Below are 57671 nucleotides of genomic sequence, written 5' to 3' on the forward strand. Positions count from 1 at the left end.
ACGCCCGGCGGGTCCTGACCGCTCTGGAGGCGGCGGCCGGTGCCGCGATCTCCAAGGGCGAGAAGGAGATCAGCCTCGCCACGGTCGAGGAGACCGTCGACCGCGCCGCCGTGAAGTACGACCGCGACGGCGACCAGCACTACGACGTGGCGAGCGCCCTCATCAAATCGATCCGCGGCTCCGACGTGGACGCGGCGCTGCACTATCTGGCGCGCATGATCGAGGCGGGCGAGGACCCCCGGTTCATCGCCCGCCGGCTGATGATCTCGGCCAGCGAGGACATCGGCCTCGCCGACACGACCGCTCTGCCCACGGCCGTCGCCGCGGCGCAGGCCGTGGCGATGATCGGCTTCCCGGAGGCAGCGCTCACCCTCAGCCACGCCACCATCGCGCTGGCGCTGGCCCCGAAGTCGAACGCGGCGACGGTCGCGATCTCCGCCGCGCTTGAGGACGTGAAGAAAGGGCTGGCCGGTCCCGTACCGCCGCATCTGCGCGACGGTCACTACAAGGGGGCTGCCAAGCTCGGCCACGCGCAGGGGTACGTCTATCCGCACGATGTGCCCGGCGGTATCGCCGCGCAGCAGTACCTCCCGGACGAGGTGCGGGACCGGCGGTACTACGAACCGACGCGGTACGGCGCGGAGGCGCGCTACGCGGACGTGGTCGAGAAGGTCCGCGAACGCCTGCGCGGCGACGCCCCGTCGAACTGACACCCATCGACCGGAGGCCGGTACGGCTCAGCTGCTCGCGGCCTCGAAGAGCGCGTGCATGGCGCGGCGCAGCTCGGCAACGTCGCGTACCGGCTCGGGGAAGTCGAAGCGGGCGTCGAAGCAGTTGACGCCGGTGAAGCGGACCCGGAGCCCGAAGCGGTCCACGCCGACCGGTACGGCCGCCGTCCCGCCGCCGGTCCGCCCGCCGAGCAGCGAGCGCAGCGTCCGCACCTCGGCGCTGTGCGCGGCGTGCAGATGCTGGAGCAGTTCGGCCTCGTGCTCCGACAGCGGGTCCGCCACGGCGGCGGCGAACTCGTCCGCCTCCACCGGCTCGGCGCCCCACAGGTCGTCCACGTACGCCTCGCCGACCTCCAGCCGCAGTGTCGTCCGGCCGGGCCCGGCGGCGCCCGCTATACGCGTCAGCCAGCCGGAGACCCACGCGCGGCCCCGGATACGGTGGGGCACGGAGACCGGGGCGACATCGGTCATCTCCAGCACCGCGGCCAGCTCGTCGGCCTGCGCGTGCGTCGCCGCCCGGACGACGGGGGAGTCCGCCGCGAAGGCCAGCAGCAGGTCACCGTCGCTGTCCACGGCCCGCGCGTCGGGCATCAACTGGTCGGGCCGCAGGGCGTCCAGGCCCGGGATGAGCAGCACGCTTGAGCATGTACTCTGTACGAGAGTTCGTGTGCGCTCGGCTGCTGACGGCATCCGGGCGATTTCAAGCCCGCTGGGACGCGGCTGACCATGAGCTGATCGGACCTCCGTCGTATCGATGCCCTGCGCGTCGAGACTGTCTGTGATGCGCGTGGTGTTCCCAGGGCGACGAGACATGCGATCTCCTTTGAGTAAGGTGAGCCTAACCTAACCTACAACGGAGGTCTGGAGAACGTGCCTAACCAGTCGCGTCCCAAGGTCAAGAAGTCACGCGCGCTCGGTATCGCGCTGACGCCGAAGGCCGTGAAGTACTTCGAGGCCCGTCCCTACCCGCCGGGCGAGCACGGCCGCGGCCGCAAGCAGAACAGTGACTACAAGGTCCGTCTGCTGGAGAAGCAGCGTCTGCGTGCTCAGTACGACATCAGCGAGCGCCAGATGGCCCGCGCCTACGACCGCGCCCGCAAGGCCGGCGGCAAGACCGGCGAGGCCCTGGTCGTCGAGCTGGAGCGTCGTCTCGACGCCCTGGTCCTGCGTTCGGGCATCGCCCGCACCATCTACCAGGCCCGTCAGATGGTCGTCCACGGCCACATCGAGGTCAACGGCGGCAAGGTCGACAAGCCGTCGTTCCGCGTCCGTCCCGACGACGTCGTGATGGTCCGCGAGCGCAGCCGCGAGAAGGTTCCCTTCCAGGTCGCGCGCGAGGGTGGCTACGACACGGACGGCGAGACCCCGCGCTACATCCAGGTCAACCTGAAGGCGCTGGCGTTCCGTCTGGACCGCGATCCGCTGCGCAAGGAAATCCCGGTCATCTGCGACGAGCAGCTCGTCGTCGAGTACTACGCCCGCTGATCACCAGCTGATCCAGGTGTAGTACGCGCTTTCAGCCCGCCGCTTCCCCGCCGATCTGGCCGGGGGAGCCGGCGGGCTCTCGCGTTTCCCGGCCCGGATCGCCGCCCGCGTCGCGGCCTGCCTCCCGGCCCTCCTCGCGCCCGGTTTCCCGGTCGGCGTTCCGGTCCGGCACCGCCCTGTGCCCGCCGGAGAGCTGACGGGGCAGCAGCCCGGCCTCGCGCGGCCCGGCCAGCGCGCGTTCGACGGCCACCGCCGGAGGAAGGGCGTGCCCCTCCGCGACATGCGCGCCGTAGAGCTCGGGCCCCAGCAGGTCCCTCGCCCGGCGCTCGCACTGCTCGCGCGGCGCCCCGAAGGTGGGCGAGCCGAACAGGGGCGCCCCGACCGACCGCCAGAGCCGGGTCGCCGCGCCCTGGAGCACCGCGGCCTCGGCCGGATCCCCTTCGCCCGCGGTCACCAGCGCCATCAGCTCCATCGCGAGCACCAGCCCGACCAGGTCGTTGAAGGTGTGGTGGATGGTGACGGACTCGGCCAGCAGGGCGCGCGCCTCGCCGAGCCGGCCGCGCGTCCAGGCCGCGTACGCGTGGACGTACAGGGCGTAGGACCTCGTCCAGCGTTCGCCGCTGTCCTCGCAGATGTCCCGTACGTCGGCGCAGAGCGCCACGGCCCCGTCCAGGTCGCCCTGGAAGACCAGGGCGAGGGCCAGCTCCGCCTGGCCCATCAGCACATTGCTGTTGAGCTCGCCCAGCTCGTGGTAGGCGCCGAGCGCGGCGCGCAGCAGCCGTTCGGCGCGCGGCATGTCGCCGGAGAGGAGCGCGAGGCAGCCCAGCCGGTGTTCGGCGTACGTGTGCGCCAGTGCGTTCCCTGTACGCGCGGCTTCTCCCCGGCACTCGTACAGAGCCGCCACCGCGGCCGGGTTGTCGCCCTGGAGGACCGTGACATGGCCCAGCACCCAGAGGGCCTTGAGCCGTGACCCGCTGTGCCGCGTCCCGGGGTGCGGACCGTGGTGCGGGGCCTCCTCCCGCCGGGAGCCGTCCGGGCCGTCGGCCGGTGCGAGGACCCGCTCCAGCCAGTGCCGCCCTTCGGTGAGCCGGCCGCAGCCCGCCCAGTAGAACCAGAGCGTGCCCGCCAGATACTGCCCCAGATGGACCTCGCCCGACGTCTCCAGGCAGAGTTCGATGGCCGCCCGCAGATTGGGCAGCGCGCTGTCGGCGCAGGCGGCGATCTCCGCCTGCCGGGGGCCGAACCAGTCCAGTTCGCACCAGGTCGCCAGCCCCACGTACCAGTCCCGGTGTCTGCGGCGCATCCGGCCGGTGTCCCCCAGGGTGTCCAGCCACTGGGCGCCGTACGCGCGCACCGTGTCCAGCATCCGGTAGCGCGGCCCGGCCGGTGTCTGCTCGGGGGCGACCACGGACTGGGAGATCAGCGCGTCGAGGACGTCGAGGACACTCTCCGCCGGCAACTCGGGGCCCGCGCACACGTACTCGACCGCCTCCAGGTCGAAGGGCCCGGCGAAGACGGACAGCCGCGCCCACAGCAGTCGTTCGGCCGGAGTGCACAGTTCGTGGCTCCAGCCGATCGCGGTACGGAGCGTGCGGTGGCGCGGCAGTTCGCCGTGTGAACCCCCGGTGAGCAGCTGGAAGCGGTCGTCCACCCGCCGCAGGATCTGCTCGACGGACAGGGCGCGCAGCCGGGCGGCGGCCAGTTCGAGGGCGAGCGGGATGCCGTCGAGCCGGCGGCACAACTCCCGTACCGCGTGGTGGTGTTCACCGAGAAGGCGGCTGCCGGGCGCCATGTCGGCGGCCCGGTCGGTGAAGAGCAGCCGCGCGTCGGTGTCCGACATCGGGGCGAGGGGGACGGTCCGTTCACCGGCCAGCCGGAGCGGCCGGCGGCCGGCGGCGAGCACCTGGAGGCCGGGGCAGTGACGCAGCAGATCCCGTACGAGCTCCGCGCAGGGCTCGACCAGCTGCTCGAAGCCGTCGAGCACCAACAGCAGGCGGCGGTCGGCGAGATGGGTGCGCAGCACCTCCCGGGTCGGCCGGCCGCTGTGGTCGGTGATGCGCAGCGCGTCGAGGAGCGCGTGGTCGAGCAGGCCGGGGTCGCGGATCGCGGAGAGTTCGGCGAGCCAGACCCCGTCGCAGTAGCGTTTCTCCAGAGCCTCGGGCCGCAGGCTCCGGGCCGCGTGCAGGGCCAGCCGGGTCTTGCCGACACCGCCCACACCCACCAGGGTGACCAGCCGGATCCCGGCGAGCAGACGTGCCAGCTCGGCCAGTTCGTCGGCACGGCCCACGAACCGGTTCAGCTCCGCGGGGAGATTGCCGGGGACAGGTCGCATGAGACACGCACAGTACTCGCGCGACCGCACTGCGTACAATCCACTGCGGCAACTCCCCCTCCCCGCCCCGCCCGATGAGGTAGGGTCCGCGACCGCCGTAAAGCGGTACGGGGAGTCACTCCGGGCGCGATAGGGTCGAGGGAAGACCTTTCTCGGGTCGGCCGGGCCGTTCGGATCCGGTACGACGCGAGCGACCCCCAACGCAGAGAGCGGTGCAGCGTGACCGGTGGAGAGGTTGCCGGGATCCTGGTGGCCGTCTTCTGGGCGGTTCTGGTCACCCTCCTCGCCGTGGTGCTCGTGAGGCTGGCGCAGACGCTCAAGGCGACCACCAAACTCGTCGCGGACGTGACCGACCAGGCCGTACCGCTGCTCGCGGACGCGTCGGCGACCGTACGGGCGGCGCAGACCCAGCTCGACCGGGTCGACGCCATCGCCACGGACGTCCAGGAGGTCACCTCCAACGCCTCGGCGCTCTCCACCACCGTCGCGTCGACCTTCGGCGGCCCCCTGGTGAAGGTCGCGGCCTTCGGCTACGGAGTGCGGCGGGCGATGGGCCGCAGGACCCCGGCCGAGCCGGCGCCCGCCGAGCGCGAGGCACCGGTACCGGCCGCGCGCGGCCGACGCACGGTCATCGTGGGCAGGACCGTTCCGGCCGCCCGACGCAGCAGGAAGCAGAAGGGCTGAGGCAGCGATGTTCCGCCGTACGTTCTGGTTCACCGCGGGCGCGGCGGCCGGTGTGTGGGCCACCACCAAGGTCCACAGCAAGCTCCGCCGGCTGACGCCCGAGAGTCTCGCCGCACAGGCGGCCGACAAGGCCGTCGACGCCGGGCACCGGCTCAGGGAGTTCGCGCTCGACGTCCGGGCGGGCATGGCCCAGCGCGAGTCCGAACTGGGCGAGGTGCTGGGGCTGGACGCCCCCGCGGACCCCGAACTCCCCGCCCAGCGGCGCCTGGCAGTCGAGGGCCGCGTCGAACACCGGTCCGACGACCACGCGCACAACCGCCACGACCACAGCGACAGACTCAACTCGCGTACACCGCACAACCGGAATGAGGACCACTGATGGAGTCGGCCGAAATCCGCCGCCGCTGGCTGAGCTTCTTCGAGGGGCGCGGGCACACCGCCGTCCCTTCGGCGTCGCTCATCGCGGACGACCCGACTCTGCTCCTGGTCCCCGCGGGCATGGTCCCCTTCAAGCCGTACTTCCTGGGCGAGGTCAAGGCTCCCGCCCCGCGGCTGACCAGCGTCCAGAAGTGCGTCCGCACGCCGGACATCGAAGAGGTCGGCAAGACCACCCGGCACGGCACGTTCTTCCAGATGTGCGGCAACTTCTCCTTCGGCGACTACTTCAAAGAAGGCGCCATCCCGCTGGCCTGGGAGCTGCTGACCACCCCCGTGGCCGACGGCGGGTACGGGCTCGACCCCGAGAGACTGTGGGTCACGGTCTATCTGGACGACGACGAGGCCGCCGGCATCTGGACGGACAAGGTCGGCTTCCCCGCCGAGCGGATCCAGCGTCTGGGCAAGAAGGACAACTACTGGTCCATGGGCGTGCCCGGCCCCTGCGGTCCCTGCTCGGAGATCTTCTACGACCGCGGCCCGGAGTTCGGCGAGGAGGGCGGCCCCGCCGTCAACGACGAGCGCTACGTGGAGATCTGGAACCTGGTCTTCATGCAGTACGAGCGCGGCGCCGGCGAGGGCAAGGAGGACTTCGAGATCCTCGGCGAGCTGCCGTCCAAGAACATCGACACCGGTCTCGGCCTCGAACGCCTCGCCATGGTCCTCCAGGACGTCCCCAACATGTTCGAGATCGACACGTCGATGGCCGTCATCGACAAGGCGACCGAACTGACCGGCGTCCGTTACGGCGCCGACGCCGCCTCGGACGTCTCCCTGCGCGTCGTCACCGACCACATGCGCACCTCCGTGATGCTCATCGGCGACGGCGTCACCCCCGGCAACGAGGGCCGCGGCTACGTCCTGCGCCGCATCCTGCGCCGCGCCGTGCGCAACATGCGGCTCCTCGGCGCCACCGGACCGGTCGTCGCCGACCTGATCGACGTGGTCATCCGGTCGATGGGCCAGCAGTACCCCGAGCTGATCACCGACCGCAAGCGCATCGAGACCGTCGCCCTCGCCGAGGAAGCCGCCTTCCTGAAGGCCATCAAGGGCGGCACCAACATCCTCGACACCGCCGTCACCGACACCAAGGCGGCCGGCGGCTCGGTCCTGGCCGGCGACAAGGCGTTCCTGCTCCACGACACCTGGGGCTTCCCGATCGACCTCACCCTGGAGATGGCCGCCGAACAGGGCCTCTCCGTGGACGAGGACGGCTTCCGCCGGCTCATGAAGGAGCAGCGGGACCGGGCCAAGGCCGACGCCAGGTCGAAGAAGACCGGCCACGCCGACCTCTCGTCCTACCGCGAGGTCGCCGACACCTCCGGCACCACCGAGTTCACCGGATACGGCAGCACCGAGGGCGAGTCGCGGATCGTCGGCCTGCTGGTGGACGGTGTGCCGTCGCCCGCCGCCACCGAGGGCGACGAGGTCGAGGTCGTACTGGACCGCACCCCGTTCTACGCCGAGGGCGGCGGCCAGCTCGCCGACCAGGGGCGTATCCGCCTCGACACCGGCGCGGTCATCCAGGTCCGCGACGTCCAGCAGCCGGTCCCCGGCGTCTCCGTGCACAAGGGGTCCGTGCAGGTCGGTGAAGTCACCGTGGGCTCCGCCGCGTTCGCCGCCATCGACACCCGGCGCCGGCGTGCCATCGCCCGCGCCCACAGCGCCACCCATCTGACGCACCAGGCGCTGCGTGACGCCCTCGGCCCGACGGCCGCCCAGGCCGGCTCCGAGAACTCCCCGGGGCGCTTCCGCTTCGACTTCGGCTCGCCGGCCGCCGTACCGGGCACGGTCCTCACCGACGTCGAGCAGAAGATCAACGAGGTGCTCGGGCGTGAACTCGACGTCCAGGCCGAGGTGATGTCGATCGACGAGGCCAAGAAGCAGGGCGCCATCGCCGAGTTCGGCGAGAAGTACGGCGAGCGGGTCCGCGTCGTCACCATCGGCGACTTCTCCAAGGAACTGTGCGGCGGCACGCATGTGCGCAACACCTCCCAGCTGGGCCTGGTGAAGCTGCTCGGCGAGTCCTCGATCGGCTCCGGCGTGCGCCGGATCGAGGCGCTGGTGGGCGTGGACGCCTACAACTTCCTCGCCAGGGAGCACACGGTCGTCGCCCAGCTCCAGGAGCTGGTCAAGGGCCGCTCCGAGGAACTGCCGGAGAAGATCGCCGGCATGCTCGCCAAGCTGAGGGACGCCGAGAAGGAGATCGAGAAGTTCCGCGCGGAGAAGGTGCTGGCCGCCGCCGCCGGACTGGTCGAGGGCGCCAGGGACGTACGGGGTACGGCCCTGGTCACCGGCCAGGTGCCGGACGGTACGTCGGCCGACGACCTGCGCAGGCTGGTGCTCGACGTACGCGGCCGGATCACTGGTGGCCGCCCGGCGGTCGTCGCGCTGTTCACGACGGTGGGCGGGCGTCCGCTGACGGTCATCGCCACCAACGAGGCGGCCCGTGAGCGCGGGCTGAAGGCCGGCGAGCTGGTCCGCGCCGCCGCCAAGACCCTCGGAGGCGGAGGCGGCGGCAAGCCGGACGTCGCCCAGGGCGGCGGTCAGAACCCCGGGGCCATCGGCGACGCCGTGGCCGCGGTGGAGCGCCTTGTCGAGGGGACGGCCTGAGCCCATGACCGGGGACGTGGCGGCGTGACCGCGCTCGCGCGCCGGGGCCGGAGACTGGCCGTCGATGTCGGGGACGCCCGGATCGGGGTCGCCTCGTGCGACCCCGACGGGCTCCTCGCTACGCCGGTGGAGACCGTGCCGGGACGTGATGTCCCGGCCGCCCACCGGCGGCTCGCGCAACTGGTGGAGGAGTACGAGCCGATCGAGGTCGTCGTCGGTCTGCCGCGCTCGCTCAGCGGCGGCGAGGGCCCGGCGGCGGTCAAGGTGCGGGCGTTCGCGGAGGAGGTCGCGCGTCGGATCGCGCCGGTTTCCGTGCGGCTCGTGGATGAGAGAATGACCACGGTGACCGCCGGCCAGGGACTGCGTGCCTCGGGTGTGAAGTCCAAGAAGGGCCGGTCCGTCATCGACCAGGTGGCGGCCGTCATCATCCTGCAGAACGCGCTGGAGTCCGAGAGAGCGTCGGGAGCGCCGCCTGGTGAGGGCGTGCGGGTTCAGACCTGAAACGCTGATCGGGCAATACCGGAACATACTTGCGGTTATCCGTCTGCGCGAATGAAGGCCGCCTGATCGCGATACGGTAACGTTCCGCGCGATGCGGCGGGGATTCGAACAACTGCCGCACAGAGAGAGGCGATACGGACACCGGGCCATCCGCGCCCGGCACCGGTCGCCTCGCGGCTCTAGGGGATCGATGACTGACTATGGACGGGGTCGAGGCCCTGAACCGTGGCACCCCGAGGACCCCTTGTACGGGGACCAGGGGTGGGGAGCGCAGCAGGCCGCCGACGGCCGTACTCCTTACGACGCTCAACCTCAGACTCAAGCGCCCCATCCGCAGCAGCAGTACGACCCTCAGTACGACGGTGGCGGCTGGGTCACCGGACAGCAGCAGTACGCGCAGCAGCCCGGGCAACAGCAGCCCCATCCGCAGCAGCAGTACAACCCCCAGTACGACAGCGGTGGCTGGGTCACCGGACAGCAGCAGTACGCGCAGCAGCAGTATCAACCCCAGCAACACCCTCAGCACCAGCCCCAGTACCCGCAGCAGCAACAGCAACAGCAGTACGCCGAGCCGCAGTACAACCAGCAGCAGTACGCCGGACAGCAGCCCAACGACCCCCAGTACGGCGGCGGTTGGGACACCGGCCAGCAGACGGCCATGCCCTACGGCGACAACCCGGGCGCCGCCTACGCGGCCCAGCAGGCGGCGGCCCCGCCCCCGCCTCCGCCGCAGCCCGAGCCCGAGAACGACTGGGACGGCCCGCAGCCCGAGGAGACGCACCCGTTCTTCACCGGCGAGGACCGTGACGACGACCGGCGCCGTGACCGTGACGACGACCGGTACGACGACGCGGACGACCGGGAGTACGACGACGAGGGCGACGGCCGGCGCGGCGGTGGCGGACGTGACCGCCGGGGTCAGTCGAAGAAGAAGCGCCGCGGCGGCGGAGCCTGCCTCGTGGCCTCCCTCGTCCTCGTCGCGGGCACGGCCGGCGGCGGCTACTACGCCTACCAGTTCTGGCAGGAACGCTTCGGTCCACCCGCCGACTTCGCGGGCGCGGGCACCGGCTCCGTCCAGGTCGAGATCCCACAGGGCGCCGGCCTCACCGAAATGGGCAGCCTGCTCAAGGAGAGCGGGGTGGTGAAAAGCGCCGCGGCATTCGTCGACGCGGCGGGCGCGCATCCCAAGGGCAAGGCCATTCAGCCCGGCGTCTATCCGATGAAGAAGGAGATGTCGGCCAAGGCCGCCGTCGAGCTGATGGCCAATCCGGCCAATCTGAACTCGCTGACCATCGGCGAGGGCACACGTGCGGTCCAGGTGTACGAGTTCATCGACACGAAGCTCAAGCTCGACCCCGGTACCACCGCCGATGTCGCCAAGGCGCAGGCCGGCAAACTCGGCCTGCCCGACTGGGCCGACGACAACAAGAACATAAAAGACCCGCTCGAAGGGTTCCTCTACCCCGCGCGTTACGACATCGGCGAGAAGACCAAGCCGGAGGACATCCTCAAGCAGATGGTCGCGCGGTCCAACCAGGAGTACAAGAAGTACGACCTGGAGAAATCGGCCGCGGACCTCGGTCTGGACTCACCGCTCGACGTCGTCACCGTCGCCAGCCTCGTACAGGCCGAAGGCATCACGCACGACGACTTCAAGAAGATGGCGGCGGTCGTCTACAACCGGCTCAAGCCGACGAACACCGACACCAACCAGAAGCTCGAATTCGACTCCACCTTCAATTACTTGAAGAACGAGAGCGAGATCGACATCTCCACATCGGAGATCAGGAATCACGACGACCCGTACAACACGTACTTCTACAAGGGTCTGCCGCCGGGTCCGATCGGAAATCCGGGCGCCGACGCGCTGAACGCCACCAAGGCACCGGACTCGGGCGCCTGGATGTACTTCATCTCCATCGACGGCAAGACCACCGAATTCACCAAGACCCTGGCCGAGCACCAGAAGCTCGTCGACAAGTTCAACGAGACACGGAAGAATGCGAACGACTAGCACCACCGACAGCACCATCGAACGCAGGGCGGCCGTCCTCGGCTCGCCCATCGCTCACTCCCTCTCCCCGGTACTGCACCGGGCGGCGTACGCGGCACTGGGCCTGACCCACTGGTCGTACGACCGCTTCGAGATCACCGAGGCGCGACTCCCCGCCTTCCTGACCGGCCTCGATCCGTCCTGGGCCGGGCTCTCCCTGACCATGCCGCTCAAGCGCGCCGTCATCCCGCTGCTCGACCGGGTCAGCGAGACGGCGTCGTCCGTCGAGGCCGTCAACACCGTCGTCATCGACGGCGCCGGCCGGCGCACGGGCGAGAACACCGACATCCCCGGCATACTCGCCGCCCTGCGCGAACGCGGTGTCACCGCCGTGGAGTCGGCCGCCGTCCTCGGCGCCGGAGCGACCGCGTCGTCCGCGCTCGCCGCGCTCTCCCGCATCTGCCGGGGCCCGGTCACCGCCTATGTACGCAGCCAGGACCGCGCCGCCGAGATGCGCGGCTGGGGGACAAGGCTGGGCGTCGACGTCCGTACCGCCGACTGGGCGGAAGCCGCCGGGGCGTTCGGCGCTCCGCTGGTGATCGCGACGACCCCCGCGGGCGCCACCGACACCCTGGCGGGGAGCGTTCCCGACCACCCCGGCACCCTCTTCGACGTGCTGTACGACCCCTGGCCCACCGCGCTCGCCGCCGCCTGGTCCGCCCGGGGCGGCGCCGTGGTCGGCGGTCTCGACCTCCTCGTGCACCAGGCCGTCCTCCAGGTCGAGCTGATGACCGGCCGCTCGCCCGCGCCGCTCACCGTGATGCGCGAGGCCGGCGAACAGGCACTGCGGGCCCACCAAGCCTGACGGCCGGGGCCGCCGCGCCCGTATCCGCAGGCTGGACGGAGTCACGGAGTGGGCGGCCGGTCATGGCAGGATCGGGACCCGAGGATGCGTACCGCAGTCGTACCGTCGAAGATGTCGAGATTCACCGAGGAGCACCGTTGAGCAGGTTGCGCTGGCTGACAGCGGGGGAGTCGCACGGACCCGCACTCGTCGCGACGCTGGAGGGCCTTCCCGCGGGTGTGCCGATCACCACGGAGATCGTGGGTGATCACCTCGCCAGGCGGCGCCTGGGCTACGGGCGCGGCGCGCGGATGAAGTTCGAGCGGGACGAGGTCACCTTCCTCGGCGGCGTACGGCACGGCCTGACCATGGGATCGCCAGTCGCGATCATGGTCGGCAACACCGAATGGCCCAAGTGGGAACAGGTCATGGCGGCCGACCCGGTCGACCCCGAGGTGCTGGCAGGGCTCGCCCGTAACGAGCCCCTGACCCGCCCGCGCCCCGGCCACGCCGATCTCGCGGGCATGCAGAAGTACGGGGCGTCCGAGGCCCGGCCGATCCTGGAGCGGGCCAGCGCCCGCGAGACGGCGGCCCGGGTCGCGCTCGGCGCGGTCGCCCGGTCGTATCTGAGGGAGACGGCCGGGATCGAGATCGTGTCCCATGTCGTCGAACTGGCCACCGCCAAGGCCCCGTACGGCGTGTACCCGACCCCCGGCGACGTCGAGCGGCTCGACGCCGACCCGGTCCGCTGTCTGGACCCCGAGGCGAGCGAGGCGATGGTCGCCGAGATCGACCAGGCCCACAAGGACGGTGACACCCTCGGCGGCGTGGTCGAGGTGCTGGCGTACGGCGTGCCCGTCGGCCTCGGCTCGCACGTCCACTGGGACCGCAGGCTCGACGCCCGGCTCGCCGCCGCCCTCATGGGCATTCAGGCCATCAAGGGCGTCGAGGTCGGCGACGGCTTCGGCCTCGCCCGGGTCCCCGGCTCCCGGGCGCACGACGAGATCATGGTCACCGACGAGGGCATCAGGCGCGCCTCGGGCCGCTCCGGCGGTACCGAAGGCGGACTGTCGACGGGCGAACTGCTGCGCGTACGGGCCGCGATGAAGCCCATCGCGACCGTGCCCCGCGCACTGGCCACCGTGGACGTCGCCACCGGCGAGGCCGCCAAGGCGCACCACCAGCGTTCCGACGTCTGCGCGGTGCCCGCGGCGGGCATCGTCGCCGAGGCCATGGTCGCGCTGACCCTCGCCGACGCCGTGGCCGAGAAGTTCGGCGGTGACAGCGTCCCCGAGACCCGGCGCAACGTCGAGTCGTACCTGCGGAACCTGGTGATCCGATGAGTGGCCCGCGGATCGTCCTGGTCGGCCCGATGGGGGTCGGCAAGACCACCGTCGGCGCGCTGCTCGCCGAACGCCTGGACACCGACTACCGGGACACCGACGCGGACATCGTCGCCGCCGAGGGCCGGGAGATCTCGGACATCTTCTTCGACGAGGGCGAGCGGCACTTCCGCGATCTGGAGCGGGACGCCGTACGGACCGCGCTCGCCGAACACGGCGGGGTCCTCGCGCTCGGCGGCGGAGCGGTTCTCGACAAGGACACCCGTGAGCTGCTCGCGGGCCTGCCCGTCGTCTATCTCTCCATGGAGGCGAACGAGGCGGTCCGGCGCACCGGTCTGGGGCTGGCCCGCCCGCTGCTCGCCATCAACCCCCGCCAGCAGTGGAAGCTGCTGATGGAGGAGCGCCGCTCCCTCTACACGGAGGTCGCGCGCGCGGTCGTCCCGACCGACGAGCGGGCACCCGAAGAGGTCGCCGAGGCCGTCATCGAGGCGCTGGACCTGGGCGCGGCGGCCATCCCCGGCGCCGATCCGTCCGCCATCCCCACCGAGGCGCCCGGCGAGGCCCCCGGCACTGCTCCCGGCAAGGAGAACCAGGCATGACGACGGATCAGGACCAGCCGGTCACCCGTATCCAGGTCGGCGGCACCGGCCACGACCCGTACGAGGTGCTGGTCGGCCGGCGGTTGCTGGGCGAACTGCCAGCGCTCATCGGCCCCCAGGCCAAGCGTGTCGCCGTACTGCACCCGGAATCGCTCGCCGAGACGGGTGAGACCCTCCGTCAGGACCTGGCGGACCAGGGGTACGAGGCGGTCGCCATCCAGCTGCCGAACGCCGAGGAGGCCAAGACCGTCGAGGTCGCCGCCTACTGCTGGAAGGCCCTCGGCCAGACCGGCTTCACCCGCAGCGATGTCATCGTCGGCGTCGGCGGCGGCGCCACCACCGATGTCGCGGGCTTCGTCGCCGCGACCTGGCTGCGCGGGGTGCGCTGGATCGCCGTACCGACCACCGTCCTCGGCATGGTCGACGCGGCGATCGGCGGCAAGACCGGCATCAACACCGCCGAGGGCAAGAACCTCGTGGGCGCCTTCCACCCGCCCGCCGGGGTGCTCTGCGACCTCGCGGCGCTGGAGTCGCTGCCGGTGCACGACTACGTGAGCGGCATGGCCGAGATCATCAAGGCGGGATTCATCGCCGATCCGGCCATTCTCGATCTCGTGGAGGCCGACCCCGAGGGGGCGCGGTCGCCCGCGGGGCCGCACACCGCCGAGCTGATCGAGCGCTCCATCCGGGTCAAGGCCGAGGTCGTGTCCAACGACCTCAAGGAGTCCGGCGTACGCGAGATCCTCAACTACGGCCACACGCTCGCCCACGCCATCGAGAAGAACGAACGCTACAAATGGCGGCACGGCGCTGCCGTCTCCATCGGCATGGTCTTCGCCGCCGAACTGGGCCGCCTCGCGGGCCGGCTCGACGACGCCACCGCCGAACGGCACAGCGCCGTCCTGAAGTCCGTCGGACTGCCGCTGACCTACCGCGGCGACCAGTGGCCCAAGCTTCTGGAGACGATGAAGGTCGACAAGAAGTCCCGAGGTGACCTGCTGCGTTTCATCGTCCTCGACGGTCTGGCCAAGCCGACCGTGCTGGAGGGACCCGACCCGGCGGTGCTGCTCGCCGCGTACGGGGAGGTGTCCGAGTGAGCCGTCGGGTCCTGGTGCTCAACGGCCCCAATCTGGGCCGTCTCGGTTCCCGGGAGCCGGACGTCTACGGCTCCGTCTCGTACGCCGGACTTGTGGAGACCTGCCAGTCGACGGGCAAGGAGCTGGGCCTCGCGGTCGACGTGCGCGAGACGAACGACGAGGGCGAGCTGATCCGCTGGCTGCACGAGGCGGCCGACGGATCGCTCCCGGTGGTGCTCAACCCCGGGGCTTTCACCCACTATTCGTACGGAATGCGGGACGCCGCCGCGCAGCGCACCGCGCCGCTGATCGAGGTGCACATCTCGAACCCGTACACACGCGAGGAATTCCGCCACACATCGGTCGTCGCGGCGGTCGCCACCGGCACGATCGCGGGGTTCGGCATCGGCTCGTACCGACTGGCACTGCGTGCCCTCGCCGAGGAACTGGACGGCTGACGCGAAAGCCGGGCGGTCGGCCGGGCACTCGGGGCCGGTCTCTGACGTTACCCACGGAAGCGGCCGGGAACGGTACCGTTCGAAAGCAAGTCGGCCCGGCGGCCGACCGATCAGCGTCAGACGTACGAGACGGAGTGGCACCGGATGCAGTACGCGATGGGGGCTCCGCCGCCGCCTCCCCACGGTTCGGCGCACGGAGCGGGCGGACAGGGCGCGGGCGCGTGGGCGCACGGCTCCCCGCCCCACGGCCCGCCACCGCACGGCGCACCCCACTCCGGCCCCCCGGCCGGCCCTCCCGCGCCCCACGGGCAACCACCCGTACCGGGCGCGGCGCCGTACGGGCCCCCGCCCGTGCCCGGCGGCCCCCGGCAGCACGGCGCGCCTCACCCGCACGGCGCACCACAGCCGCCTCAGGGGCCCCCGCCGTCCGGCAGGCCCTCCGGGCCCCAGCGCATCCCGCCGGGGCACCAGCAGGCGCCCGTGCCCCCGCAGGGCCCCCCGGCGCCGGACTCGACCGGGCACATCCAGCTGCCGCCGGGCGGGCCGGTTCCCATACCCGTGCCGCATCCCGCCGACAGCGGTACGGGCGCTGCCACACTCGCCGTCCTGCTGATCGGCCCCGCCGGCGCGGGCAAGACGACCGTCGCCCGGCACTGGGCGGCCCGCCGGCAGGTTCCCACCGCCCACATCAGCCTCGACGACGTACGCGAATGGGTCTGCTCAGGCTTCGCCGACCCGCAGTCGGGGTGGAACGAGCACTCCGAGGCCCAGTACCGCCTCGCCCGCCGCACCTGCGGCTTCGCCGCCCGTAACTTCCTGGCCAACGGCATCTCCTGCATCCTCGACGACGCGGTCTTCCCCGACCGCCCGGTCGTCGGGCTCGGCGGCTGGAAGCGCCATGTCGGCCCCGGACTGCTGCCCGTGGTCCTGCTGCCCGGCCTGGAGATCGTGCTGGAGCGGAACGCGGAGCGCAGCGGCAACCGCCGGCTCTCGGACGAGGAAGTGGCGGGCATCCACGGCCGGATGGCCGGCTGGTACGGCTCCGGGCTGCCGATCATCGACAACTCCAAGTACGACGTCGAGACGACGGCCCGGGTGCTCGACGACGTACTCGCCCGGTCGATCGCCAGCCCGCCGGCCTGGTAGCACGGCCGCCGGACCCCCTTCGCGCCACCGTAAGGGGCCCGTCCGCGCGGGCTCCGGCCCGCCCCGGTCGGACGCGTCGGCCGCGCCGAGCCGGGCCCGCGCTCATAGGCTCGATACATGTCAGAGGTGTATGCGGTCCGTCGCGGTCGGCTGCGCGACCGGTGCGCCGCGGCCGGCAGCGATGCCGCCCTGGTGTCCCTGCCGGCCAACGTCCGCTATCTCGCGGGCGGCGCACCACCGGGCGCCGTTCTGCTGCTGGGCGTTGCCGACCAGCGGGACGTACTCCTCTGCCCCCGTACCCCCAGCGGCGCCCCCGCCGACAGCCGCCCCGACGAACGGCTGCGGCTGAGCATGCTGCCCACCGCCGCGGGCGATCCGGCCGTTGCCGCGGCCGACCTCCTCGACGCGTCCACCGCCCGGACGCTCGCCGTCGAGGAGCACCATCTGACCGTCGCCCGCCACCGCGCCATCGGCTCGGTGGCACCCCGGCTGCTCCTCGCCGATCTCGGCTGCGCCGTCGAACAGGAACGCACCGTCAAGGACGAGGGGGAGATCGCCCAGCTGCGGATCGCCGCCGAGATCTCCGACCAGGCACTGGGCGAACTGCTCGAATCGATCCTCGTCGGCCGCACCGAACGCCATCTCGCGCTGGAGCTGGAGCGGCGGCTGGTCGACCACGGCGCCGACGGACCGGCCTTCCGCACCTCGGTCGCCACCGGGCCGAACGCGGGCCGCGCGGGCCACCGGCCCTCGGACCGCAGGGTCGAGGAGGGAGATTTCCTCTCCGTTCGCCTCGGCGCCAACTACCACGGATACCGTTGCGAGATCGGCCGCACGTTCGTCATCGGAACGTCGCCCGCCGACTGGCAGATCGAGCTGTACGACCTGGTCTTCGCGGCACAACGGGCAGGTCGGGAGGCTCTGACACCCGGTACGGCCTACCGCGACGTGGACCGCGCGGCCCGTCAGCCGCTGGAGTCGGCGGGGTACGGCGAGGGGCTCGCGGCCCGTACCGGACACGGTGTGGGGCTCGAAATCGACGAGGACCCGCAGTTGGCACCCGCTGCCATGGGTAAACTGGACGCTTGTGTGCCGGTCACCGTCGAACCGGGGGTCCACCTCCCGGGCCGGGGCGGCGTCCGGATCGATGACACGCTCGTCGTCCGCCCCGAGGCGGACGGCGGACCCGAGCTACTCACCATCACGACCAAGGAACTGCTCGCGCTCTAGCGATCCGGCAGGCTCTGCCGGCCGCGTCGGCGGCGCGCACCCGTGGTCCCACCCAGCTTCAGTCCAGGAGATTCCGCAACCGTGGCTTCCACGAACGACCTCAAGAACGGCATGGTGCTCAAGCTCGACTCTGGCCAGCTCTGGTCCGTCGTCGAGTTCCAGCACGTCAAGCCTGGCAAGGGCCCGGCCTTTGTGCGTACCAAGCTGAAGAACGTGCTCTCCGGCAAGGTCGTCGACAAGACCTTCAACGCCGGCGTGAAGGTCGAGACGGCCAGCGTCGACCGCCGCGACATGCAGTTCTCGTACATGGACGGCGAGTACTTCGTCTTCATGGACATGGGCACCTACGACCAGATCCACATCAGCCGCGAGGTCGTCGGCGACGCCGCGAACTTCCTCCTGGAGGGCTTCGAGGCCACGGTGGCGATGTACGAGGGCAACGCCCTCTACGTCGAGCTGCCCGCCGCCGTCGAGCTGGTCATCGAGCACACCGACCCCGGTGTGCAGGGCGACCGCTCCACCGGTGGCTCCAAGCCCGCCAAGCTGGAGACCGGTTACGAGATCGGTGTCCCGCTCTTCATCACGACCGGCGAGAAGATCAAGGTCGACACGCGCTCCGGTGAGTACCTCGGCCGGGTGAACAGCTAACCGTGGCTGCCCGCAACAAGGCCCGTAAGCGCGCCTTCCAGATCCTCTTCGAGGCCGACCAGCGCGGGGCGCCCGTGCAGACGGTCCTCGCGGACTGGCTCCGGCACGCGCGGACCGACGACCGCCAGCCGCCGGTCAGCGAGTACACGATGGAACTCGTCGAGGGATACGCGAAGTACGCCGAGCGGATCGACGAACTCATCGGCACCTACTCGGTGGGCTGGACGCTCGACCGGATGCCGGTCGTCGACCGGAACATCGTGCGGCTCGGTACGTACGAGCTGGTGTGGGTGGACGGAACGCCCGACGCCGTGGTGATCGACGAGGCGGTACAGCTCGCCAAGGAGTTCTCGACCGACGACTCGCCGTCGTTCGTGAACGGTCTCCTCGGCCGCTTCAAGGACCTCAAGCCGAGCCTGCTCCGCGCCGACTAGACGGCCGACGCCGTCGAGCGTGGACTCAAGCGCCGGACGGGCCGCACACGCGGCCCGTCCGGCGCTTGAGTGCGTTACGGGCGGGGGCGGGCGCTCCGGCCCGTAACGGTCGTCGAACGGGCGGCCGGGTCTCGATCTTCTGTCGTTGGGCCATCCGGGTGAGGCGCGCCTCGTGCGCACCGGTGTGCTCCGCTCGTATCCGCGTTCGATCCGCCCGCGCGAGGGTGACATCTCTCTCGCTCCGTGACCGGGCCGCACGCGCCGGAGGGGCGGCCCGCCGCTCGCGGTCCGCCCCTCCGGATGTGACGTTTCTGCTGTTCTGTACCGCGGTGTCAGCCCTCGTCGTGGGCCACGGCGCGGCGCGCGTCCGCGTCCAGCACACCCCAGCTGATCAGCTGCTCGGTGAGGACCGAGGGCGACTGGTCGTAGATGACCGCGAGGGTGCGCAGGTCGTCCTGGCGGATCGACAGCACCTTGCCGTTGTAGTCACCGCGCTGGCTCTGGATGGTCGCCGCGTAACGCTGGAGCGGGCCGGCCTTCTCCTGCGGGACATGGGCGAGACGCTCCAGGTCAAGAACGAGCTTCGGCGGCGGCTCGGCGGCCCCGCCCGGCGTGGTGCCCGGCAGGAGCTCCTGCACCGGCACACCGTAGAAGTCGGCCAGCTCGGCGAGGCGCTGCACGGTCACGGCGCGGTCGCCGCGCTCGTACGACCCCACCACCACGGCCTTCCAACGGCCCTGGGACTTCTCCTCCACGCCGTGGAGGGAGAGGCCCTGCTGGGTGCGGATGGCGCGGAGCTTGGCCCCGAGCTGCTTTGCGTATTCGCTGGACATAAGGCTCCCCGGACGCTGGGACAATCTGCGGCTCCGCCGCGTGGCTGGTAACTCACTGTGAGGTTACGCAGCGTGACTTGGATGCGTCAAGCCGAATGCCGCGGACCCGCCCCGCGACAAGTCCGGAAAAGGCCGCCGGACCTGGTAATGTCGACGGCGCAAATCCGACGTCCTTTAACGTCCGTCCCGTGAGGCGGAGAAGGAGGTCCGTTTCTTATGGACACGCACAGCTCTGATGCCGCCCGCCCCGTGCTTGAGGCGCCCGACATCGCACGGGCACTGACCCGTATCGCCCACGAGATCGTCGAACGCGCCAAGGGCGCCGACGACGTGGTTCTGCTCGGCATCCCGACCCGCGGCGTCTTCCTGGCCCGGCGGCTCGGCGAGAAGCTCGAAGAGATCACCGGCGGCAAGATCCCGGTCGGCTCCCTCGACATCACGATGTACCGGGACGACCTGCGCATGCGGCCCGCCCGCGCGCTGGCCCGCACCGACATCCCGGCCGACGGCGTCGACGGACGCCTCGTCGTCCTCGTGGACGACGTGCTCTTCTCCGGCCGCACCATCCGCGCCGCCCTCGACGCGCTCGGCGACATCGGCCGGCCGCGCGCCGTCCAGCTCGCCGTCCTCGTCGACCGCGGCCACCGCGAACTGCCCATCCGCGCGGACTACGTGGGCAAGAACCTCCCCACCTCGCTGCGCGAGACGGTCAAGGTGCAGCTCGCCGAGGAGGACGGCCGCGACACGGTGCTGCTCGGCCTGAAGAAGCCCGACCCGGCCGAGCCCGCCCCGGCCGGCGAGCAGTAGCGCGGTCCTCCCGTACGCCGCGGGCCGGCACAAGGCCGCGGCGTCGGCGCGCCCCGATGCCGCCGTGCCCGCCCGGGAGCACCCCGGACCCCGGAACCACCTCCACACAACGGAGCACCACCGATGTTGCGCCTCACAGGGGCAAGCCCCCGTACCCCCGGCCATCTGATCTCCGCCGCCGACCTCACCCGCGACGACGCCGTGCTGATCCTCGACACCGCCGAGGAGATGGCCCGGGTCGCCGACCGGCCCATCAAGAAGCTGCCGACGCTGCGCGGCCGTACGGTCGTCAACCTCTTCTTCGAGGACTCGACCCGCACCCGGATCTCCTTCGAGGCCGCCGCCAAACGCCTCTCCGCCGATGTCATCAACTTCTCGGCCAAGGGCTCGTCGGTCTCCAAAGGAGAGTCGCTCAAGGACACCGCGCTGACGCTGGAGGCGATGGGCGCCGACGCCGTCGTCATCCGCCACGGCTCCTCGGGTGCCCCGTACCGTCTCGCCAACTCCGGCTGGATCGACGGCGCCGTCATCAACGCCGGTGACGGCACGCACGAACACCCCACCCAGGCGCTGCTCGACGCCTTCACGATGCGCCGCAGGCTCGTCGGCGCCGACGCGGGCATCGGCAGGGACCTCGAAGGGTGCCGGATCACGATCGTCGGCGACATCCTGCACAGCCGCGTCGCCCGCTCCAACGTCCTGCTGCTGCACACGCTCGGCGCCGAGGTCACACTCGTCGCCCCGCCGACCCTGCTGCCGATCGGCGTCGAGCGGTGGCCCTGCGAGGTGTCGTACGACCTCGACCAGGTGCTGCCCAAGTCCGACGCCGTGATGATGCTCCGGGTCCAGCGCGAGCGGATGAACGCCGCCTTCTTCCCGACCGAGCGCGAGTACTCACGGCGCTACGGGCTCGACGGCGAGCGGATGGCCCGGATGCCCGACAACTCGATCGTCATGCACCCCGGCCCGATGAACCGCGGTATGGAGATCACCGCCGAGGTCGCCGACTCCGATCGCTGCACGGCCGTCGAACAGGTCGCCAACGGCGTCTCGACGCGGATGGCCGTCCTGTATCTGCTGCTGGGCGGCAACGAACCCGCCGTCACCCATTCCCGCGCGTCGTCCGCCACCGAGGAGAGCAAGTAACCATGAGCAAGACCCTGATCCGTGGCGCCAAGGTGCTCGGCGGCGAACCGTGCGACGTCCTCATCGACGGCACGGTCATCGAGCGGGTGGGCATCGGCATCGAGGCGGGTGACGCCACCGTCGTGGCGGCCGAGGGACAGATCCTGCTGCCCGGCCTGGTCGACCTGCACACGCATCTGCGCGAGCCCGGCCGCGAGGACTCCGAGACCGTCCTCACCGGCACCAGGGCGGCGGCTGTGGGCGGCTTCACCGCCGTACACGCGATGGCCAACACCTTCCCCGTCGCCGACACCGCCGGCGTCGTCGAGCAGGTCTGGCGGCTCGGCCGGGAGTCCGGCTACTGCGACGTCCAGCCCGTCGGGGCCGTCACCGTCGGCCTGGAGGGCAAGCAGCTCGCCGAACTCGGCGCCATGCACGACTCGGCCGCCGGGGTGCGGGTCTTCTCCGACGACGGCAAGTGCGTGGACGACGCGGTGATCATGCGCCGGGCCCTGGAGTACGTGAAGGCCTTCGACGGAGTCATCGCCCAGCACGCCCAGGAGCCCCGGCTCACCGAGGGCGCCCAGATGAACGAGGGCATCGTCTCGGCGGAGCTCGGCCTCGGCGGCTGGCCCGCCGTCGCCGAGGAGTCGATCATCGCCCGGGACGTCCTGCTGGCCGCCCATGTCGGCTCCCGCGTCCACATCTGCCATCTCTCCACGGCCGGTTCGGTCGAGATCATCCGGTGGGCCAAGTCGAAGGGCTGGAACGTCACCGCCGAGGTCACCCCGCACCATCTGCTGCTGACGGACGAACTCGTACGGAGCTACAACCCGCTCTACAAGGTGAACCCGCCGCTGCGTACCGAGGCCGACGTCCTGGCGCTGCGCGAGGCCCTCGCGGACGGCACGATCGACTGCGTCGCCACCGACCACGCCCCGCACCCGCACGAGGACAAGGACTGCGAGTGGGCGGCGGCGGCCATGGGCATGGTCGGCCTGGAGACCGCGCTCTCCGTCGTCCAGGAGACGATGGTCGACACCGGTCTCATCGACTGGGCGGGCGTCGCCGACCGGATGTCCGTGCGGCCCGCGCAGATCGGCCGTCTCGCCGGTCACGGCCGTCCCGTCTCGGCAGGTGAGCCCGCCAACCTCACGCTCGTCGATCCCGCTTACCGTGGAGTGGTGGACCCCGCGGGCTTCGCCTCCCGCAGCCGCAACACCCCCTACCAGGGCCGCGAGCTGCCGGGACGTGTAACCCACACCTTCCTGCGGGGCCGTGCCACGGTCGTCGACGGGAATCTGGCGTGAGCGCTGAACTGATCAATCTGGCCGCCGAGCAGAAGTCGGCGGAGGTGACCGACTGGGCCGCCCGCATCGGCTGGGCGGTGGGTCTGCTCCTGTTCATCGCTTTCGTGTACTGGCTGATGCGCCAGGGCTGGAAGTGGCGCGGGAGCCTCCAGTCCGACCTGCCGGAGCTGCCCCAGGCGCCGGAGGCCCCCGGAGACGTACGGCTGCGGCTCAGCGGCCGGTACCACGGCTCCACGACCGCCGGTCAGTGGCTGGACCGGATCGTCGCCCACGGCCTCGGCGTCCGCAGCCGGGTGGAGCTGACGCTCACCGACGCGGGCGTGACCGTCGTACGGCCCGGGGCCACCGACTTCTTCGTCCCGGCGGGCCAACTGCGCGCCGCCCGGCTCGACAAGGGCATCGCGGGCAAGGTACTCGCCGAGGGCGGACTGCTGATCCTCACCTGGCAGCACGGCGACCGGCTGCTCGACTCCGGCTTCCGCTCGGACCGCGCGGCGGAGCACACCGCCTGGGTCGATGCCGTCAACCTCATGAACCAGTCCATGACCACGGACGACGCACCGGCCACGGACGCGTCGGCCACCACGCACGGCGCACCATTCACGACGGAAGGCACCGCACGATGACCCTCTCCACCCGGGGAGCCGACCGGGCTCCCGCCGTACTCGTCCTGGAGGACGGCCGCAGCTTCCGCGGCCGTGCCTACGGGGCCGTGGGGGAGACCTTCGGCGAGGCGGTGTTCTCCACCGGCATGACCGGCTATCAGGAAACCCTCACCGACCCCTCGTACCACCGCCAGGTCGTCGTCATGACCGCCCCGCACATCGGCAACACCGGCGTCAACGACGAGGACGACGAGTCGGCCCGGATCTGGGTCGCCGGCTATGTCGTACGCGACCCCGCCCGTATCCCGTCCAACTGGCGCTCCCGGCGCCCCCTGGACGAGGAACTGGTACGGCAGGGCATCGTCGGCATCAGCGGTGTCGACACCCGCGCGCTCACCCGCCATCTGCGCGAGCGCGGCGCGATGCGCGTCGGCATCTTCTCCGGCGACGCCCTCGCCGGCGGCGCACCGGCGGACGACGCGGCGCTGACCGCGCGTGTCCGGCAGGCGCCCGGCATGAAGGGCGCGAACCTCTCCGCCGAGGTCGCCGCCACCGAGACGTACGTCGTCCCGGCCGTCGGCACCAAGCGGTTCACCGTCGCCGCCATCGACCTCGGCATCAAGGGCATGACCCCGAGGCGGATGGCCGAGCGCGGCATCGAGGTGCATGTCCTGCCCGCCACCGCCACCGTCGAGGACGTGTACGCGGTCGAGCCGGACGGCGTGTTCCTCTCCAACGGCCCCGGCGACCCCGCCACTGCCGACCTCACGGTGGTCAGGGGCGTGCTGGAGCGCGGCACCCCGCTCTTCGGCATCTGCTTCGGCAACCAACTCCTCGGCCGCGCACTGGGGTTCGGCACGTACAAGCTCAAGTACGGCCACCGCGGCATCAACCAGCCGGTGCAGGATCGTTCCACCGGCAAGGTCGAAGTCACCGCGCACAACCACGGGTTCGCCGTCGACGCCCCGCTCGACCGGATCTCCGACACCCCCTACGGCCGCGCCGAGGTCTCCCACGTCTGTCTCAACGACAACGTGGTCGAGGGGCTCAGGCTGCTCGACCGGCCGGTCTTCAGCGTCCAGTACCACCCCGAGGCGGCCGCCGGCCCGCACGACGCCGCGTACCTCTTCGACCGCTTCACGTCTTCGATGGAAACAGTCCCGATGGAGGGCCCGCGTGCCTAAACGCTCCGATATCCGGTCCGTCCTGGTCATCGGCTCGGGCCCGATCGTCATCGGCCAGGCGGCCGAGTTCGACTACTCGGGCACCCAGGCCTGCCGCGTCCTCAAGGCCGAAGGCCTGCGCGTCATCCTCGTCAACTCCAACCCGGCCACGATCATGACCGACCCGGAGATCGCCGACGCCACGTACGTCGAGCCGATCACGCCCGAGTTCGTCGAGAAGATCATCGCCAAGGAGCGGCCCGACGCGCTGCTGCCCACCCTCGGCGGCCAGACCGCGCTCAACACCGCGATCTCCATGCACGAGAACGGCGTCCTGGAGAAGTACGGCGTCGAGCTCATCGGCGCCAACGTCGAAGCCATCAACAAGGGCGAGGACCGCGACCTCTTCAAGGGCGTCGTGGAGGCAGTCAACGCCAAGATCGGACACGGCGAGTCCGCCCGCTCCGTCATCTGCCACACGATGGACGACATCCTGGCCGGCGTCGGCGAACTGGGCGGCTACCCCGTCGTCGTACGCCCCTCCTTCACCATGGGCGGCGCCGGCTCCGGCTTCGCCCACGACGAGGACGAGCTGCGCCGGATCGCCGGACAGGGCCTGATGCTCTCGCCGACCACCGAGGTGCTCCTGGAGGAGTCCATCCTCGGCTGGAAGGAGTACGAACTGGAGCTGATGCGCGACAAGCACGACAACGTCGTGGTCGTCTGCTCCATCGAGAACTTCGACCCGATGGGCGTCCACACCGGCGACTCGATCACCGTCGCGCCCGCCATGACCCTCACCGACCGCGAGTACCAGCGGCTGCGCGACATCGGCATCGCGATCATCCGCGAGGTCGGCGTCGACACCGGCGGCTGCAACATCCAGTTCGCCGTCGACCCGGTGGACGGCCGGATCATCGTCATCGAGATGAACCCGCGCGTCTCGCGTTCCTCCGCGCTCGCCTCCAAGGCCACCGGCTTCCCGATCGCCAAGATCGCCGCGCGTCTCGCCGTCGGCTACACGCTGGACGAGATCCCCAACGACATCACCGAGAAGACCCCGGCGTCCTTCGAGCCGACCCTCGACTACGTCGTGGTGAAGGTCCCGCGGTTCGCCTTCGAGAAGTTCCCCGCCGCCGACGCCACCCTCACCACCACCATGAAGTCGGTGGGCGAGGCCATGGCGATCGGCCGCAACTTCACCGAGGCGCTCCAGAAGGCGCTGCGCTCCCTGGAGAAGAAGGGCAGCCAGTTCGCCTTCACCGGGGACGACCTCGGTACGAAGGCCGACTTGCTGGAGCTGGCCAAGGTCCCCACCGACGGCCGGATCAACACCGTCATGCGGGCGATCCGGGCCGGGGCGAGCCAGGAGGAGGTCTTCGAAGCGACGAAGATCGACCCGTGGTTCGTCGACCAGCTCTTCCTGATCAAGGAGTACGCGGACGAGCTCGCCGCCGCCGACCGGCTCGGCCCCGAACTCCTCGCCGAGGCCAAGCGGCACGGCTTCTCCGACGCCCAGATCGCCGAGATCCGGGGGCTGCGCGAGGACGTCGTACGCGAGGTGCGGCACGCCCTCGGCGTGCGCCCCGTCTACAAGACGGTCGACACGTGCGCCGCCGAATTCGCCGCCAGGACCCCGTACTTCTACTCCTCGTACGACGAGGAGAGCGAGGTCGCGCCGCGCGAGAAGCCCGCCGTGATCATCCTCGGCTCCGGCCCCAACCGCATCGGCCAGGGCATCGAGTTCGACTACTCCTGCGTGCACGCCTCCTTCGCGCTCACCGCCGCCGGATACGAGACCGTGATGGTCAACTGCAACCCGGAGACCGTCTCCACCGACTACGACACCTCCGACCGGCTCTACTTCGAGCCGCTCACCCTGGAGGACGTCCTGGAGATCGTCCACGCGGAGACCCTGGCCGGGCCCGTCGCGGGCGTCATCGTCCAGCTCGGCGGCCAGACACCGCTCGGCCTCGCCCAGGCGCTCAAGGACAACGGCGTCCCCGTCGTCGGCACGCCCCCGGAGGCCATCCATGCCGCCGAGGACCGCGGCGCCTTCGGCCGGGTCCTCGCCGAGGCCGGGCTGCCCGCGCCCAAGCACGGCACGGCCACGACCTTCGACGAGGCCAAGGCCATCGCCGACGAGATCGGCTACCCCGTACTTGTCCGCCCCTCGTACGTGCTCGGCGGACGCGGCATGGAGATCGTGTACGACGAGACCCGCCTCTCCTCGTACATCGCCGAGTCCACCGAGATCAGCCCCACCCGCCCCGTCCTGGTGGACCGCTTCCTGGACGACGCCATCGAGATCGACGTCGACGCGCTCTACGACGGGACGGAGCTGTATCTGGGCGGCGTCATGGAGCACATCGAGGAAGCCGGCATCCACTCCGGCGACTCGGCGTGCGCCCTGCCCCCGATCACCCTCGGCGGCTTCGACATCAAGCGGCTGCGCGCCTCCACCGAGGCCATCGCGCGCGGAGTCGGCGTCCGGGGCCTGATCAACATCCAGTTCGCGCTGGCCGGGGACATCCTCTACGTCCTGGAGGCCAACCCGCGCGCCTCGCGCACCGTGCCCTTCACCTCCAAGGCCACGGCCGTGCCCCTGGCCAAGGCCGCCGCCCGGATCTCGCTCGGCGCCACGATCGCCGACCTCCGTACGGAGGGCCTGCTGCCGGCGAGCGGCGACGGCGGCACCCTGCCCATGGACGCGCCGATCTCCGTCAAGGAGGCCGTCATGCCGTGGTCGCGCTTCCGCGACATCCACGGACGCGGCGTCGACACCGTGCTCGGCCCGGAGATGCGCTCCACCGGCGAGGTCATGGGCATCGACTCCGTCTTCGGCACGGCGTACGCCAAGTCGCAGGCAGGGGCGTACGGCCCGCTTCCCACGAAGGGCCGCGCCTTCATCTCCGTCGCCAACCGCGACAAGCGCTCGATGATCTTCCCGGCGCGTGAACTGGTCGCGCACGGCTTCGAACTGCTCGCCACCTCCGGCACCGCCGAGGTCCTGCGGCGCAACGGCATCAACGCGACGATCGTGCGCAAGCAGTTCGAGGGCGCCGGGCCGAACGGCGAGAAGACCATCGTCCAGCTCATCCACGACGGGGAGGTCGACCTCATCGTCAACACCCCCTACGGCACCGGCGGCCGGCTGGACGGCTACGAGATCCGTACGGCGGCCGTGGCGCGCGGCGTCCCCTGCCTGACGACGGTGCAGGCGCTCGCGGCCGCCGTCCAGGGCATCGACGCGCTCAACCACGGTGACGTGGGCGTCCGTTCACTTCAGGAACACGCCCGTCACCTCATCGCCGCCCGCGAAGAGTAGGTCCTGTCCGACGCGGTTCCCCCAAGGCGAGGAGCGTGCTCTTGCGTCGGTGGGGTCATTCGAGTGCGTCCGGTACGAGAATGATCCTCCGTCACGCGAGGGCACGCACCGGCGCCCCGCGCCCCGCCCCGCCGGCGGACGGCGCCATTCGTCAGACACGACCCAGAGGAGCCCGCCCCTCATGTACCGACTCTTCTTCCGGCTCTTCTTCCGGCGGATGGACCCGGAGCAGGCCCACCAGCTGGCCTTCCGCTGGATCCGGTTCGTCGTCGGCGTCCCCGTCCTGCGTACGTTCGTCGCCGCCGCGCTCGCCCCTCGTTACAAGGAGCTGCGCACCGAGGCCTTCGGGCTGCGGATGCACGGTCCCTTCGGTCTCGCCGCCGGCTTCGACAAGAACGCCGTCGCCATCGACGCCATGAGCATGCTCGGCTTCGACCATGTCGAGATCGGCACGGTCACCGGCCGGCCGCAGCGGGGCAACCCCCCGCAGCGGCTGTTCCGGCTGCCCGCCGACCGGGCGCTGATCAACCGCATGGGCTTCAACAACGACGGATCGGCGACCATCGCCCTGCGCCTCGCCACGCGCCGGGAGATCTTCCGTACGACGGTCGGCGTCAACATCGGCAAGACCAAGGCGATCCCGGACGAGAGCGCGATCGGCGACTACGTGACGTCGACCGAGCGCCTGGCCGCCCACGCCGACTACCTCGTCGTCAACGTCTCGTCCCCCAACACCCCAGGCCTGCGCGACCTCCAGGCCGTCGACCAGCTTCGTCCGCTCCTGACAGCCGTACGCGAGGCCGCCGACCGCGTGGCCACCGAGCGGCGCGTCCCGCTGCTGGTCAAGATCGCCCCCGACCTCGCCGACGAGGACATCGACGCCGTCGCCGACCTGGCCGTCGAGCTGGGCCTGGACGGCATCATCGCCACGAACACCACCATCGCCCGGCAGGGTCTCGGGCTGAAGACGGCCCCGTCCCTGCTCGCCGAGGCCGGCGGACTGTCCGGAGCGCCCCTGAAGGAGCGCTCGCTGGAGGTCCTGCGCCGGCTGTACGGCCGGGTGGGGGACAGGATCACCCTGGTCGGCGTGGGCGGCATCGAGAACGCCGAGGACGCCTGGCAGCGGATCCTGGCGGGCGCGACGCTCGTCCAGGGCTACAGCGCCTTCATCTACCAGGGCCCGTTCTGGAGCCGGGGCATCCACAAGGGGCTCGCCGCCCGGCTGGCCACCAGCGAGTACGCCACCCTCGCCGACGCCGTCGGCGCCGACACCAGGAAGGTGCGCGCATGAACGCATCCGCATCCGCATCCGCATCAGAAGCCGGGGCCGGGGCCGAGCCCTTCGGCGCACGCCTGCGCCGCGCCATGGACACCCGGGGGCCGCTCTGTGTGGGCATCGACCCGCACAGCTCGCTGCTGCACGCCTGGGGCCTGAGCGACGACGTCGCGGGTCTGACGGCCTTCACGCGGACGGTCGTCGAGGCGCTGGCCGACCGCGTGGCCGTACTGAAGCCGCAGTCCGCGTTCTTCGAGCGGTTCGGCTCGCGCGGCGTCGCCGTCCTGGAGGAGGCGGTCGCCGAGGCCCGCGCCGCCGGTGCGCTCGTCCTGATGGACGCCAAGCGCGGCGACATCGGCTCCACCATGGCCGCGTACGCCGCCACGTACCTCGACAAGGACAGCCCGCTCTTCTCGGACGCCGTCACGGTCTCGCCGTACCTCGGTTTCGGCTCGCTCCGGCCCGCCCTGGACGCGGCGCGGATCAGCGGCTCCGGTCTCTTCGTGCTCGCCCTCACCTCCAACCCGGAGGGCGCCGAGGTCCAGCGGGCCATCACCGCCGGCGGCCCCTCGGTCGCCCAGGTGATGCTCGACCATCTCTCGGCGGAGAACGCCGGGGTGACACCCCTCGGGTCGGTCGGCGCCGTCGTCGGGGCGACCCTCGGCGAGGCCGGCGTGAATCTCGCCGTCAACGGTCCGCTCCTCGCCCCCGGCATCGGGGCTCAGGGCGCGACCCCCGCGGATCTCCCCGGGGTGTTCGGCACGGCCGTCCGAAATGTGGTGCCGAGTGTGAGCCGTGGGGTACTCCGTGCCGGTCCGGATGTTTACGCCCTGCGTGCGGCGGCGGAGCGGTTCAGCGACGAGGTCCGGACCGCTGTCGAGGGCGCCGCCGACGGCGCGGAAGGAGCGCGGTGACGCGGCTCGAACGCGGATTCTGCGCCGATCCGTCGTCGATTCAGGAAGAAAAGCAGGTTGTTTTGCCTGAAATGTCCTGGTCGAGCGATGCTGACCAGGACTTTTCGGCTGTTCTCGCTGACGAGAGCTGTCTTCACCGCTAGTCTCCGTCGAGAGCCAACGTGCGGAGGTCTCGCCCGTTGCTCGCCCTGGTGTGGGGCGACCCCGTTCCTCACCGGTCCGTATCCGACAGTTCGACATCCGAGGTGACGTAGGCGTGGCTCTTCCGCCCCTTACCCCTGAACAGCGCGCAGCCGCGCTCGAAAAGGCCGCCGCGGCTCGCCGGGAGCGGGCCGAGGTCAAGAATCGACTCAAGCACTCCGGCGCCTCCCTCCACGAGGTCATCAAGCAGGGTCAGGAGAACGACGTCATCGGCAAGATGAAGGTCTCCGCCCTCCTCGAATCCCTGCCCGGCGTGGGCAAGGTGCGCGCCAAGCAGATCATGGAGCGGCTCGGCATCTCCGAGAGCCGCCGTGTGCGGGGTCTCGGCTCCAACCAGATCGCGTCGCTGGAACGCGAGTTCGGCGGCGGTGCCGCCTGACGTTCCGGGGCACTCCCGGGAACCTGGATAATCACTGCATGGCACCAGAGGTACGTCCGCGGCTGACCGTGCTCTCCGGCCCCTCGGGGGTCGGCAAGAGCACGGTCGTCGCCCATATGCGCAAGGTCCACCCCGAGGTATGGCTCTCGGTGTCGGCCACCACCAGAAAGCCGCGTCCCGGTGAACGCAACGGGGTCCAGTACTTCTTCGTCGGCGACGAGGAGTTCGACAAGCTGGTCGCCAACGGTGAGCTGCTGGAATGGGCGGAGTTCGCGGGCAACCGCTACGGCACGCCGCGTCGCGCGGTGCTCGAACGCCTGGAGGCGGGCGAGCCCGTGCTCCTGGAGATCGATCTCCAGGGCGCGCGGCAGGTCAAGGACTCGATGCCGGACTCACAGCTGATCTTCCTGGCGCCGCCGAGCTGGGACGAGCTGGTCCGCCGGCTGACCGGCCGGGGCACCGAGTCGCCCGAGGTGATCGAGCGCCGGCTGGTGGCCGCGAAGGTGGAGCTGGCCGCCGAGTCGGAGTTCGACACCAGCCTGGTGAACACCTCCGTCGAGGACGTGGCCCGCGAGCTGCTAGCCTTGATGGCAGTTGCCTGACCTCTGTCTGCTTTCGCGCAGCCGTCGGTAGCACCCGGTATTTCCTGTATTTCCCTGATTTATCTTCGGAAGGCAAGAGAGTGTCCTCTTCCATTTCCACGCCCGAGGGCATCATCAACCCGCCGATCGACGAGCTTCTCGAGGCCACGGACTCGAAGTACAGCCTCGTGATCTACGCGGCCAAGCGCGCGCGTCAGATCAACGCGTACTACTCGCAGCTCGGCGAGGGCCTGCTCGAGTACGTCGGTCCGCTGGTGGACACCCACGTCCACGAGAAGCCGCTCTCGATCGCCCTGCGTGAGATCAACGCGGGTCTGCTGACGTCCGAGGCCATCGACGGCCCGGCGCAGTAACGGCGACAAGTTCCTTATCCCACAGGCCCGGCAGCGCGACTGCCGGGCCTGTGGTGTGTCATAGGGGAAGACGAATCCAACCGATTGCGGGGAGACACGGTGGACCAGGCGGAGCGGTCGCAGGGGCCGGGCGGCAGGCCGAGGGTCGTCCTCGGGGTGAGCGGCGGGATCGCCGCGTACAAGGCGTGCGAACTGCTGCGCCGCCTCACCGAGTCGGGCCACGACGTACGGGTCGTCCCGACCGCGTCCGCCCTGCACTTCGTCGGCGCGGCCACCTGGTCCGCGCTCTCCGGCCACCCCGTCTCCACGGAGGTCTGGTCGGACGTCCACGAGGTGCCGCACGTACGCATTGGACAGTCCGCCGACCTCGTCGTCGTCGCCCCCGCCACCGCCGACATGCTGGCCAAGGCGGCCCAGGGCCTGGCGGACGACCTGCTGACCAACACGCTCCTCACCGCGCGCTGCCCGGTGGTCTTCGCCCCGGCCATGCACACCGAGATGTGGGAGCACCCCGCCACCCAGGCGAACGTCGCGACCCTGCGCGAGCGCGGAGCCGTCGTCATCGAGCCCGCCGTCGGCCGTCTCACCGGCGTCGACACCGGCAAGGGGCGGCTGCCCGACCCCGACGCGATCTTCGAGGTCTGCCGCCGGGTCCTGGCGCGCGGGGTGACCGTGCCCGATCTGGCCGGCCGGCATGTCGTCGTCTCCGCCGGCGGCACGCGTGAGCCGCTCGACCCCGTGCGCTTCCTCGGCAACCGCTCCTCCGGGAAGCAGGGGTACGCCCTGGCCCGTACGGCGGCGGCCCGCGGCGCCCGCGTCACCCTCATCGAGGCAAACACCGGGCTGCCCGACCCGGCCGGCGTCGACATCGTGCGCGTCGGCACCGCCGTACAACTGCGCGAGGCCGTCCTGAAGGCGGCGGCCGACGCCGACGCCGTGGTCATGGCCGCGGCCGTGGCCGATTTCCGCCCCGCCGAGTACGCCGCGGGCAAGATCAAGAAGAAGGACGGCGCGGAGCCCGCGCCGATCGTGCTGGTCCGCAACCCGGACATCCTCGCTGAGCTCGGCGCGGAGCGGCCCAGGCCGGGGCAGGTGATCGTCGGATTCGCCGCCGAGACGGACGACGTGCTCGCCAACGGCCGCGCGAAGCTGCGCCGCAAGGGCTGCGATCTGCTGGTCGTCAACGAGGTGGGGGAGCGCAAGACCTTCGGCGCCGACGAGAACGAGGCGGTGATCCTGGCCGCGGACGGCGGCGAGACGCCGGTGCCCCACGGTCCCAAGGAGGCGCTCGCCGACACGGTCTGGGACCTGGTCGTACCCTCGCTCGGGTCCGTCTAGGCGAACGGCAAGTTAATTCTTGGTTCCCCCTTTCGGGTGGCCAAAAACCGCTCAAACCAGGGCTTCCAGGTCGGGATGGGGGGCGATCGGCGCATCGCAGGACGGAGTGAGTGCCTCAACGCGACTCCCATAGTCCGAGACGCCTGGACCTTCTGAGCCATCGGCCGGATAAACTGGCCGAGGCACGACGCAGGGGCGCAGCTCCCCGGTCGTTCCGACAAGGATCCAGCCAGCAGCCGCTGCAACCCCAGGGAGCGATGTGTCGCGCCGTCTGTTCACTTCGGAGTCCGTGACCGAAGGTCATCCTGACAAGATCGCTGACCAGATCAGCGACACGATTCTCGACGCGCTCCTGCGCGAGGACCCCACCTCCCGGGTCGCCGTGGAGACACTGATCACCACGGGTCTGGTCCATGTGGCCGGCGAGGTCACCACCAAGGCGTACGCGCCGATCGCCAAGCTCGTGCGCGACAAGGTGCTGGAGATCGGCTACGACTCCTCCAAGAAGGGCTTCGACGGCGCCTCCTGCGGCGTGTCCGTGTCCATCGGCGCGCAGTCCCCGGACATCGCGCAGGGCGTCGACACCGCGTACGAGAAGCGGGTCGGCGGAGAGGAGGACGAGCTCGACAAGCAGGGCGCCGGCGACCAGGGCCTGATGTTCGGCTACGCGTGCGACGAGACGCCCGAGCTGATGCCGCTCCCGATCCACCTCGCCCACCGGCTCTCGCGCCGGCTGTCCGAGGTCCGCAAGAACGGGACCATCCCCTACCTGCGTCCCGACGGCAAGACCCAGGTCACCATCGAGTACGAGGGCGACAAGGCCGCCCGTCTCGACACTGTGGTCGTCTCCTCGCAGCACGCGTCGGACATCGACCTGGACTCGCTCCTGGCACCCGACATCCGCGAGTTCGTCGTCGAGCACGTGATCGGGCAGCTCCTCGAAGACGGCATCAAGCTGGAGACCGAGGGCTACCGCCTGCTGGTCAACCCCACGGGCCGCTTCGAGATCGGCGGCCCGATGGGCGACGCCGGGCTCACCGGCCGCAAGATCATCATCGACACCTACGGCGGCATGGCCCGCCACGGCGGCGGCGCCTTCTCCGGCAAGGACCCGTCCAAGGTGGACCGCAGCGCCGCGTACGCGATGCGCTGGGTCGCGAAGAACGTGGTCGCCGCCGGCCTGGCCGCGCGCTGCGAGGTCCAGGTCGCGTACGCGATCGGCAAGGCCGAGCCGGTGGGCCTGTTCGTCGAGACCTTCGGCACCGCCACGGTCGACGTCGAGAAGATCGAGCAGGCCATCGCCACGGTCTTCGACCTGCGCCCGGCCGCGATCATCCGCGACCTCGACCTGCTCCGCCCGATCTACGCCCAGACGGCGGCCTACGGCCACTTCGGCCGCGAGGAGCCCGACTTCACGTGGGAGCGCACGGACCGTGTGGACGCCCTGCGCGCGGCGGTCGGTCTGTAAGGCGTCGCCTTACGTCCAACGGGACGGGCCCCGGCACCACTGGTGCCGGGGCCCGTTGCCGTACGCCGGTGGACGCGCCCCCGTGAGCCGGCGGGGTCCCTCGTGACCAGCCCCGATGTCGGTGGTGTCTGGTAAGAATTTGGCTGTGAGCAGCGACGACGAGCATCCCGACGAGCAGGCCGAGGAGGAGTCCGCCGGGGACGGCGGGCCGGAGCAGCTCGCGCTCATCCGGGAGACCGTGCGGGCCGCCAAGGTGCCGAGGGCCAAGCCGCGGACATGGCGGGGGGCGCCGCTGGCGGGGGAGCTGCCCGTCGCGCGGGTTGTCGTGAACAAGGGCGTGCTGCATCTCGATCAGTTCTTCGACTACGCCGTGCCCGAGGAGCTGGACGAGGCCGCGCAGCCGGGGGTGCGGGTGCGGGTGCGGTTCGGGGCCGGGGCGCACCAGGTGCGGGGCGGGCGGCGTGAGGGCGGGCGGCTGATCGACGGGTTCATCGTCGAGCGGCGGGCCGAGTCCGACTACGCGGGGCCGCTCGCCGCGCTGGCCGGTGTGGTGTCGCCGGAGCCGGTGCTCAGCCCCGAGCTGCTGGGGCTCGCGCGGGCGGTCGCCGACCGTTACGCGGGCAGCCTCGCCGATGTCCTGCAACTGGCGGTGCCGCCGAGGAACGCGCGCGCGGAGGCCAAGCCGTCGCCGGACCCGCTGCCGTCGCCGGCCCGGCCGGCGACGGGTACCTGGGAGCGGTACGCGAAGGGCCCGGCCTTCCTGGACGCGCTCGCCGACGGCGGCGCCCCGCGCGCGGTGTGGACCGCGCTACCAGGACCGCACTGGGCGCAGGAGCTGGCGCGGGCCGTCGCGGCGACGCTCGCGTCCGGGCGCGGGGCCCTCGTCGTCGTCCCGGACGGCCGGGTGGCCGCCCGGGTCGACACCGCGCTCACGGAGCTGCTCGGCGAGGGACACCACGCGCTGCTCACCGCGGAGGCGGGGCCGCAGAAGCGGTACGGCCAGTGGCTCGCCGTCCGGCGCGGCTCGGTCCGGGCCGTGGTGGGGACCCGCGCGGCCATGTTCGCACCCGTGCCGAATCTCGGGCTCGTCGCCATCTGGGACGACGGCGACTCCAGCCACAGCGAGCTCCACGCGCCGCAGCCGCACGCTCGGGAGGTCCTGCTGCTGCGCGCCGCCCACGACAGGTGCGCCTTCCTCCTGGGCAGCACCGGATGCACCGTGGAGGCGGCCCAACTGGTCGAGACCGGCTGGGCGTTGCCCATGACGGCGGACCGGGAGCGGTTCCGCACGGCCGCGCCCCTGGTGCGGACAGTCGGGGACGGGGAGCTGGCCCGTGACGAGGCCGCGCGCGCGGCCCGGCTGCCGAGCCTCGCCTGGCAGGCCGTCAGGGACGGGCTCAGGACCGGCCCGGTCCTCGTGCAGGTGCCCCGGCGCGGCTATGTGCCCCGGCTCGGCTGCGAGCGCTGCCGCGCGCCGGCCCGGTGCCGCCACTGCGCGGGCCCCCTGGAGGCGTCCGGGCAGCGGGAGTTGCACTGCGCGTGGTGCGGACGCGACGAGCCCGCCTGGCGCTGCGCGGAGTGCGGCGGTACGCGGCTGCGCGCCAGCGTCGTCGGGGCGCGGCGTACGGCCGAGGAGCTGGGCCGTGCCTTCCCGGCGGTCCCGGTGCGTACGTCGGGCCGCGACCACGTCCTCGACACCGTGCCCGGCCGTCCCGCCCTGGTGGTGAGCACGCCGGGCGCCGAGCCCGTCGCCGAGGACGGCTACGCGGCGGCGCTGCTCCTCGACGGCTGGGCGATGCTGGGGCGGCCCGACCTGCGCGCGGGGGAGGAGGCGCTACGGCGCTGGCTGCACGCCGCGTCGCTGGTCCGGGGCCAGGGCGACGGCGGCACGGTCGTGGTCGTGGCCGAGCCCACGCTGCGGCCCGTGCAGGCGCTCGTGCGGTGGGACCCCGTGGGCCACGCCCAGCGCGAGCTGGCCGAGCGGGCGGAGCTGGGTTTCCCCCCGGTGTCCCGGATGGCGGCGGTGTCCGGCAGGCCCGACGCGGTGGCCGCGTTCCTCGGCCTCGCCGAACTGCCGCCCGACGCCGAGGTCCTGGGGCCCGTGGCGCTGCCGGTCACGGACCCGGCCCGGCCCCGTACGACCGGCGCCCCGCCCCCCGGCGAGGTGTGGGAGCGCGCGCTGCTGCGGGTGCCCCCCGGCAGCGGCGCGGCGCTGGCGGCGGCCCTCAAGTCGGCCCAGGCGAGCCGCATGGCACGCGGTGGCGGCGATCCGGTACGGATCCGGATCGATCCCCCGGACATCGGCTGACACGGCCCAGGCCGGACGGTTCGTTCCCGGGCGCCGGCCCCGCCGCCCGTACGGCAGGTCCGGCGCCCGGGAACGAACCGGGGCGCCGGCGTCAGCCGTTGCGGGGACCCGGGAACGCCCCCGGGCGGGCCTCCTCGCGCAGCGGCTGCGGGGCGGTCGCCGACGGCTGCGGGGGCATCGACCGGGCCGCGGGCACGGCCGGTACGGCGCCCTGCGCCGGGGGTCCCATCGGCTGCGCGGCGTCCTGCGGCCGGTCCCCCTGGGCGGCGGCGGCCTGCTGGGCCGCGCGCCTCGTACCGTAACGGCGGTGCACCGCCTGCTTGGTGACGCCGAGCGCCGAGCCGACCGCGTCCCACGAGAAGCCCAGCGAGCGATCGAAGTCCACGGCCGCCGTCACCAGGCTCTCGACACTGTCCCGCAGCTCCTGCGCGAGACGGACGGTCGGGGCCGGCGCCCGGCCGTAGACGACGAAGCCCGTGGAGGGGCCGGAGCGGCGCGGGCGGTAGACGTTGCCCAACTGGGCTGTGAGAGTGCGCAACGCGTCCACCTGCCGGCGGACGCGCTCGATGTCCCGCACCAACAGGTGCAGATTTGCCCGGGCTTGTGCGTCGTGGGTTGCGTGGTCGGCCATGAACAAGCCTCTCGAACCGGCGTTGAAACGGATCGGGCCGCACTGGGCGGCCCGCTTCTGGTCAATCTCCCTTGACAACGCGCCACCCGCCATTGTGGTCACGCTGCGGGGGCGTATGCGCACAACCGCGGTGCGCGCGGGCTCCCGTACGCCCCCATCCGTCCGGCCGCGTGAAGGCCCATAGACTGGTGCGCTGTCCGTCATCGCCCGCGCCCGGTGCCCGCCGCCCCCGCGCGCCCGACGGACCGTGAGCGCACGAGAGAGCGAGGAAGTCCCGCAGTGAAGCTCGTCTTCGCAGGCACCCCCGAGGTCGCCGTACCCGCCCTGGACGCACTGATCGCCTCGGACCGGCACGAGGTCGCCGCCGTCGTGACCCGCCCCGACGCGCCCTCCGGACGGGGCCGCAGGCTCGTCGCCAGCCCCGTCGCGGAGCGCGCCGAAGAGGCGGGGATCGAGATCCTGCGGCCCGCCCGGCCCCGCGACGAGGCGTTCCTGACGCGGCTGCGCGAGATCGCGCCCGACTGCTGCCCCGTCGTTGCCTACGGGGCGCTGCTGCCCCGTGTCGCGCTCGACGTCCCGGCGCACGGCTGGGTGAATCTGCACTTCTCGCTGCTGCCCGCGTGGCGTGGTGCCGCCCCCGTACAGCACGCGGTCATGGCCGGGGACGAGACGACCGGCGCCGCCACCTTCCTCATCGAGGAGGGCCTGGACTCGGGTCCGGTCTACGGAGTGATCACCGAGGACGTACGGCCCACCGACACCAGCGGCGACCTGCTGACCCGGCTCGCCTTCGCCGGCGCCGGGCTGCTCGCCGCGACCATGGACGGTATCGAGGACGGCACCCTCAAGGCCGTACCGCAGCCCGCCGACGGCATCACCCTCGCTCCCAAGCTCACGGTCGAGGACGCGCGGGTCGACTGGACGGCGCCCGCGCTGCGCGTCGACCGCGTCGTACGCGGCTGCACCCCCGCGCCCGGCGCCTGGACGGTCTTCCGCGGCGAACGGCTCAAGCTCATCCAGCTCGCGCCGGTGACCGACCGCACCGACCTCGCGCCCGGGGAGCCCGCCGTCGGCAAGAACTCCGTGCACGTCGGCACCGGCTCGTACGCCGTCGAACTGCTCTGGGTCCAGCCGCAGGGCAAGAAGCCCATGCGGGCCGCCGACTGGGCGCGCGGCGTCCGGATCTCGGCCGGCGAACGGCTCGGCGCGGCCGAGGGCGCCGCAGACGTACGCTGAAGGAGTCCGGCGCCCACGCGCGGCGCCTTCGACCCACACGCGCGGCACTTTCGCGGAGCACCTTTCCCACTGCGGAGCACCTTTGAACGAGCAGGCCCGTCGCCGTCCCCCCAAGCCCTACCGGCGTCCCAAGAAGGATCCCGTGCGGATCCTCGCCTTCGAGGCACTGCGGGCCGTCGACGAACGCGCCGCCTACGCCAACCTCGTCCTGCCGCCCCTTCTCAAGAAGGCCAGGGAGGCGGGCGACTTCGACACCCGTGACGCGGCGCTCGCGACCGAGCTGGTCTACGGCACACTCCGCCGCCAGGGCACCTACGACGCGATCATCTCCGCCTGCGTCGACCGGCCGCTGCGCCAGGTCGACCCGCCCGTGCTCGACGTACTCACCCTCGGCGCGCACCAGTTGCTCGGCACCCGCATCCCTACCCACGCCGCCGTGTCGGCGAGCGTGGAGCTGGCCCGCGTGGTGCTCGGTGACGGGCGCGCGAAGTTCGTCAACGCCGTCCTGCGGAAGATCGCCAAGGACGACCTCGACACCTGGGTGGAGCGCGTCGCGCCGCCGTACGACGAGGACGCCGAGGACCATCTCGCCGTCGTCCACTCGCACCCCCGCTGGGTCGTCTCGGCGCTCTGGGACGCCCTCGGCGGCGGCCGGGCCGGCATCGAGGACCTGCTGGAGGCGGACAACGAGCGGCCCGAGGTGACGCTCGTCGCGCGCCCCGGCCGGATCTCCCCCGGCGAACTGCTCGACACCCTGGGCGAGGACTCCGGACTGCCCGGACGCTGGTCCCCCTACGCGGTCCGGCTCACCGAGGGCGGCGAGCCCGGCGCCATCGACGCCGTACGCGAGGGACGGGCCGGAGTCCAGGACGAGGGCAGCCAGCTCGTCGCCGTCGCGCTCGCCAACGCACCGTTGGAAGGCACCGACGAGCGGTGGCTCGACGGCTGCGCGGGCCCCGGCGGCAAGGCGGCGCTGCTCGGCGCGCTGGCCGCCGAACGCGGCGCGCGGCTGCTCGCCTCCGAGAAGCAGCCGCACCGGGCGCGCCTCGTCGAGCGCGCGCTCGCCGGCAACCCCGGCCCGTACCAGGTGATCAGCGCCGACGGCACCCGCCCGCCGTGGCGGCCCGGTGTCTTCGACCGCGTCCTGGTCGACGTCCCCTGCACCGGACTCGGCGCCCTGCGCCGCCGCCCCGAGGCCCGCTGGCGGCGCCGCCCCGAGGACCTGGAGGGCTTCGCGCCGCTCCAGCGGTCACTGCTGCGCGAGGCGCTGAACGCCGTACGCGTGGGCGGAGTCGTCGGATACGCCACCTGCTCCCCGCACCCCGCGGAGACACGTGCCGTCGTGGAGGACGTCCTGAAGGGCCGGGGCGGCCCCAGGGCCGAGGCCGAGTGGGTCGACGCCCGGCCGCTGATGCCCGGTGTCGCGGCGCTGGGGGACGGACCCGACGTCCAGCTGTGGCCGCATGTGCACGGCACGGACGCGATGTACTTGGCGCTGCTGCGCCGTACGGCCTGAGGGGAGTCCGGCCGCGGGCCGTATCCGCATGCCTCCGGCCGTATCCGCCCCGCCCGCCCCGCCGAATCGCGAGGTTTGCGCGGTGTGTGCCCGTCCCCGTGGCCCGATGCCGGACATCGGGGCGGGGAACCCGTCCGGAGCATGGCAGGCTTGGCACATGGCCCAGATCAACCCCAGCATCCTGTCCGCCGATTTCGCACGTCTGGCCGAAGAGGCGCGAGCCGTCGATGGCGCCGACTGGCTCCACGTCGATGTCATGGACAACCACTTCGTGCCCAATCTGACCCTCGGTGTGCCGGTCGTCGAAGCGCTCGCCCGAGCGACGCGGACCCCGCTGGACTGCCATCTGATGATCGAGGAGCCCGACCGCTGGGCGCCGCGGTACGTCGAGGCGGGCGCCGGTTCGGTCACCTTCCATGTGGAGGCCGCGGCGGCCCCCGTACGTCTCGCGCGCGAGATCCGCGCCAAGGGCGCACGCGCGTCGATGGCGCTGAAGCCGGCGACGCCGATCGAGCCGTACGAGGACCTGCTTCCCGAGCTCGACATGCTGCTGATCATGACCGTGGAGCCGGGCTTCGGCGGTCAGGCCTTCCTGGACATCATGCTGCCCAAGATCCGCCGCACCAGGGAGCTGATCTCCAAACACGGTCTGGAGCTCTGGCTCCAGGTCGACGGCGGCGTCTCGGCCGAAACCGTCGAACGGTGCGCCGAGGCGGGCGCCGACGTCTTCGTCGCCGGTTCCGCGGTGTACGGGGCGGACGACCCCGCCGCGGCCGTACGGATGCTGCGCCGCCAGGCCGACGAGGCGACCGCATCGGCCGGCTGGGCATGCGTCCACTGAGCCACAACTTCACGCGGCCACCCGGCCACGGCTAAATGAACGCCGCCCGACCGGGCTGATCAAGGACCGCCGAATCTGACAGGATGAGAGCGCGTCCAGTATGAACAGCAGTGAGGAGATCGCAGTGGCTGGAATGTCGGCGGGTCGGCCGGCCCTGCGCATGGGACCCGCGGAACTGGTGCAGGCGGCGGCCATGGCCCGGCGCTTCTATCTGGAGGGCAAGTCCAAGATCCAGATCGCCGAGGAGTTCGGCGTCAGCCGCTTCAAGGTGGCCCGGGTCCTGGAGACCGCCCTCGAACGCGACCTCGTGCGGATCGAGATCCGCGTCCCCGCCGAGCTGGACGCCGAGCGCTCCGACGCCCTGCGCGCCCGCTACGGCCTGCGGCACGCCGTCGTCGTGGAGTCGCCCGCCGAGACCGCCGACGAGTCGCCCGACCCCGAGAACCTCGGCGCGGTCGCCGCCGACCTCCTCGGTGAACTGGTCGTCGAGGGCGACATCCTCGGTCTCGCCTGGGGCCGCTCCACCATCCACATGGCCGCCGCCCTCGACCGCCTGCCGCCCTGCACCGTCGTCCAGCTCACCGGCGTATACGACGCGGGCACGGCCGAGCGCGGCTCGGTCGAGGCCGTACGGCGCGCCGCCCAGGTCTCCGGCGGCGAGGCCCACCCGATCTACGCCCCGATGCTGCTGCCCGACCCGGCGACGGCGGCGGCGCTGCGCGGCCAGCCCGGTATCGCCCGCGCCTTCGAGTACTTCGACAAGGTCACCGTCGCGGCCGTCTCCATCGGTTCCTGGGAGGCGGGGATCTCCACGGTCCACGACATGCTCACCGACGAGGAGCGCTCGCACTACGCGTCCCTCGGCGTCGAGGCCGAGATGTCCGCGCACCTCTTCGACGCGGAGGGCCGGCGGGTCGGACGCGACCTCGGCGAGCGGTGCATCACCGTCGAGACCGACCGGCTGCGCCGGATCCCGGAGGTCGTCGCGATCGCCGGCGGCCAGCGCAAGGGCGCGGCCATCGGCTCCGTCCTGAGGTCCGGGCTCGTCACGAGCCTGGTCACCGACACCGCGGCCGCCGACTTCCTGCTGAACGACTTCACGCCAGGACCGCGCCCGGCCCTGGACCGCGCGGACCCGGACGGCGAGTGAGCCCGCGGCCGGGGAGCCGGGACCGGCCCACCGGCTCGCGGCTCTCTCGGCCGAAGCTACGAACGGCTCCCGCGCAGGTCGGCCGATGGTACGGAAAGCACTCCGCCGGTTCGCCAGAAGCGCCTGCCATCGGCGATGATGATGGAGGAGCCGCAGCCGGGACCGTCACCGGTCGGGGCTGACTCCCCACCCGCCCTTCCGTACAACCGCAGGTGAGAGAGTCGGTATGCGTTTCCTCAATGATCTGAAGCCGCCGTACGACCTGACGTACGACGATGTGTTCATGGTGCCGAGCCGCTCGGCCGTCGGCTCCCGGCAGGGCGTGGACCTCGCCGCACCCGACGGCACCGGTACCACCATCCCGCTCGTCGTCGCCAACATGACGGCTATCGCGGGCCGCCGGATGGCGGAGACCGTCGCCCGGCGCGGTGGTCTGGTCGTCATCCCGCAGGACATTCCGATCGAGGTCGTCACCGACGTCGTCTCCTGGGTCAAGACCCGGCATCTCGTGCTCGACACCCCGATCGTCCTCGCGCCGGCGCAGACCGTGGGTGACGCCCTGTCCCTGCTGCCCAAGCGGGCGCACGGTGCGGGGGTCGTGGTGGACCACGACCGGCGTCCCGTCGGGGTCGTCACCGAGCACGACCTGACCGGGGTCGACCGTTTCACCCAGCTCTCCGAGGTCATGTCGAAGGACCTGCTCCTCATCGACGCGGACATCGACCCGAGCGAGGCGTTCGACAGGCTCGACGACGCCAACCGCAAGCTGGCCCCGGCCGTCGACACCGAGGGCCGGCTGGTCGGCATCCTCACCCGTAAGGCCGCGCTGCGCGCCACGCTCTACACCCCGGCCACCGACGCGAACGGCCGGCTCCGGATCGCCGCGGCCGTCGGCATAAACGGCGATGTCGCGGGCAAGGCGGGGCAACTCCTCGACGCGGGCGTCGACACACTCGTGGTCGACACCGCGCACGGCCACCAGGAGTCGATGCTCACGGCGATCAGAGCCGTGCGGGCGCTCGACCCGAAGGTGCCGGTCGTCGCGGGCAACATCGTGGCCGCCGAGGGCGTGCGCGATCTCGTCGAGGCGGGCGCGGACATCATCAAGGTCGGTGTCGGGCCCGGCGCCATGTGCACCACCCGCATGATGACCGGCGTGGGCCGGCCGCAGTTCTCCGCCGTGCTGGAGTGCGCCGCCGAGGCGAAGAAGTACGGCAAGCACGTCTGGGCCGACGGCGGAGTCCGCCACCCGCGCGATGTCGCGATGGCACTGGCAGCCGGCGCGTCGAACGTCATGATCGGTTCCTGGTTCGCCGGTACGTACGAATCGCCGGGCGACCTCCAGCAGGCCGCCGACGGACGGCTCTACAAGGAGTCGTTCGGCATGGCGTCGGCGCGCGCCGTCCGGAACCGTACGAGCGAGGAGTCGGCGTACGACCGGGCCCGCAAGGCGCTCTTCGAGGAGGGCATCTCGACCTCGCGGATGTTCCTCGATCCGGTGCGGCCGGGTGTCGAGGACCTGATCGACTCGATCATCGCCGGGGTCCGGTCCGCGTGCACCTACGCGGGGGCGAACTCGCTGGAGGAGTTCGCGGAGAAGTCGATCGTCGGGGTGCAGAGCGCGGCGGGCTACGCGGAGGGCAAGCCGCTCCACGCGAGCTGGAGTTAGCGGTCTCCTGTCGGACAAGTCCGAGGCTCTCGACCGGGATTGGCATATCCCGGTCACGAACCTTTGGACATGAGCCGGTTGGGGCTGGGTACACGGGCTGTGCACTGTCCAACGAATTGGGGAGGACACAGTGGCCACGGCGAGCACAGTCCCGACCGACACGACTCGGTACGGAACCCACCAGGCCGATATGGCGGAATTGGGGCTTCCGTATGTGGAATGCCCGGGAGATGTGGCGCCCAGGGACGCACGGGAGATCTCACGGGTCTTCTTCGTCCGGCTGGCGGAGCTGGAGGAGGGCACCCACGAGCACAGTTACGTCCGTAACACCCTGATCGAACTCAACCTGGCCCTGGTGCGGTACGCGGCGACCCGCTTCCGGAACCGCTCGGACCAGATGGAGGACATCGTCCAGGTCGGCACCATCGGTCTCATCAAGGCGATCGACCGCTTCGAGCTCAGCCGCGAGGTGGAGTTCGCGACGTTCGCCGTCCCGTACATCGTCGGTGAGATCAAGCGCTTCTTCCGTGACACGAGCTGGGCCGTCCATGTGCCGCGCAGGCTCCAGGAGTTGCGGATCGACCTGGCCAAGGCGACGGACGAACTGTCACAGGAACTGGACCGGGCTCCCACGACGGCCGAACTCGCCGAACACCTCGACCTCGAACAGACCGAGGTCATCGAAGGCGTCGTCGCGAGCAACGGCTACACGGCCGGTTCGATCGACCTGCCCGCCGACGACGGCGTCGAGTCCTCGTCGCCGCTCTCCGACCGACTCGGCGCGCCCGACACGCAGTTGGAGGTGGCGGAGAACGTGCAGGCGCTCAAGCCGCTGATCGACGAGCTCGACGACCGCGAGAAGTGGATCCTCCGGATGAGGTTCGGCGCGGAGATGACGCAGTCGGAGATCGGGCTGGAACTCGGCGTCTCCCAGATGCATGTGTCGCGACTGCTGTCCCGGATCACCGGACGGCTGCGGGAGGGTCTGCTCGCCGTCGAATGACCGGCCGCACACAGTCCGCTTCACGCAGGGCGGTCGCGACCGCCCCGGCGATGAGCGCGTGCCCGCTGTCGTTCGGATGCACCCCGTCCACCAGGTGCTCCGCCCGGAGCAGGCTCCGGCCCGGCAGCAGCAGAAGCCGGTCGTCGCCCGCCGCGACGACGTCCCGTACGGCCTCCTCCATGGCCGCGCGGAGCCCGGTCAGCGTCGCCCCGAGCGCGTTGCCGCCGTGCTCGGCGTCCGGCCGCAGCACGGGCGAGAGAACCAGCAGCGGCGTGTCCGGGTGCCCGTCGCGTACGACACCGAGGAACGCGCGCGTCGTCTCGTACAGGAGCGGCGCCGAGTACGGCACCCCGAACCAGCAGTTGGTGCCGAAGGCGAGAGTGATCAGATCGGCGGGGAGCGCGGCGATGTGGGAAGCGGTGGCGAGTTCGCCCCGGGCGGCACCCGCGTAACCGAGGTTGACCGTGTCCAGACCGAGCGTCCGGCCCGCGACGGCGGGCCAGGAGCGCGCGGGGCGCGTCGACGACCACCCCTCGGTGATGGAGTCGCCGTGGACGACCCAGCGCGCGCGCTTCGGCGCGGGGACCAGGGAACCGCCGACCGGCCGTACGCCCAGGATCTCGGGCGCGTGCCCCTCCGGGAGATGGACGGTGAACGGGCCCGGGGACGCGGGCAGTTCGATACGCGCCACCTGCTCGTGCGCGGGCTCGCTGAACGTCTCGCCGACGAGGCGCTGACCCTCCCAGAGGGCGAAGCCGTGGGCGAGTTCCGTCAGCGGGTCCCCGGGCTCGGGGACAGTCGCGCGGTACCGGACGTTCACGGCCTTCGCGCCGTCCGAGGAGAACTCCAGACGCACCCCGATCGGCAGGAGCGCGCGCCTGGTGATGTCCCACGACAGTTGCGACATGTCGGAGGGGTCAGCGCGCACCACCCGGCCGCCGTCCATCCAGCCCACTCCACGCAGGAAGGGTGCGGGGTCCAGCCAGCTCATCGTGCTCCTCGGTCCTGGTCGTCGTCCCGGAGGGCGTGTTCGCCTCCGACGTCATAGGTGCCCCGTCGAAGGCCCGGAATGTTCCGCCGTCCGGCCATGGCGCGGACCGGCCGGGTGAGCACGGGTGCGACCGTCCGCCTCATGGTCTACTTCGGAGGCGGGGCGCGCCCCGCCTCCGGCCGGCCACGGCGACCACCACCCGCAGAGAAGTGATCCGCCCGCAGTGCGACTGAACAAGCTCGACGAACGCATCGTGCACGCCCTCGCCGAGGACGCCCGCCGCTCCTTCGCGGACATCGGCTCCGAGGTCGGCCTCTCGGCGCCCGCCGTGAAGCGGCGGGTGGACCGGCTGCGCGCCGAAGGCGCCATCACGGGCTTCACCGTGCGGGTGGACCCGGCGGCGCTCGGCTGGGAGACCGAGGGGTTCGTCGAGATCTACTGCCGCCACAAGACGTCGCCGGAGGACATCCGGCGGGGCCTCTCGCGCTACCCGGAGGTGGTGTCCGCGTCGACCGTCACGGGCGACGCCGACGCCGTGGTCCAGGTCTTCGCCTCCGACATGCGCCACTTCGAGCGGGTGCTCGAACAGATCGCGGGAGAGCCGTACGTGGAACGGACGAAGTCGGTCCTGGTGCTCTCACCGCTGCTCCGGCGCTTCTCGTCGGGCGCGCCGGGCTGAGCCGCCCCGGCGACGCAACGAATCGCCGTCCAAGGGCCCGAAGACGCAACGAATGCCCTGCTCACACGCAACAGACGCGCCTTGCCGCCGCGGAAGTCGGAGCCGTACCTTCTGAATGTCCCCCCCCGAACACCATGACGTCCCGAGGTCTGCCATGCCGTCGTCGCGTATCGCCCTGCTCCAGAGTTCCGGCAGGCCCGGCGACACCGTGCGGAATCTTGAGCTCATCGCCGGCGCGGCGCGTGAGGCGGCGGCCGGCGGGGCGGCCCTGCTGGTCTGTCCCGAGCTGTTCCTCACCGGCTACGCCATCGGCGCCGACGTGTCCCGGCTGGCCGAGCCCGCCGACGGTCCGGCCGCTGATGCGGTGGCCCGGATCGCCGACGAGTACGGCATCGCGATCCTGTACGGCTACCCGGAGCGGGCAGGCGACGGCGCCGCCGCGCGCCTCCACAACGCCGCGCGGCTCATCGGCCCCGACGGCTCGGCCCTCGCCGACTACCGGAAGACCCACCTCTACGGCGGCTTCGAGGAGAAGTGGTTCACGCCGGGCGAGGTCCCGGTCGTGCAGGCGGAGCTCGGCGGTCTGCGGGTCGGGATCATGATCTGCTACGACGTCGAGTTCCCGGAGAACGTACGCGCCCACGCGCTCGCCGGGACCGATCTGCTGCTGGTGCCGACAGCCCAGATGCACCCGTTCCAGTTCGTCGCCGAGTCCGTCGTGCCGGTGCGTGCCTTCGAGAACCAGCTGTACGTGGCGTATGTGAACCGGACCGGGTCCGAGGGCGAGGCCGGGGACGGGTCCGGGGCCGCCTTCGAGTTCGTCGGGCTGAGCTGTCTGGCCGGTCCCGACGGCACCACCCGCGCGAGGGCCGGACGCGGCGAAGAGCTGCTCTTCGGCGACGTCGACTCCGAACTGCTACGGGCCTCCCGCGCCGCCAACCCCTATCTGCGCGACCGCCGCCCCGGCCTCTACGGCTCCCTGAACTGACCGCGACCGCCCCGCGCCTCCCACCGCCCTCACCCCGCCCGCCCCACCCCGCAAGGAGCCCGTACCCCATGACGTCCACGGTGCCCACCGCCGCCCCGCACCCCGAGGGCCAAGCGGACGCCGGCCTGCCGCCGATCACCATGTTCGGTCCGGACTTCCCGTACGCCTACGACGACTTCCTCGCCCACCCCGCCGGCGTCGGCCAGGTCCCGGCGACCGAGCACGGCGCCGAGGTCGCGGTCATCGGCGGCGGTCTCTCCGGCATCGTCGCCGCGTACGAGCTGATGAAGATGGGCCTGCGGCCGGTCGTCTACGAGGCCGACCGGATCGGCGGCCGGCTGCGTACCGTCGGCTTCGACGGCTGCGACCCCGAACTGACCGCCGAGCTGGGCGCGATGCGCTTCCCGCCGTCCTCCACCGCGCTCCAGCACTACATCGACCTGGTGGGCCTGGTCACCGAGCCGTTCCCCAACCCCCTTGCCCCCGGCACCCCTTCGACCGTCGTGGACCTCAAGGGCGAGTCGCACTACGCCGAGACGATCGACGATCTGCCGCAGGTCTACCGCGACGTGATGGCCGCCTGGAACACCTGTCTGGAGGAGGGCGCCGACTTCTCCGACATGAACCGCGCCATGCGCGAGCGCGACGTGCCACGGATCCGGGAGATCTGGGCGCGGCTGGTCGAGAAGCTCGACAACCAGACCTTCTACGGCTTCCTCTGCGACTCCGAGGCCTTCAAGTCCTTCCGGCACCGCGAGATCTTCGGCCAGGTCGGCTTCGGTACGGGCGGCTGGGACACCGACTTCCCCAACTCCATCCTGGAGATCCTGCGCGTCGTCTACTCCGAGGCCGACGACCACCACCGCGGCATCGTCGGCGGCAGCAGGCAACTGCCGCTGCGGCTCTGGGAACGCGAGCCCGCCAAGATCACGCACTGGCCGCTCGGCACCTCGCTCTCCTCGCTGCACGGCGGCGAGCCGCGCGGTGCCGTGACCCGGCTGCACCGTACGGCGGGTGACCGGATCACCGTCACCGACGCCTCGGGGGACATCCGCACCTACCGCGCCGCCGTCTTCACCGCCCAGTCCTGGATGCTGCTTTCGAAGATCGACTGCTCCGACTCGCTCTTCCCGATCGACCACTGGACGGCGATGGAGCGGACCCACTACATGGAGTCGTCCAAGCTGTTCGTGCCGGTGGACCGGCCGTTCTGGCTGGACAAGGCCGTCGACGACCAGGGGAGTCCGACCGGCCGCGACACGATGTCGATGACCCTCACCGACCGCATGACCCGCGGCACGTATCTCCTGGACAACGGACCGGACCGGCCGGCCGTCATCTGCCTCTCCTACACCTGGTGCGACGACAGCCTGAAGTGGCTGCCGCTGTCGGCGAACGAGCGGATGGAGGTCATGCTGAAGTCGCTCGGCGAGATCTATCCGAAGGTCGACATCCGCGAACACATCATCGGCAGCCCGGTGACGGTCTCGTGGGAGAACGAGCCCTATTTCATGGGCGCGTTCAAGGCGAACCTGCCCGGCCACTACCGCTACCAGCGCCGTCTGTTCACCCACTTCATGCAGGACAGGCTCCCCGCGGACAAGCGCGGCGTCTTCCTGGCGGGCGACGACATCTCATGGACGGCCGGGTGGGCGGAGGGCGCCGTACAGACCGCGCTCAACGCCGTGTGGGGCGTGATGACCCACTTCGGCGGCACCACGGACCCGGCGAATCCGGGGCCGGGGGACGTGTACGACGAGATCGCCCCGGTGGAGCTGCCGGAGGACTGAGCGGTACGGGGGCGGGCGACGCGTACGGGACGGTGCCCGCCCGCGCCGCTCTCAGCCGTACGGCGTGAGCAGGCACCGCCCCACCAGCCCCACCCCCGCGTCCATCCGCTCCCTGAACTCCTCGGCCAGCGGCGGCACTTCACGCAGCCCCCAGAGCACCAGCGCCGACGACCAGGCCGCCTCCAGGGCCCGTTCCACGTTCCAGGACCCGAGCAGATGCGTCACCGGGTCCTCGACCCGCAGGCCGCGTCCGGCATCCGGACCGGCCGGTGCCTGCTCACCGATTCGCTCCACGAGCAGCGTGAGCGCGTCGCCGACCCGCGCGAACGCCGTTTCCAGCGCGGGCGGTTCGCAGCCGCGCGCCCGGCACAGGTCCACCACGGCGAGCGCCAGATCGTGCCCCACATGCGCGTTGACGCCCGCGAGCGCGAACTGCGCAGGCCGCAGGCCCGGATGGCGCCGGTAGTGGAACAGCGGCCGCCAGGCGGCCGGCGCCCGCCCGCCCAGGTCCACCGCGTCGACAGCCGCCAGATACCGCTCGGCGAGCGCCGAACGCAGCGCGGACGCCTCCCGCGTGGCGGCCGTAGCGGCGCGACCGCCCCCGTACGACGCCGCGATGTCCCCCGCGCCCGACAGACAGAGCCCGTTGAACACCCCCACGCCGTCACCGTCCGGCCACGCCGAACGCAGCGCGTGCATGCGCTGCCACACGGAATCGGGTGGGCGCCGGTCGGCGTCGGGTGGGGCCGCGAGCAGTTGGATCTCCGCCATGGGGGCAGCGTCCCAGCCCGGGAGCCCACCGGGGGCCGGGGGAGCGGGACTTCGTCAGAACGGGGGACGCCGGCGCTCGGCGACCTCGGCGTTCGCGCCCGGTCGGGCTGTTCGCGCCCCGTCAGTCCTTCTGTATGGAAGGCGCGGGCGCCGGTGCCCCCGCCCCCGCCCCCGGAGCCGTACGCCGGTCGCTGGTCTTCAGAACACTCGCGCCCAGCACCAGACCGAAGGCCAGCAACGTCACCAGGCCGAAGGAGACGACCAGGGACGTCGCGTCGGCCACCGCGCCGATCGCCGAAGGGGCGATCAGCCCCGAGGTGTACGTGATGGTCGCGACGCCCGCGATGGCCTGGCTCGGGTTGGGCCCGCTGCGCCCGGCCGCGGCGAAGGCCAGCGGTACGACCACCGCGACACCCAGCCCCACGAAGGCGAACCCGCCCATCGCGACCAGCGGACCGGGCGCGACGACCACCAGCACGCCGCCGAGAGTGGCGCAGAAGCCGCCGACCCTGACACACCGTACGGCGCCGAAGCGGTCGACGACCCGGTCGCCCAGCAGCCGCGCGACGGCCATGGTCAGGGCGAAGGCCGTGGTGGACGCGGCGGCGAGCCCGGGGGACGTGTCCAGTACGTCCTCCAGATACACCGCCGACCAGTCGAGGCTCGCGCCCTCGGCGAAGACCGCGCAGAATCCGACCGCGCCGATGAGCAGCGCGGACTTCGGCGGCAGGGCGAAGCGCGGCGGCGGCTCGTCGTCCGGCGCGCTGCGCAGATCGAGCACCCACCGGCAGGCGATCAGGCCCGCGACCGTGAGCACGGTGGCCGCGATCAGATGGTGCACGCGCGCGTCGCTGTCCATATGGGCGGCGAGGGTGCCGCCGGCGGAGCCGAGCAGCGCGCCCGAACTCCACATGCCGTGCAGGCTGGACATGATCGACTTGTCGAGCCGGTTCTCGATCTCCACGCCGAGCGCGTTCATCGCGACGTCCGACATGCCCGAGGTGGCGCCGTAGACGAAGAGCGCCAGACAGAGCGTAAGCAGGTTGGGGGCGAGCGCGGGCAGGGTGAGGGAGAGCGTCCAGAGCGCGAGCAGTCCGCGCAGCGCCGTACGGGCGCCGAAGCGGTGGCTCACCGCGCCGGCCAGCGGCATCGCGACCGACGCGCCGATGGCGGGGAAGGCGAGCGCAAGGCCCAACTGCCCGGCGCTCAGGGACGCGTGATCCTGGATCCAGGGGATACGGGTCGCGAAACTGCCGGTGACGGAGCCGTGCACGAGGAAGACGGCGGCCACGGCGAACCGTGCCTGCCGGAGCCGTCGCGTGTCGAAGTCCGGTGATCCGGTCGTCATTGCGTCTCGTCCTCCCCCTGTGGCGCGGTGACGCCTGTCCAGCAGCGCGGCCGGTGCGGCCGGCGCGGCAGTAAACTATCAGGAACCCTGCTTGATAAATAGATGGCACCGGTCGCAAGAACGCCATGGCCATCTGGAAGGATCCAGGTATGGCCGCATCCCCGAGCACGGCACGGGCCATCAACGACCGCCTCGCCCTGGAACTGCTCCAGGAAGAAGGCCCGTTGACGGCGGGACAGCTCAAGACACTCACCGGGCTCTCCCGGCCCACGGTCGCCGACCTCGTGGAGCGGCTGCAAGGCTCCGGCCTGGTCAGGATCGTCGGCGAGACGGGCGGCAGGCGCCGCGGCCCCAACGCGCGGCTGTACGGTCTCGTCGCCGACCGGGCGCATCTCGCGGCGCTGGACGTACGCACACAGAGCGTCGCCGTCGTCGTCAGCGATCTCCTCGGCGCGACCCTCGCCGAGGCGGTGCTGCCCATAGGCAGTGACACCGGTGTCGAACCGGCCGTGGAGGGCGCTGCGGCGCTGCTGGAGCGTACGGCCCGCGACGCGGGCGCCGTGAGGCTGCACAGCGTCGGCATCGGCGCGCCCGGCCTGATCGACCCGGTGACCGGTGAACTCCGTGAGACCAGCGGCGTGCCCGCCTGGCACCGAAGACTCGTGGCCGCGCTTCAGGAACGCCTCTCCGCCACCGTCCTCGTCGAGAACGAGACCAATCTCGCCGCCGTCGCCGAACAGCGCGTCGGCGCGGCGCGGGACCAGGTCACCGGCACCTTCGTCCTGCTGTGGCTGGGCTTCGGCGTGGGCGCGGCGCTCGTCCTGGACGGCAAGGTCCGGCGGGGCGCGTCCGGCGGCGCCGGAGAGATCGGCTTCCTTCCGGTGCCGGGGACGTCGGGACTGCCCTCGTCCACCGGCTGCGACGGGGGGTTCCACTCGCTGGCCGGCTCGGCGGCCGTCTGCGAACTCGCCGAGAAGCACGGCCTGTTCGCCGACCCCGGCCCCCAGGAGCCGCCGGCGGCGGCCGTCGTACGCGCCGCCCTCACGGCGGGTCCGGCGGGGGACTCCTTCCTCGACGCGCTCGCCGCGCGGCTCGCGGTCGGCGCCGCCGCCATCAGCGCCGTACTCGACCCGGGCCGGGTGGTCCTGGCGGGCGAGGTCGGCCAGGCGGGCGGTACGGCGCTGGCTTCCCGGGTCGAGGCCCGCCTGGCGCGGATGTCCCCCCTCCGTACGGAGGTGGTGGCGACGTCCCTGGGCGGCGCGGCCGTGCTGCGCGGCGCGCTGCTGACGGCGCGGGACGCCGCCCAGAACGACCTGTTCGCGCCGCCTGTCTGACGGAGCGTCAGCGACCTGCGGAAGCACCGCACACGGCCGTCACGCGAAACGCCTTTTCCCGCGCCGGCTCATAACTTCCGCGTCGCCAGGAAGTCCTCGAACGTCTCCTTGCCCACCGCCCGTTCGGGCGTCAGCTGATGGCCCTCGCGGTACCCCGCGTACGCCTTTCCGAACAGCGGCATCGCCACCACCCGCCGCTTGTGCCCCGTCGCCCGCAGATACGCGTCGGCCAGCTCCCGCACGGTCCGGACCTCGGGACCGCCGAGGTCGGGGACCCGCCCCGCCGGCGGCCGCGCCGCCAGGTCCGCCACCCAGGACGCGACCTCGGCCGAGCCGATCGGCTGGAGGCTCACCTGCGCGGGAAGCAGCGCGGCGACCGGCAGTTTGGTCGCGCCCTCCAGCATCCGCAGGACGTGATCGTGGAACTGGGTCGTACGCACGATCGTCCAGCCGAGCCCCGAATCCTCGATCACCCGCTCGACGATCCTTTTCGTCCGGTGGTAACCGAGCGGCAATCGGTCGACCCCGACGATCGAGATGTGCACGAGATGCGGAATCCGTGCACGGATCGCCGACTCCACCAGATGCGCCGCCGCCCTGTCGTCACCGCCGCGCACCGAGGACGCGCAGTGGACGATCACGTCCACACCCTTCAGCGCCGCGTCCAGCGCCCTGCTGTCGTCGTCGCGCAGATCGACGGTGTACGGCTGTGAACCGCGGCTCAGCACCCGGACCTGGTGCTCGTCCGTGCGCAGCCTGTCCACGACCTGTCTGCCGAGTGTTCCCGTACCACCGGTCACGAGGATTGTTGCCATGGCCCAAGCCTGCCAGCGTGTGACACCCGGGGAGACGACAGGGTGTCGACCCGTGACCGCCCGGCCCCCGGGACGTATCCGGAACGGCCCGCCGGCTCTCCCGCCGGCCACCCTCTGTGAGGCACCGCACACAACCCACCCGGATGGCCGACGATCAGACGTGGCACACTGGTCGCGTACCAGCAGCAGCGCACTCCGGGGTCGGTGCAATTCCGAACCGGCGGTTACAGTCCGCGACCCGACCGCTTCCAGCGGCCGGTTGACCAGGTGAAATTCCTGGACCGACGGTGAAAGTCCGGATGGGAGGCAGTGCGCGGCGGGCCGTCACAGGTATGCCGCCGTCGGCGGATCGTCCTCGGACGATTCGTATCCTCGGTCTTGGCGTTCCCGTGTGCGTCGCCCGTTTCTCTGTCGTCATCGACAGGCCCCGGAGTCCGTGCCCCAGAGGCAGGAGGACCCGGTGGCCACCACCACGGCCGACATGGACGCCATGCGTCGAGCCATCGCGCTCGCCGCCCGCGCGCTCGGCGCCACCAGCCCCAATCCGGTCGTCGGATGCGTGATCCTCGACGCCTCCGGAGCACTCGCCGGCGAGGGATTCCACCAGCGGGCCGGCGGCCCGCACGCCGAGATCCACGCCCTGCGCGCGGCCGGTGGCCGGGCCGTGGGCGGCACCGCCTACGTCACCCTCGAACCGTGCGACCACACGGGCCGCACCGGCCCGTGCTCCCGGGCGCTCATCGAGGCCGGTATCGCCCGCGTCGTCCACGCGGTCGGCGACCCGAACCCACAGGCCGGCGGCGGCGCCGGCACCCTGCGCGCGGCCGGTGTCCGCGTCGAGCGGGGGCTGCTCGCCGATGAGGCCGAGGCGGGCAACGCGGCCTGGCTCACCTCCGTACGGCTCGGCCGCCCCTACGTCCTGTGGAAGTACGCCGCCACCCTCGACGGCCGGATCGCGGCGGCCGACACCACCAGCCGCTGGATCACCTCCGCCGAGTCCCGCGCCGACGTCCACCGGCTCCGCGCCGAGGCGGACGCCGTCGTCGTCGGCTCCGGCACGGCCCGCGCCGACGACCCGCACCTCGCGGTCCGCGGCATCCCCGGCGCCGTCCAGCCGCTGCGGGTCGTCATCGACACCGAAGCCACCGCCGTACGACCGGGGGCACGCGTCCTGGACGGTGCCGCCCCCACCCTGATCGCCGTCGCCGATGACGCCGACACCCGGCACCTCAAGGCCGCAGGGCCGGGCGAGGAGCCGGTGGACGTCCTGCGGCTGCCGCGCGCCGAACGCGGCCTGTCCGTCCCCGCGTTGCTCGCCGCTCTGCACGAGCGCGGCGTGCGCTCCGTACTCCTCGAAGGCGGCCCGACGCTGGCCGGGGCCTTCGTCGCCGCCGGCGCCGTCGACAAGGTCGTCGGCTATCTCGCGCCGGTCCTGCTGGGCGCGGGACCCGCCGCGCTGGGCGACGCCGGAATCACCACCCTCGCGCGGGCGTTGCGCCTGCGGATGACCGAGACCGTACGCGTCGGCCCCGATCTCCGCGTCACCGCGACGCCCGAACCCGCCACACCCGTCAGCACCAGCGGTGCTGTCGCCACCCCCAAGGAGCGCTGAGTGTTCACCGGAATCGTCGAAGAGCTGGGTCGGGTCACCGCCGTCGAGAACCTCGGTGACTCCTCCCGCTTCCGTCTGCGCGGCCCCGCCGTCACCGAAGGCGCCAAGCACGGCGATTCGATCGCCGTCAACGGCGTCTGCCTCACCGTGGTCGACCTCGACGAGGGCGAGTTCACCGCGGACGTCATGGCCGAGACACTCAACCGCTCCGGCCTCGGCGCGCTCGTACCCGGCTCACGGGTCAACCTGGAGCGGCCCATGGCGGTCGGCGACCGGCTCGGCGGGCACATCGTCCAGGGCCATGTCGACGGCACCGGCGCGATCGTGGACCGCGAGAAGTCCGAGCACTGGGAGATCGTCAAGATCTCACTCCCCGCCGACCTCACCCGCTACGTCGTGGAGAAGGGCTCCATCACCGTCGACGGCGTGAGCCTCACCGTGGTCGACGCGGGACCCGACTACTTCACCATCAGCCTCATCCCCACCACCCTCGCGCTGACCACCCTCGGCATCAAGGAGCCCGGCGACCCGGTCAACCTGGAGGTCGACGTCATCGCCAAGTACGTGGAGCGGCTGATGACCTCCGGTGCCCACGAGGCGGGGGGACCGGTCCGGTGAGCGCCCTGCCCTCCTGGCCGGACATGTCGTGGCTGAACGCGGAGGCGTTCACCGCCTTCGGCCAGCACATCATCTGGTCCGACATGGTCGGCAACTCGATGGGTCTGGTCGCCCTCGTACTCGGCTGGCGGCGCTCGATCCTGACCTGGCCCGCGCAGCTGCTGGCCGGCGCCATCCTCGTCGCCGCGTACGCCTCCGCGCACCTCAGCGGCGGCGTCGGCAAGCAACTCCTCGTCATCGGCGTGGCGTTGTGGGGCTGGCGGATGTGGCAGCGCGGCCGGCAGACGGCCCAGGACGGCACGATCGCCGTACGGTTCGCCACCTGGCCCGAGCGGTGGCTGCTCCTCGGCGGTACGGCGCTGGGCACCCTCGCCGTCGGCGCCCTCTTCAGCGCCGTACCCGACCTGTCCTGGAACCCGTGGCCCGACGCGTACATCTTCGTCGGCACCCTCGCCGCGATGGTCGCGCAGGCGCGCGGTCTGGTCGAATTCTGGTTCGCCTGGCTCCTGGTGGACCTCGTCGGAGTACCGCTCGCCTTCAGCAGCGGGCTGGCCTTCTCCGGCCTCGTGTACGTCGTCTACCTCGGCCTCGTCCTGTGGGGGCTGCGGGACTGGTGGCTGCGCACCCGCGTGGCCGCCCCGGCTCTGGAAGGAGCGGCAGCATGACCGCACAGCCCACCTGGTACTCCACCGACAACATCGAGGACTTCGCCCTCGACCCCGTGGAGCGGGCCGTCATGGACATCGCGGCGGGCCGGCCCGTCGTGGTCGTCGACGACGAGGACCGCGAGAACGAGGGCGACCTCGTGATCGCCGCCGAGAAGGCGACCCCCGAGATCGTCGCCTTCATGATGAGCGAGTGCCGCGGACTGATCTGCGCCCCCATGGAGGGCGCGGAGCTGGACCGGCTCGAACTGCCGCAGATGGTCGACCACAACACCGAGTCGATGCGCACCGCGTTCACGGTCTCCGTCGACGCGGGACCGGACCACGGTGTCACGACCGGCATCTCGGCCGCCGACCGCGCCACCACGCTCCGTCTGCTCGCCGCCGGCGAGGCGGCCGGACCCGCCGACTTCGTCCGGCCCGGCCATGTCTTCCCGCTGCGCGCCAAGCCCGGCGGGGTGCTCGTACGCAACGGCCACACCGAGGCCGCGGTCGACCTCGCCCGGCTGGCGGGGCTGCGCCCGGCCGGGGCGATCGTCGAGATCGCGGGCGAGGACGGGGTGATGCTCCGGCTGCCCGAGCTGATCCCGTTCGCGCGCAAGCACGGCCTGACGATCATCTCCATCGAGGATCTGATCGCCCACCGGCTCGCCGCCGAGCCCACCGTGCGCCGCGAGGCCGAGGTCCGACTGCCCACGGCCTTCGGCGAGTTCACCGCGTACGGTTACCGGTCCACCGTCGACGGCGTCGAGCATGTCGCCCTCGTCCACGGTGACATCGGCGACGGCGCCGACGTCGTCGTCAGGGTCCACTCCGAGTGCCTGACCGGCGACATCTTCTCCTCCCAGCGCTGCGACTGCGGCCCCCAGCTCCAGGCATCGATGGAGCGCGTCACCGAGGCCGGCCGGGGCGTCGTCGTCTATCTGCGCGGCCACGAGGGGCGCGGCATCGGCCTGCTGTCCAAGCTGCGCGCGTACGAACTCCAGGAGCGCGGGCGCGACACCCTCGACGCCAACCTCGAACTCGGCCTGCCCGCCGACGCGCGCGACTACGCGGCCGGGGCGCGGATCCTCGAAGACCTCGGGGTGCGCAGCCTGCGGCTGATGACCAACAACCCCGACAAGGTGGACGCGTTGGTGCGGCACGGTCTCGACGTGATCGCGCGCGTGCCCATGCCCGTCCAGGCGGGGGAGCACAACCTCCGGTATCTGCGCACCAAGCGGGACCGGATGGGGCACGAACTGCCCTGGCTCGACCCGGCGGCAGGCTCGGCCTGCGGCAACCAGTGACCACCACGCGTACATCGGCACACCGGAACACCGGAACACCAGGAGAGACATGAGCGGCAAGGGTGCACCCGAACTGACCGTCCGCAACTGCGGCGACCTGCGGGTGGCGGTCATCGCGGCCCTGTGGCACGAACAGGTCATGGACGGACTCGTGGACGGCGCTCTG

General features: G+C 71.7%; 54 protein-coding genes and 1 riboswitch (2 of these 55 cut by a window edge). Of the genes, 46 read left to right on the top strand and 8 right to left on the bottom strand.

Annotated features, from left to right (window positions below; genetic code table 11):
• Positions 1–710, top strand: the 3' portion of a protein-coding gene (locus OIE74_RS32160) for a replication-associated recombination protein A (protein WP_329389908.1). It extends 658 nt beyond the left edge of the window; 710 of the gene's 1368 nt are visible here — the last part of the coding sequence; its start codon lies off the left edge, out of view; it ends in the stop codon at positions 708–710.
• Between the two features lie 27 nt (positions 711–737).
• Here OIE74_RS32160 and OIE74_RS32165 read toward each other — a convergent pair whose 3' ends face one another.
• Entirely contained in the window at positions 738–1418 is a 681-nt protein-coding gene (locus tag OIE74_RS32165; protein ID WP_329389910.1) for a DUF2470 domain-containing protein, read from the bottom strand.
• 180 nt (positions 1419–1598) lie between these two features.
• Here OIE74_RS32165 and rpsD point away from each other — a divergent pair, with 180 nt between their 5' ends.
• Positions 1599–2213, top strand: a complete 615-nt coding sequence (gene rpsD, locus OIE74_RS32170; RefSeq protein ID WP_329389912.1) for a 30S ribosomal protein S4 — start codon at positions 1599–1601, stop codon at positions 2211–2213.
• A gap of 31 nt (positions 2214–2244) precedes the next feature.
• On the opposite strand, the gene OIE74_RS32175 is transcribed toward rpsD, so the two are convergent.
• The gene (locus tag OIE74_RS32175) at positions 2245–4545 is read right to left on the bottom strand and encodes an ATP-binding protein (protein ID WP_329389914.1); all 2301 of its coding nucleotides are present in this window, start codon (positions 4543–4545) and stop codon (positions 2245–2247) included.
• 219 nt (positions 4546–4764) lie between these two features.
• Between OIE74_RS32175 and OIE74_RS32180 the strand changes: the two genes are divergently transcribed.
• The 14 genes from OIE74_RS32180 (at position 4765) to nusB (ending at position 18549) form a co-directional block, all read left to right on the top strand.
• Positions 4765–5229: a DUF948 domain-containing protein gene (locus OIE74_RS32180; protein WP_329389917.1), complete on the top strand. Its 465-nt coding sequence runs from the start codon at positions 4765–4767 to the stop codon at positions 5227–5229.
• 7 nt (positions 5230–5236) lie between these two features.
• Positions 5237–5608 (top strand): DUF6167 family protein, encoded by a 372-nt coding sequence (locus OIE74_RS32185; protein ID WP_329389918.1) that lies wholly within the window; start codon positions 5237–5239, stop codon positions 5606–5608.
• Positions 5608–8277 carry an alanine--tRNA ligase gene (gene alaS / locus OIE74_RS32190; RefSeq protein WP_329389921.1) on the top strand — a complete coding sequence of 890 codons (2670 nt, stop codon included), beginning with the start codon at positions 5608–5610 and terminating at the stop codon, positions 8275–8277. The genes OIE74_RS32185 and alaS overlap by 1 nt, the downstream gene beginning before the upstream one ends.
• Before the next feature lie 24 nt (positions 8278–8301).
• Positions 8302–8778 carry a Holliday junction resolvase RuvX gene (gene ruvX, locus OIE74_RS32195; protein ID WP_329389923.1) on the top strand — a complete coding sequence of 159 codons (477 nt, stop codon included), beginning with the start codon at positions 8302–8304 and terminating at the stop codon, positions 8776–8778.
• Positions 8779–8968: 190 nt separating this feature from the next.
• The gene (gene mltG / locus OIE74_RS32200; RefSeq protein WP_329389925.1) at positions 8969–10792 is read left to right on the top strand and encodes an endolytic transglycosylase MltG; all 1824 of its coding nucleotides are present in this window, start codon (positions 8969–8971) and stop codon (positions 10790–10792) included.
• A complete protein-coding gene (locus tag OIE74_RS32205) occupies positions 10779–11636 on the top strand; it encodes a shikimate dehydrogenase (protein ID WP_329389927.1) in 858 nt (285 codons plus the stop codon). Before mltG ends, OIE74_RS32205 begins: the two co-directional genes overlap by 14 nt.
• Positions 11637–11773: 137 nt before the next feature.
• Entirely contained in the window at positions 11774–12958 is a 1185-nt protein-coding gene (gene aroC, locus OIE74_RS32210) for a chorismate synthase (RefSeq protein WP_329389929.1), read from the top strand.
• Entirely contained in the window at positions 12955–13557 is a 603-nt protein-coding gene (locus OIE74_RS32215; RefSeq protein ID WP_329389931.1) for a shikimate kinase, read from the top strand. Before aroC ends, OIE74_RS32215 begins: the two co-directional genes overlap by 4 nt.
• Positions 13554–14654 carry a 3-dehydroquinate synthase gene (gene aroB, locus OIE74_RS32220; RefSeq protein WP_329389933.1) on the top strand — a complete coding sequence of 367 codons (1101 nt, stop codon included), beginning with the start codon at positions 13554–13556 and terminating at the stop codon, positions 14652–14654. The genes OIE74_RS32215 and aroB overlap by 4 nt, the downstream gene beginning before the upstream one ends.
• Positions 14651–15091, top strand: a complete 441-nt coding sequence (aroQ, locus tag OIE74_RS32225; RefSeq protein WP_329389935.1) for a type II 3-dehydroquinate dehydratase — start codon at positions 14651–14653, stop codon at positions 15089–15091. Before aroB ends, aroQ begins: the two co-directional genes overlap by 4 nt.
• Before the next feature lie 144 nt (positions 15092–15235).
• Positions 15236–16237 carry an AAA family ATPase gene (locus OIE74_RS32230; protein WP_329389937.1) on the top strand — a complete coding sequence of 334 codons (1002 nt, stop codon included), beginning with the start codon at positions 15236–15238 and terminating at the stop codon, positions 16235–16237.
• A gap of 117 nt (positions 16238–16354) precedes the next feature.
• On the top strand, positions 16355–17467 hold the full coding sequence (locus OIE74_RS32235; RefSeq protein WP_329389939.1) for an aminopeptidase P family protein: 1113 nt from the start codon (positions 16355–16357) through the stop codon (positions 17465–17467).
• Between the two features lie 81 nt (positions 17468–17548).
• Positions 17549–18115: an elongation factor P gene (gene efp / locus OIE74_RS32240; protein ID WP_023542976.1), complete on the top strand. Its 567-nt coding sequence runs from the start codon at positions 17549–17551 to the stop codon at positions 18113–18115.
• Positions 18116–18117: 2 nt separating this feature from the next.
• Positions 18118–18549, top strand: coding sequence for a transcription antitermination factor NusB (gene nusB / locus OIE74_RS32245; RefSeq protein WP_329389941.1), 432 nt, complete (start codon positions 18118–18120; stop codon positions 18547–18549).
• Between the two features lie 332 nt (positions 18550–18881).
• Here nusB and bldD read toward each other — a convergent pair whose 3' ends face one another.
• Positions 18882–19382, bottom strand: a complete 501-nt coding sequence (bldD, locus tag OIE74_RS32250; RefSeq protein ID WP_023542978.1) for a transcriptional regulator BldD — start codon at positions 19380–19382, stop codon at positions 18882–18884.
• Positions 19383–19598: 216 nt separating this feature from the next.
• On the opposite strand from bldD, the gene pyrR reads away from it, so the two are divergent.
• The 15 genes from pyrR to OIE74_RS32325 all read left to right on the top strand — a co-directional run bounded on the left by pyrR (position 19599) and on the right by OIE74_RS32325 (position 36559).
• Positions 19599–20189, top strand: coding sequence for a bifunctional pyr operon transcriptional regulator/uracil phosphoribosyltransferase PyrR (gene pyrR, locus OIE74_RS32255; RefSeq protein WP_329389943.1), 591 nt, complete (start codon positions 19599–19601; stop codon positions 20187–20189).
• A gap of 123 nt (positions 20190–20312) precedes the next feature.
• On the top strand, positions 20313–21335 hold the full coding sequence (locus OIE74_RS32260) for an aspartate carbamoyltransferase catalytic subunit (RefSeq protein WP_329389945.1): 1023 nt from the start codon (positions 20313–20315) through the stop codon (positions 21333–21335).
• A 2-nt stretch (positions 21336–21337) separates the two neighbouring features.
• The gene (locus OIE74_RS32265) at positions 21338–22624 is read left to right on the top strand and encodes a dihydroorotase (protein ID WP_329389947.1); all 1287 of its coding nucleotides are present in this window, start codon (positions 21338–21340) and stop codon (positions 22622–22624) included.
• Between the two features lie 11 nt (positions 22625–22635).
• Complete coding sequence (locus OIE74_RS32270) at positions 22636–23250, top strand: PH-like domain-containing protein (protein ID WP_329392526.1); 615 nt, start codon at positions 22636–22638, stop codon at positions 23248–23250.
• Complete coding sequence (gene carA / locus OIE74_RS32275; RefSeq protein ID WP_329389949.1) at positions 23247–24413, top strand: glutamine-hydrolyzing carbamoyl-phosphate synthase small subunit; 1167 nt, start codon at positions 23247–23249, stop codon at positions 24411–24413. The genes OIE74_RS32270 and carA overlap by 4 nt, the downstream gene beginning before the upstream one ends.
• Positions 24406–27720, top strand: a complete 3315-nt coding sequence (carB, locus tag OIE74_RS32280) for a carbamoyl-phosphate synthase large subunit (RefSeq protein WP_329389951.1) — start codon at positions 24406–24408, stop codon at positions 27718–27720. The genes carA and carB overlap by 8 nt, the downstream gene beginning before the upstream one ends.
• A gap of 181 nt (positions 27721–27901) precedes the next feature.
• Complete coding sequence (locus tag OIE74_RS32285) at positions 27902–29011, top strand: quinone-dependent dihydroorotate dehydrogenase (RefSeq protein WP_329389953.1); 1110 nt, start codon at positions 27902–27904, stop codon at positions 29009–29011.
• The gene (gene pyrF / locus OIE74_RS32290) at positions 29008–29910 is read left to right on the top strand and encodes an orotidine-5'-phosphate decarboxylase (RefSeq protein WP_329389955.1); all 903 of its coding nucleotides are present in this window, start codon (positions 29008–29010) and stop codon (positions 29908–29910) included. The genes OIE74_RS32285 and pyrF overlap by 4 nt, the downstream gene beginning before the upstream one ends.
• Positions 29907–30053: a hypothetical protein gene (locus OIE74_RS32295; RefSeq protein WP_329389957.1), complete on the top strand. Its 147-nt coding sequence runs from the start codon at positions 29907–29909 to the stop codon at positions 30051–30053. Before pyrF ends, OIE74_RS32295 begins: the two co-directional genes overlap by 4 nt.
• 113 nt (positions 30054–30166) lie before the next feature.
• Complete coding sequence (locus OIE74_RS32300; protein ID WP_005319887.1) at positions 30167–30490, top strand: integration host factor; 324 nt, start codon at positions 30167–30169, stop codon at positions 30488–30490.
• 38 nt (positions 30491–30528) lie between these two features.
• A complete protein-coding gene (gene gmk, locus OIE74_RS32305) occupies positions 30529–31092 on the top strand; it encodes a guanylate kinase (protein WP_329389960.1) in 564 nt (187 codons plus the stop codon).
• Positions 31093–31172: 80 nt separating this feature from the next.
• Positions 31173–31445, top strand: a complete 273-nt coding sequence (gene rpoZ, locus OIE74_RS32310; protein ID WP_023542989.1) for a DNA-directed RNA polymerase subunit omega — start codon at positions 31173–31175, stop codon at positions 31443–31445.
• 84 nt (positions 31446–31529) lie between these two features.
• Entirely contained in the window at positions 31530–32783 is a 1254-nt protein-coding gene (coaBC, locus tag OIE74_RS32315; protein WP_443076292.1) for a bifunctional phosphopantothenoylcysteine decarboxylase/phosphopantothenate--cysteine ligase CoaBC, read from the top strand.
• A gap of 259 nt (positions 32784–33042) precedes the next feature.
• Entirely contained in the window at positions 33043–34251 is a 1209-nt protein-coding gene (metK, locus tag OIE74_RS32320) for a methionine adenosyltransferase (RefSeq protein ID WP_329389964.1), read from the top strand.
• Positions 34252–34366: 115 nt separating this feature from the next.
• Entirely contained in the window at positions 34367–36559 is a 2193-nt protein-coding gene (locus OIE74_RS32325) for a primosomal protein N' (protein WP_443076293.1), read from the top strand.
• Positions 36560–36650: 91 nt separating this feature from the next.
• On the opposite strand, the gene OIE74_RS32330 is transcribed toward OIE74_RS32325, so the two are convergent.
• Positions 36651–37190: a hypothetical protein gene (locus OIE74_RS32330; protein WP_329389968.1), complete on the bottom strand. Its 540-nt coding sequence runs from the start codon at positions 37188–37190 to the stop codon at positions 36651–36653.
• A 279-nt stretch (positions 37191–37469) separates the two neighbouring features.
• Here OIE74_RS32330 and fmt point away from each other — a divergent pair, with 279 nt between their 5' ends.
• The 6 genes from fmt to OIE74_RS32360 all read left to right on the top strand — a co-directional run bounded on the left by fmt (position 37470) and on the right by OIE74_RS32360 (position 44605).
• Entirely contained in the window at positions 37470–38426 is a 957-nt protein-coding gene (fmt, locus tag OIE74_RS32335) for a methionyl-tRNA formyltransferase (RefSeq protein ID WP_329389970.1), read from the top strand.
• Positions 38427–38508: 82 nt separating this feature from the next.
• Positions 38509–39942 (top strand): RsmB/NOP family class I SAM-dependent RNA methyltransferase, encoded by a 1434-nt coding sequence (locus tag OIE74_RS32340; RefSeq protein ID WP_329389972.1) that lies wholly within the window; start codon positions 38509–38511, stop codon positions 39940–39942.
• 157 nt (positions 39943–40099) lie between these two features.
• A complete protein-coding gene (rpe, locus tag OIE74_RS32345; protein WP_329389974.1) occupies positions 40100–40783 on the top strand; it encodes a ribulose-phosphate 3-epimerase in 684 nt (227 codons plus the stop codon).
• A 100-nt stretch (positions 40784–40883) separates the two neighbouring features.
• Positions 40884–41933 (top strand): sugar-binding transcriptional regulator, encoded by a 1050-nt coding sequence (locus OIE74_RS32350; RefSeq protein ID WP_329389976.1) that lies wholly within the window; start codon positions 40884–40886, stop codon positions 41931–41933.
• Positions 41934–42159: 226 nt separating this feature from the next.
• Positions 42160–43602 carry a GuaB1 family IMP dehydrogenase-related protein gene (locus OIE74_RS32355; RefSeq protein WP_329389978.1) on the top strand — a complete coding sequence of 481 codons (1443 nt, stop codon included), beginning with the start codon at positions 42160–42162 and terminating at the stop codon, positions 43600–43602.
• Positions 43603–43732: 130 nt separating this feature from the next.
• Positions 43733–44605: an RNA polymerase sigma factor SigF gene (locus tag OIE74_RS32360; protein WP_443076294.1), complete on the top strand. Its 873-nt coding sequence runs from the start codon at positions 43733–43735 to the stop codon at positions 44603–44605.
• Here the strand turns inward: OIE74_RS32360 and OIE74_RS32365 are convergent.
• Positions 44565–45596 (bottom strand): GDSL-type esterase/lipase family protein, encoded by a 1032-nt coding sequence (locus tag OIE74_RS32365; protein ID WP_329389982.1) that lies wholly within the window; start codon positions 45594–45596, stop codon positions 44565–44567. The genes OIE74_RS32360 and OIE74_RS32365 overlap by 41 nt on opposite strands.
• A gap of 223 nt (positions 45597–45819) precedes the next feature.
• Between OIE74_RS32365 and OIE74_RS32370 the strand changes: the two genes are divergently transcribed.
• The 3 genes from OIE74_RS32370 (at position 45820) to OIE74_RS32380 (ending at position 49053) form a co-directional block, all read left to right on the top strand.
• Positions 45820–46275, top strand: coding sequence for an Lrp/AsnC family transcriptional regulator (locus tag OIE74_RS32370; protein WP_078078353.1), 456 nt, complete (start codon positions 45820–45822; stop codon positions 46273–46275).
• A gap of 154 nt (positions 46276–46429) precedes the next feature.
• Positions 46430–47263 carry a carbon-nitrogen hydrolase family protein gene (locus OIE74_RS32375; protein WP_329389984.1) on the top strand — a complete coding sequence of 278 codons (834 nt, stop codon included), beginning with the start codon at positions 46430–46432 and terminating at the stop codon, positions 47261–47263.
• Positions 47264–47331: 68 nt separating this feature from the next.
• The gene (locus OIE74_RS32380; protein ID WP_329389986.1) at positions 47332–49053 is read left to right on the top strand and encodes a flavin monoamine oxidase family protein; all 1722 of its coding nucleotides are present in this window, start codon (positions 47332–47334) and stop codon (positions 49051–49053) included.
• A 51-nt stretch (positions 49054–49104) separates the two neighbouring features.
• Here OIE74_RS32380 and OIE74_RS32385 read toward each other — a convergent pair whose 3' ends face one another.
• The gene (locus OIE74_RS32385) at positions 49105–49824 is read right to left on the bottom strand and encodes a DUF5995 family protein (protein WP_329389988.1); all 720 of its coding nucleotides are present in this window, start codon (positions 49822–49824) and stop codon (positions 49105–49107) included.
• 121 nt (positions 49825–49945) lie between these two features.
• Positions 49946–51172, bottom strand: coding sequence for an MFS transporter (locus OIE74_RS32390; protein WP_329389990.1), 1227 nt, complete (start codon positions 51170–51172; stop codon positions 49946–49948).
• Positions 51173–51321: 149 nt separating this feature from the next.
• Here OIE74_RS32390 and OIE74_RS32395 point away from each other — a divergent pair, with 149 nt between their 5' ends.
• Positions 51322–52506 carry an ROK family transcriptional regulator gene (locus OIE74_RS32395; protein ID WP_329389992.1) on the top strand — a complete coding sequence of 395 codons (1185 nt, stop codon included), beginning with the start codon at positions 51322–51324 and terminating at the stop codon, positions 52504–52506.
• A 68-nt stretch (positions 52507–52574) separates the two neighbouring features.
• Here OIE74_RS32395 and OIE74_RS32400 read toward each other — a convergent pair whose 3' ends face one another.
• Entirely contained in the window at positions 52575–53321 is a 747-nt protein-coding gene (locus tag OIE74_RS32400) for an SDR family oxidoreductase (protein WP_329389994.1), read from the bottom strand.
• A 186-nt stretch (positions 53322–53507) separates the two neighbouring features.
• Positions 53508–53638, top strand: a riboswitch (FMN riboswitch).
• A gap of 164 nt (positions 53639–53802) precedes the next feature.
• On the opposite strand from OIE74_RS32400, the gene ribD reads away from it, so the two are divergent.
• The 5 genes in view from ribD to ribH are tightly spaced (at most 49 nt apart) and all read left to right on the top strand, a layout consistent with a single transcriptional unit that may run on beyond the window.
• Entirely contained in the window at positions 53803–54933 is a 1131-nt protein-coding gene (gene ribD, locus OIE74_RS32405; protein ID WP_329392527.1) for a bifunctional diaminohydroxyphosphoribosylaminopyrimidine deaminase/5-amino-6-(5-phosphoribosylamino)uracil reductase RibD, read from the top strand.
• Positions 54934–55551, top strand: a complete 618-nt coding sequence (locus OIE74_RS32410; protein WP_329389998.1) for a riboflavin synthase — start codon at positions 54934–54936, stop codon at positions 55549–55551.
• Between the two features lie 23 nt (positions 55552–55574).
• Positions 55575–56216 carry a nicotinamide mononucleotide transporter family protein gene (locus OIE74_RS32415; protein ID WP_329392528.1) on the top strand — a complete coding sequence of 214 codons (642 nt, stop codon included), beginning with the start codon at positions 55575–55577 and terminating at the stop codon, positions 56214–56216.
• Positions 56213–57505, top strand: a complete 1293-nt coding sequence (locus tag OIE74_RS32420; protein ID WP_329390000.1) for a bifunctional 3,4-dihydroxy-2-butanone-4-phosphate synthase/GTP cyclohydrolase II — start codon at positions 56213–56215, stop codon at positions 57503–57505. Before OIE74_RS32415 ends, OIE74_RS32420 begins: the two co-directional genes overlap by 4 nt.
• Before the next feature lie 49 nt (positions 57506–57554).
• Positions 57555–57671: the start of a 6,7-dimethyl-8-ribityllumazine synthase gene (ribH, locus tag OIE74_RS32425; RefSeq protein ID WP_329390002.1), read on the top strand. It continues 369 nt past the right edge of the window; 117 of the gene's 486 nt are visible here — the first part of the coding sequence; the start codon lies at positions 57555–57557; its stop codon lies off the right edge, out of view.

The sequence above is a fragment of the Streptomyces sp. NBC_01716 genome (assembly GCF_036248275.1).
Lineage (GTDB): Bacteria > Actinomycetota > Actinomycetes > Streptomycetales > Streptomycetaceae > Streptomyces.

Excerpts from the sequence above, each read along its gene's own strand:
- OIE74_RS32165 (WP_329389910.1), bottom strand. The coding sequence starts at position 1,418 with ATGCCGTCAGCAGCCGAGCGCACACGAACTCTCGTACAGAGTACATGC.
- OIE74_RS32175 (WP_329389914.1), bottom strand. The coding sequence starts at position 4,545 with ATGCGACCTGTCCCCGGCAATCTCCCCGCGGAGCTGAACCGGTTCGTG.
- OIE74_RS32185 (WP_329389918.1), top strand. The coding sequence starts at position 5,237 with ATGTTCCGCCGTACGTTCTGGTTCACCGCGGGCGCGGCGGCCGGTGTG.
- alaS (WP_329389921.1), top strand. The coding sequence starts at position 5,608 with ATGGAGTCGGCCGAAATCCGCCGCCGCTGGCTGAGCTTCTTCGAGGGG.
- mltG (WP_329389925.1), top strand. The coding sequence starts at position 8,969 with ATGACTGACTATGGACGGGGTCGAGGCCCTGAACCGTGGCACCCCGAG.
- OIE74_RS32205 (WP_329389927.1), top strand. The coding sequence starts at position 10,779 with ATGCGAACGACTAGCACCACCGACAGCACCATCGAACGCAGGGCGGCC.
- OIE74_RS32215 (WP_329389931.1), top strand. The coding sequence starts at position 12,955 with ATGAGTGGCCCGCGGATCGTCCTGGTCGGCCCGATGGGGGTCGGCAAG.
- aroB (WP_329389933.1), top strand. The coding sequence starts at position 13,554 with ATGACGACGGATCAGGACCAGCCGGTCACCCGTATCCAGGTCGGCGGC.
- OIE74_RS32230 (WP_329389937.1), top strand. The coding sequence starts at position 15,236 with ATGCAGTACGCGATGGGGGCTCCGCCGCCGCCTCCCCACGGTTCGGCG.
- OIE74_RS32235 (WP_329389939.1), top strand. The coding sequence starts at position 16,355 with ATGTCAGAGGTGTATGCGGTCCGTCGCGGTCGGCTGCGCGACCGGTGC.
- bldD (WP_023542978.1), bottom strand. The coding sequence starts at position 19,382 with ATGTCCAGCGAATACGCAAAGCAGCTCGGGGCCAAGCTCCGCGCCATC.
- pyrR (WP_329389943.1), top strand. The coding sequence starts at position 19,599 with ATGGACACGCACAGCTCTGATGCCGCCCGCCCCGTGCTTGAGGCGCCC.
- OIE74_RS32260 (WP_329389945.1), top strand. The coding sequence starts at position 20,313 with ATGTTGCGCCTCACAGGGGCAAGCCCCCGTACCCCCGGCCATCTGATC.
- OIE74_RS32265 (WP_329389947.1), top strand. The coding sequence starts at position 21,338 with ATGAGCAAGACCCTGATCCGTGGCGCCAAGGTGCTCGGCGGCGAACCG.
- carA (WP_329389949.1), top strand. The coding sequence starts at position 23,247 with ATGACCCTCTCCACCCGGGGAGCCGACCGGGCTCCCGCCGTACTCGTC.
- OIE74_RS32285 (WP_329389953.1), top strand. The coding sequence starts at position 27,902 with ATGTACCGACTCTTCTTCCGGCTCTTCTTCCGGCGGATGGACCCGGAG.
- pyrF (WP_329389955.1), top strand. The coding sequence starts at position 29,008 with ATGAACGCATCCGCATCCGCATCCGCATCAGAAGCCGGGGCCGGGGCC.
- gmk (WP_329389960.1), top strand. The coding sequence starts at position 30,529 with ATGGCACCAGAGGTACGTCCGCGGCTGACCGTGCTCTCCGGCCCCTCG.
- OIE74_RS32325 (WP_443076293.1), top strand. The coding sequence starts at position 34,367 with ATGTCGGTGGTGTCTGGTAAGAATTTGGCTGTGAGCAGCGACGACGAG.
- OIE74_RS32330 (WP_329389968.1), bottom strand. The coding sequence starts at position 37,190 with ATGGCCGACCACGCAACCCACGACGCACAAGCCCGGGCAAATCTGCAC.
- rpe (WP_329389974.1), top strand. The coding sequence starts at position 40,100 with ATGGCCCAGATCAACCCCAGCATCCTGTCCGCCGATTTCGCACGTCTG.
- OIE74_RS32350 (WP_329389976.1), top strand. The coding sequence starts at position 40,884 with ATGAACAGCAGTGAGGAGATCGCAGTGGCTGGAATGTCGGCGGGTCGG.
- OIE74_RS32355 (WP_329389978.1), top strand. The coding sequence starts at position 42,160 with ATGCGTTTCCTCAATGATCTGAAGCCGCCGTACGACCTGACGTACGAC.
- OIE74_RS32365 (WP_329389982.1), bottom strand. The coding sequence starts at position 45,596 with ATGAGCTGGCTGGACCCCGCACCCTTCCTGCGTGGAGTGGGCTGGATG.
- OIE74_RS32375 (WP_329389984.1), top strand. The coding sequence starts at position 46,430 with ATGCCGTCGTCGCGTATCGCCCTGCTCCAGAGTTCCGGCAGGCCCGGC.
- OIE74_RS32380 (WP_329389986.1), top strand. The coding sequence starts at position 47,332 with ATGACGTCCACGGTGCCCACCGCCGCCCCGCACCCCGAGGGCCAAGCG.
- OIE74_RS32385 (WP_329389988.1), bottom strand. The coding sequence starts at position 49,824 with ATGGCGGAGATCCAACTGCTCGCGGCCCCACCCGACGCCGACCGGCGC.
- OIE74_RS32390 (WP_329389990.1), bottom strand. The coding sequence starts at position 51,172 with ATGACGACCGGATCACCGGACTTCGACACGCGACGGCTCCGGCAGGCA.
- OIE74_RS32395 (WP_329389992.1), top strand. The coding sequence starts at position 51,322 with ATGGCCGCATCCCCGAGCACGGCACGGGCCATCAACGACCGCCTCGCC.
- OIE74_RS32400 (WP_329389994.1), bottom strand. The coding sequence starts at position 53,321 with ATGGCAACAATCCTCGTGACCGGTGGTACGGGAACACTCGGCAGACAG.
- ribD (WP_329392527.1), top strand. The coding sequence starts at position 53,803 with ATGGACGCCATGCGTCGAGCCATCGCGCTCGCCGCCCGCGCGCTCGGC.
- OIE74_RS32415 (WP_329392528.1), top strand. The coding sequence starts at position 55,575 with ATGTCGTGGCTGAACGCGGAGGCGTTCACCGCCTTCGGCCAGCACATC.
- OIE74_RS32420 (WP_329390000.1), top strand. The coding sequence starts at position 56,213 with ATGACCGCACAGCCCACCTGGTACTCCACCGACAACATCGAGGACTTC.